Genomic DNA, 46,825 nt, shown 5'->3' with positions numbered 1-46,825 from the left:
ATCGAGGCGGCGGCGAGGACGAGTCCGTAGAGGACGGCGCCGACGCGGATCCGCGTCGGCGCCGTCCTCTACGGACTCGTCCTCGCCGCCGCCTCGATCGGCCTGCTCGTCGTCTCGGCCGACCCGGTGCTGCGCGCGCAGGTCGTCGAGCGCGGGATCACGCTCGAGCCCGGCGCCGCGCTCGCCCTGGCCGTCGCGGCGCTCGGCGCCATGGCGCTCCTCCTCGCGCTCGCCCGCCTGCTCGACCGCCGCGCCGCTCGCGACGACGGCTGACCCCGGCGCGGGACGCCGGGTGCTCGCAACCCCCTGCTCCGCATCCGCCGAGAGGCGCAGACTCGTCCCGGGCGATCGCCCGCCACCCCCTGGAGACGAGACCATGCCCTTCTGCGCCCTTGAGAGCCTCCGCTGATGGAGCTGGGCATCGCCGCGATCGTCGGCGTCTCGGTCCTCGTCGCGGTCGCCGTCTTCTCGCGGCGCCTCGGCGTCGCCGCCCCGATCGTCCTCGTGCTCGCCGGCGTCGGCCTCTCGTACATCCCCGGGGTGCCGGAGGTGGTCGTCCCGCACGAGTGGGTGCTCGACGGCGTGCTGCCGCCACTGCTGTACGCGGCGGCGCTCAGCGTCCCGTTCATCGACTTCCGCCGGAATCTCACCACCATCACCGGCCTGTCGGTCGTGCTGGTGCTGATCTCGGCGGCCGGTGTCGGCGCGCTCCTCTTCCTCCTCCTCCCCGAGCTCGGGCTGGGCCTGGCGATCGCCGTGGGCGCGATCATCAGCCCGCCCGACGCCGTCGCCGCGACCTCGGTCGGCCGGCGGCTCGGCCTCCCGCCGCGGCTGCTCACCCTGCTCGAGGGCGAGGGGCTGATCAACGACGCGACCGCGCTGGTCCTCCTCCGCTCGGCCCTCGCCGCCGCCGCGGGGACGCTCGCGACGCCGTGGGCCGCGATCGGCGACTTCCTCTACGCGGTCGTCGTGGCCGTCGTGGTCGGGTTCGTGGCCAGCGTCGTCACCGTCTTCGTCCGCTCGCGGCTCGAGGACCCGGTGCTCAACACCGTCCTCTCCTTCATCGTCCCCTTCGTCGCGTTCATCCCCGCCGAGGGCCTGGGCGCCTCGGGCGTGCTCGCCGTGGTCGTCGCCGGCCTGCACACCGGGCACGCCTCCCCCCGCGCTTTCACCGCCCAGTCGCGGGTGAACGACCGGATCAACTGGCGGACCGTGCAGTTCCTGCTCGAGAACGGCGTGTTCCTGCTGATCGGTCTCGAGATCCGCTCGCTGATCCACGACGCCGACAGCGCACGCCTCTCCGTGCCCGGAGCGGTCGGGATCGGCCTGATCGCGGTGGTCGGGCTGATCGTCGTGCGCTTCCTCTGGGTCGGCCCGGTCCTCCTCGGCGAGCGCTGGCAGACCCGCCGGGCCGAGCGCCGGGCCCGCGAGCAGAAGGAGCTGCTCGAGTCGCCCGAGGCGCAGGAGCTGCCGAAGGAGGAGCGCGGCCGGGCGAAGCGGCGCTACCTGCTGCGGCGCAGCGACTACCGGCACTTCAGCCGCAACGGCATCGGCTGGCGCGGCGGTCTGGTGCTCGGCTGGTCCGGGATGCGCGGAGTGGTGACCCTCGCGGCCGCGCAGTCGCTGCCCGAGGACATCCCCTACCGCCCGCAGCTCGTGCTGATCGCCTTCACCGTGGCCGTCGCGACCCTGCTGATCCAGGGCAGCACGCTGCCGCTGCTGATCCGGGCGCTGGGCATCCGCGGGATCGACGTGCCCGAGGACCAGCGCGCGCTCGCGGGCCTGCTCGACGAGATCACCGAGAAGGGCCTCTCGGTGCTGGAGCACCCGGGCGACGCCGTCGAGGGCGCCGACGGCGTCGCTCCGGACGTCCTGGAGCGGGTGCGGCAGACGTCGTTCCTCCGCTCCGAGGCCGCCTGGGAGCGCTCGCGCGGCACGGAGAGGTCGGTCGCGGACACTCCGCACCGCCTCTACCGAGCGCTGCGCCTCGCCGTGGTCGCGGCCGAGCGGGAGGCGCTGCTGGACGCGCGCTCGCGCCGCGCCTACCCGCAGCGCATCCTCCGCGATGCCCAGTCGCTGCTCGACCTCGAGGAGACGCGGCTCCGCGTGCGGCGGGGCTCCGAGTCCTGAGGGCTCGGGATCGTGACGATCGTTCCCGGGGATGCCCGCGCTGATCCGCGCCCTGTGGAGGAGCGCCGAGCTCCTCGAGTGCGCCATCCGGATCGACCCCTCGGACCACGGCCGTCCGGCCTCCCCGGCAATAGCCCGCCGATGCGTCACCCCCCGTTAAGCCCGCGCGCCCCGCTTCCTCTGGCACTGCCGTCGCCCCGCCCGTAACCTGCGGATCGCCTGAGAACCGGAAGCTCGATTCGCCCGCACTCGAAGAGGGGTGGCGGGCCGGGGCGGATCCCCTCGGGGGATATCACGAGGGCCGATCCGCGCGCCAGCCCTCGCAGAGAGGGCAGACGGGGCGCTGAGAGGAACGCTATCCCGTGCGGCGCCGGAGCGCACGCCTCACTTCGTTCGAGTGCTCTCAGGTCCAGTCGAGAGCGGAGCGCTCGGCCCAGTAGCGGGCCGGATCCACGGCGAGCGCCGGGAGGTCCGGGAGCTCCCGGGGCTGCGCGCGCAGGTTGGCCCGCAGCTGCTCCGGAGTCGCCGCGCCGCTCAGCACGACGTCGGCCCAGGGCTGCGCGAGGACGGCCCCCAGGGCGACGGCGTCCGGCGCGGCGCCGGCGTGCTCGATCGGGTGCGCCACGAGCCTCCCGTTGGCGAGGGCCTCCTTGACCACCACCAGCCAGCCGTCGTCGTGCGCGGCGGCGAGCGCCCGGCCCGCGGACTGCTCGAGCGGGTTCCAGGTGCTCTGGACCGCGCTGAACGGCGACTCCGGGATCGCGCGGGCGAGCTCGATCACGCGCGCCTGCTCGGGTCCGCTGGTGGAGAGGCCGACGCGCACTCCGGAGCCGGCGAGGCCGCGCAGTCGGTCCAGCAGCGGGCGGTCGGTGAGGGCCGGGCTCTCGGGAGTGATCGAGTGGACGAGGTAGGAGTCGGGCGCCGAGCCGAGCGCGTCGAGCGTGAGCGGCCACTGGCGGTCGAGCATCGCGACCGAGTGCTCCTTGCGCTCGTGCACCGGCGCATCCATCGCCCACCCGCCGACGTACTCGTAGCCCCACTTCGACTCGATCGTGAGCGCCGCCCGCCGCTCCGGATGCCGGGCGAGCCAGCCGCCGAGGAACTCCTCCGCGCGCCCGTAGGAGCGCGCGGCGTCGAGGAAGCGGACGCCGGCGTCCCACGCCGCGTCGAGCAGCAGGTGCGTGCGCTCGCGCAGCGCGTCGACGCTCCGCTCGGCCGCGGGGCCGAGGTCGTCGTCGCGCCCTGCCGTGATGTACGCCGGCCGGCCCACGGCCGCCAGCCCGATCCCGAAGCGCTGCATCCCGCCCACGGTACGCCGGTCCCGGAGCTCCGGCAGCCGCTAGCGTCGAGCGGTGACCTCCGCCCTCGACCGCAGCATCCTCCGGCTCGCCGTCCCGGCGCTGGGCTCGCTGGTCGCCGAGCCGCTGTTCCTGCTCACCGACTCCGCCCTGGTCGGCCATCTCGGCGCCGTCCCGCTCGCCGGGCTCGCGCTGGGCGGCACGGTGCTGCAGACGATCGTCGGCCTCATGGTCTTCCTCGCATACAGCACGACTCCGCGGGTCGGCCGGGCCCTCGGCGAGGGCGACGAGCGAAGGGCCGTGGCGGCCGGGATCGACGGCGGCTGGCTGGCCCTGCTCCTCGGCGCCGGCATCGCCGTGGTGGGCGCGCTGACCGCTCCGGCCGTCGTGGCGCTCTTCGGCGCGGAACCGGCGGTGGCCGAGGCGGGCGTGCGGTACCTGGCGGTGAGCATGGCCGGGATCCCCGCCATGCTCGGCGTCTTCGCGCTCACCGGGCTCCTCCGCGGCTTCCAGGACACCCGCACTCCGCTGGTGATCGCCGCCGGCGGATTCGCCCTCAACGCCGCTCTCAACGCCGTGCTGATCTACCCGGCCGGCCTGGGGATAACCGGCTCCGCATTGGGGACGGTGATCGCGCAGTGGGCCATGCTCGCGGCCTACGCGGGAGTCGCGCTGCGGCTCGCCCGGAGGGTCGGCGCGCCGCTGCGGCCGCACCTCGCGGGCCTGGCCTCCTCCGCGGGATCCGGCGGCTGGATGCTGCTGCGCACAGCGAGCCTCCGCGCGGCGATCCTGCTCGCGGTCGCGACCGCCACCTCGCTCGGGGCGGAGGAGCTGGGCGCCTTCCAGGTGGCGATGACGCTGTTCTCGACGGTCGCCTTCGCCCTCGACGCGGTGGCGATCGCCGCGCAGGCGCTGCTGGGCCGCCTCCTCGGCGCGGGCGACGCCGAGCAGGCCCGAGCCGTCACGAAACGCTGTGTGACCTGGGGAATCGGTGCAGGAGTAGTGCTCGGAGCGCTGATCACCGGTCTGAGCGGTGTCCTGCCGTACGTCTTCTCGAGCGACCCGGAGGTGCTGCGGCTGCTGCCCGCGGCGATCGCCGTCGTGGGCCTCACCGCTCCGCTCGGCGGCTACGTCTTCGTGCTCGACGGCGTGCTGATCGGCGCCGGCGACGGCCGCTACCTGGCGCTCAGCGGCCTCGCGAACCTCGCCGTCTTCGTCCCGCTCGCCCTGCTCGCCCCCGCCGCGCCCGCCGAATGGCGCCTCCTCGCGCTCTGGCTCGCCTTCGCCGTCGGCTTCCTCGGCGCCCGCGCGGTCACCCTCGGGCTCCGGGTCCGTAGCGACGTCTGGCTCCGCTGACCGCACTCCTCCCCTGTGGAGAAGCCTGTGGACAACTCCGGTCAGCGCGGCGGTGCGCTGGTGTTCCCGCGGTGGAAGACGGCGTGGAAGCAGACCGCCTCCGCCTCCTCGTCGGCCAGGAGCGCGACCGCGGCCCGTCCCGCCGCACGGCCCTTCTCGACCGCGGGCTGGGCCATAGTCGTGAGGTCGTACTCGGCCGCGAGACCGGGCACCTGCACGCCGTCGAAGCCGACCACCGAGAGGTCCTCGGGCACGCGCAGCCCGCGCTCCTCCGCCGCGAGGATCACGCCCGCGGCCAGCAGATCGCTCTGCGCGACGACCGCGGTCGGCGGCTCCGCCCCCTCGAGCAGCGTGCGGCCCGCGGCGACGCCCTCGTCGACGGAGCTCGCCGCGGCGGCGACGACCGACGCCTCCGGGAAGACGTCCTGCACGCCGAGGAGGCGGTCGACCGGAGTGATGCTGGGGCTCGAGCGCCAGCCGGCCGGGATCGCGCCGCGGCGGCGGTCCTTCGCGAACGGGAGCGCGACCACCGCGACCCGCTCGTGGCCGAGCTCGCGCAGGTGCTCCGCGAGGGTCCGGCTGGCCTCGCGGTTGTCGAGCGAGATCACGGCGCCGCCCAGCTCCGAGAGGCCCTCGACCACGACGACCGGCACCCCCCGGCGGCGCAGCACGGCGACGGAGTCGTCGACCGACGGGCTGCAGCCGACCAGGATCATCGCGTCGACCGGGGCCGTCGCCAGCAGGCCCGCGCCGTCGCCGGTCTCGGTGAGCAGCAGGATCCCGGCGTCGACCCCGCCGAGCACGTCGGCGATCCCGTCGAGCATGGCGATCTTGATCGGGTCGCGGAACGCGTGCAGCATCCGCTCGTCCACGACGACCCCCACGATCCCCGAGCGGCCGCGGCGGAGCGAGCGCGCCCGCGGGTCGGGGCCGGCGTAGTCGAGCTCGGACGCCGCGCGCAGCACCCGCTCCTTCGTGGCCTCCGAGACGGGGCCGGAGCCGCTGAAGACCAGCGAGGCGGTGGAGGGGGACACTCCGGCCCGGCTCGCGACGCGGGCGAGCGTCGGCCGGGGGCTCTTGCGGGGTTCCACGTTCCTCCTCGTGGGGGCGGCGCGCTCGTCGTCGGTTGACCGTCCCCGGGGTTCCGGATAGCTTAGACCGGCTCGCTTCGAATCGATTCGACCGCGCCTCTCGATCCGGTGTCCGGATCCCGCCCGCACCAGGAGAACCGCCATGACCTCGACGTCCGCGCTCACGCGCCCGCAGCTGGTCGCCTGGCGCAACGCCGTCTTCACGATCTTCGTCCTCAGCGGGATCTCCATCGCCACCTGGGTCTCGCGCACCCCCGCCATCCGCGACGAGCTCCAGCTCTCGACCGCCGGAGTGGGCCTGCTGATCCTCTCGATGTCGATCGGCGCGATCGTCGGACTCGCGTTCTCGACGCCGGTCATGGGCGCGATCGGCGCCCGGCGCGGCATGGCGCTCGGCCTCACCGTCTCGGCGGCGGGGCTCGCGGTGCTGGGCGTCTCGGCCGACGTCATCGGCGTCCTCCCCGCGGCCTTCGCCGGCATGGCGATGCTCGGCTTCGGCAACGGAGCGGTCGACGTGATGATGAACGTCGAGGGAGCGGCCAACGAGAAGGCCTTCGGCAAGACGCTCCTGCCGCTGTTCCACGCCTTCTTCAGCCTCGGCACCGTGGCCGGCGCGCTGATCGGCGCGGGCGCCTCCGCCCTGGCCGTGCCCGTCGCCGTCCACCTCGGCGCGATCGCCGTGGTGATCGCGGTGACCGCGGTGATCGCGATCCGCTTCGTCCCGGTCCGCGAGGAGCTCGACACCTCCGGCGCGGCGACCACCGTGAAGCCGCCGGTCCGCGAGCGCGTCGCCGCCTCCCTCGGCGTCTGGCGCGACGGCCGCCTCGTCCTCATCGGCCTGATCATGCTGGGCATGGCCTTCGCCGAGGGCTCCGCGAACGACTGGCTGACCCTGGCGATGGTCGACGGCCACGGCACCGACAAGACGACCGCCGCCGTCGTGTTCGGCGTGTTCGTCGCCGCCATGACCGTCGGACGCGTGATCGGCGGGCCCGTGCTCGACCGCTTCGGCCGCGTCCCGGTGCTGCGCGCCTCCGCCGGGCTCGCGATCGTCGGCATCCTGCTGTTCATCCTCGCCCCGGTCGACGCGCTCGTCGTCGTCGGCGCGGTCGCCTGGGGTCTGGGCTGCTCGCTCGGCTTCCCGGTGGGCATGTCGGCCGCGGCGGAGGGGCCGCACTCGGCCGCCCGTGTCAGCGCGGTGGCGATGCTCGGCTACGTCGCGTTCCTGGTCGGACCGCCGGCGATCGGCTTCCTCGGCGAGCACTACGGCCTGCTGAACGCCCTCTTCCTGGTGCTGGCCCTGGTGGTCGTCGCCGGGCTCGCCTCCCCCGCCGCCCGCAGCCGACGGAGCTGACCGCCCCGCTCCACGCGCCTCCGCAAGCCCCCGTGGGGCCCGGGCGCCCCGGCGCGCCTCCCCCTAGGCTTCCCAGGACGGCGGCGGAGGGGGAGCGGATGCGGTACCGAGCGCGCGACGGCGCCCTGCTCCACGTCGACGAGCACGGAGCCGGTCAGGGGCGGCCCCTGGTGGTCGTCCCCGGTGAGCCGGAGCGCCACCCCTCCTACCTCGGCTCGTTCGCCTCGATCGCCTGCACGCGCCGCGTCCTCGTGCTGCACCCGCGCGGAGTGGGCGACTCCGCGGAGCTGCCTCCCGCTCCCCCGGCCACGACGGCCGCCGACGTGGAGGACCTGCGCCGCCACCTCGGCGTCGACGAGCTCGATCTCGCCGCGCACGACTCCGGCTGCCGCGCCGTCCTGCTCGCCGCCGTGGACGCGCCCGAGCGCGTCGCCCACCTGCTCCTGATCGCCCCCGGCACCGCCTGGCTCGGGATCGACGACCGGGCTGCCGGTCACACGACTCCCGCCGGCTCCGACGACACCGCGGCGATCCGCGACGCTCTGCAGCGCCTCGACTGCCCCGCGGTCGTCCTCGGCGGCGAGGACGATCCGGTGACGGGCGTCGCCGCTCTGGAGGCGCTCACCGCGCTCCTGCCGCAGGCGAGCCTGGCCGTCATCGAGTCGAGCGGCCACCACCCGTGGGCGGAGGCGCCGGCCGAGTTCGCGGTCGCGCTGCGCGCCTCGCTCTCGGTGCCGCCGCCCGCTCCTCCGCTCGGCCGCCGGCCTCCCGTCGCCGCGCACTGAGCCGGGAGCCCGCCGGGGCCGTGCCGTCTATCCTCGACGGGTGCGTCTCGTCATCGCGCGCTGCTCCGTCGACTACACCGGCCGTCTCAGCGCCCACCTCCCGCTCGCCACCCGCCTCCTGCTCGTCAAGGCCGACGGGAGCGTCCTCATCCACTCCGACGGCGGCTCCTACAAGCCGCTGAACTGGATGAGCCCGCCCTGCACGCTGATCACGGGCGAGCCCGACGAGGAGGCGCGCGCCGCGGGAGTGACGCAGCAGTGGACCGTCGCGCACCGCAAGACCGGCGACGCTCTCGTCGTCTCCATCCACGAGGTGCTGCACGATTCGGCGCACGAGCTCGGCGTCGATCCGGGACTCGTGAAGGACGGAGTGGAGTCGCATCTCCAGCGCCTTCTCGCCGAGCAGATCGGCCTCCTCGGAGAGGGGCACACTCTCGTCCGGCGCGAGTACATGACCGCGATCGGCCCGGTCGACATCCTCGCCCGCGATTCCTCGGGAGCCGCCGTCGCCGTCGAGATCAAGCGCCGCGGCGAGATCGACGGAGTGGAGCAGCTCACCCGCTATCTCGAGCTGATGAATCGCGATCCGCACCTCTTCCCGGTGACGGGAGTCTTCGCCGCTCAGGAGATCAAGCCGCAGGCGCGGACTCTCGCCGAGGACCGCGGAATCCGCTGCGTGGTGCTCGACTACGAGGCCATGCGCGGCACCGACGACTCCCACACGCGCCTGTTCTGACAGGCACGGCGACGGGCACGGCGAAGGCCCCCGCGATCGGATCACGGGGGCCTTCCGCTCACCGGGCGCGAGGCCCGGGAATGCTGCGTCTCACCGGGCCGAGAGCCCGGCGGCCGCTACTTGTGGGCGGCCTGGTAGGCGGCCTGGACCTCGGAGGGGATGCGTCCGCGGTCGGAGACGGGGTGGCCGTTGGCGTTCGCCCACTCGCGGATGGCCTTGAGCTGCTTGGGGTCGCTCTTGGAGGCGGTCGCGACGCTCGTGGCGGCCGCGGGGCGCGAGCCGACGCGGCGGGCGCTCGAGACGAACTTCTCGAGCGCCGAGTGGAGCTCGGCGATGTTGTCGGGGCCGAGATCGATCTCGTAGTTGGCGCCCTCGATGCTGAAGCGGACGGTACCGCCGTCACCGGAATCGATAAGGGTTCCGTCGATATCGTCGACAAGCGTGATCTTCTGGGCCACTTTTCCTCCTGGAGTTCGCGGGACCGGACTGTCTCGACCCGGACCGGGAGAGACATTACCCCCTTTCACAATCGAGTGCGCCATGAATGGCGCCATTCGTCCCTTTCTCGCGCCATGTCGAGGGGAATGTTCAGGATAAGCGGAGGCAATCAGGGCGGAATCGAGCTGTTCGCCACCAGCCGTCGAATAGAGGACACGGTGTCCGCAGACGGCCGTAACGATTCCGGACACCGATCGCGCGCATTCCCGGGAACCGGTCCCGGCGATTCCGATCACGCCCCGGTCTTCGTTAGCGTGGAGTCATGGCACGACGAGGCGGACCCCCTGCACGCCCGGCGCGACCCGGTCCGTACCGCAATGCGGAGGCTCGGGAAGCACTGGAGGCGCTCGTCGCCGCTCCCACCGCCGAGGCCGTCGACCGGCTGCTCGAGGCCTGCCTCGACGGCTCCCTCGTGGTCGACGTCACGGGCTCCCAGCCCGGAGGCGTGCCGCACGTCCGCACCGTCGCGACGACCACCGGGGAGCAGGTCCTGCCGCTGTTCACCTCCACGGACGAGGTGCGCACCGCGGTCCCCCGGCAGCAGCATCCGCGGGTGCAGATGCTGGTCCTCCCCGGACGCGAGGCCTTCGCGCTGATCCGCACCGCCGACTTCGTCGCCGTGCAGCTCGACCCCGGCTCGATCGCCCAGGTCGTCACCCGTTCGTTCGTCGAACGGGCTCTGGACGCCGAACGGCCGTAGAGTGTGGCCCCCGGCGGGGCAGCGCCGGCGTCACCCCGTCCTCCGAGGTCAGGAGCCCGCCATGTCCGACACGACCCTCGCCGCCACCGGCCTCGACGCGCGAGCCGGCACCTGGTCCTGCATCCTGTTCGACCTCGACGGCACGATCACCGACTCCGCCCCCGGCATCACCGGCACCCTCGTCGAGACCTTCGTCGAGCTGGGCCGCCCCGTGCCCGCTCCGGCCGAGCTGCTGGCCTACGTCGGCCCTCCGCTGCTCGAGGCGTTCCGCGAGCTCGGCGGGATGACCGTCGAGGAGGCGCAGGCCGCGCTCGTGGTCTACCGCCGCCGCTACAACGCGGGCGGGCTGTTCGACTCCTCGGTCTACCCGGGGCTGCCCGAGGTGCTGGCGCGCATCGCCGAGGCCGGCGTGCCGCTCTCGCTCGCGACCTCCAAGCCGGAGTCGGCGGCCACGCGCATCCTCGAGCACTACGGACTGGCGCAGTACTTCACGGTGATCTGCGGCGCCTCCGAGGACGAGGTCCGCAGCGCCAAGGCCGACGTCGTGGAGGAGGCGCTGCGCCGGCTCCTCGAGCTCGGCGTCGACCTCTCGGCGCCGGTGATGGTGGGCGACCGCGAGCACGACGTGCAGGGCGCCGCCGCCCACGGCGTGCCGACGATCATGGTCGAGTGGGGCTACGGATCGCCGCTCGAGGCGGTCGGGACGATCGCGCTGGTGTCCGGCGCCGAGGAGCTCGCGGACCTCCTGCTCCCGTGACCTGCGTACGATGAGGGCATGACTGGTCTGGGCGTCGTCCTCTCGTTCGTGCTGTTCCTCGGCGGGATCCTCGTTCTCGGCAACTCGTTCCTGCTGCCCGACATCGCCGGATTCCTCTTCGTCAGCGGCATCCTGATGATCTCGGGATCGCTCGCCGTCGCGTTCCACGTCCTGCCGAAGTCGCAGTAGCCGGGTCGCTCTGAGCGGCCGCCTCCGCGGCTCGCCGCTCCGCTCAGCCCAGCGTGCTCGCGTCGAGGTTGATGACTGCATTGATGTAGACCGCCTCGCCGGCTCCGGCGATCGTCGGGTTCATCCGGAGCAGCTGCTGCACCGGGATCCCGAAGCGCTGCGCGATGTCGAAGAACGTGTCGCCCTGCACCACGGTGTAGCTCACGATGTCCCCCTCCCCATCGCGGGTCGGCTCGCCGTTCGCCCCGGGAACCGCGCCGTTGTCGACCGCGAAGGCGGTCTCGGGGATGTCCGGTGTCGCGTTCGGCGTGAAGGTGACCGTTGCCTCGGGGACCGGCGCGAAGACCGTGGCCGTCGCTTGCGGGAGCGCCGCCGTGACGGTCGGGTCCGGCACCGGAGTCGGCGTCGCCGTGGCGAACACGGTGACCGTGACCGTCGGAGCCGGAGCGGGCGCCGAGCACCCCGCGAGCGCGAGCACACCGGCCAGTGCCGTCGCTCCGATGACCGTCCTGCGCATGTCCCCCGCCCTCCGCACGCCCCGCGGCGCCCGCTCCACCCTAGGAGACGGGGCGGCCGGGGGCACGTGCGCTGTCGCAGGAGGCGGGTGTGCGGATCCACCGTCGTGGAGGGAGCTCCGCGGTCGTCCGGGCCGGGTCGGCCTCACCGGGACCGGGTCACGACGGGGGCTCGGGGAGCAGGCGCAGCCCGCCGCCACTGTTCGCCGCGTCCATCAGGAGCTCGACCCAGGTCGGGTTGATCGTCGGCTGCCGGCTCCCCGCGAAATGGAACTGCAGGGCGATGTTCGGGTTCATCCAGAAGGAGTGGCGGCCGCGCGCGCCCTCGGGCATCGAGTCGAGGGTGAGGCTGAAGCGCTCGTCGCGGCGGAACTTCGCGTAGATCACGATCTGGAGGTGGGCCAGGGTCCGGTCCTCGATCTCGATGACGGCGGGAGGAGTGCCGTAGAGGAATTGACCCATGCCGCCAGACTATAGGCCCCTCGGCTTATTACTAGTCCGTCTAGCTATTTCGCCTCGGAGGGTTCCGCCGGGTCGGCTTCGTCCGTATCGTGCCCGTCGCCGTGCTCCGCGTCGATCTCGTCGACGGCCGCGCTCATCCGGCGGAGGAAGTTGACGACGACCTCGGCCTCGGGGGCGTCCAGGTCCTCGGCGATCTCGAGCATCCGGCGGTGCATCTCCTGGAGCGTGGCGCGCACCTCGTCGTCGCTGTCGACGGTCGCCTCCACGACGATCCCGCGCCGGTCGGTCGGGTTGGGCTTGCGCACGAGGTGGCCGCTGCGGACCAGGCGGTCGATGAGGACCGTGGTCGACGCGGACGAGATGGAGAGGTGCGAGGCCAGGTCCTTGCCGGTCACCAGCTCGCCCTTGCGCTGCTGGCGGAGCAGGTACTGGATGGCGATCAGGTCCGTCTCGCCCATCGCCATCCGCTCACGCGTGCGGCGGCGCATCGAGACCTCGGAGACGCGGTACGTGCGCATCGCGCTCAGCACCTCGACAGCGCGGCGGGTGGACGACTCGTCCGGGTACCAGTACCCGGCGCCGCTCCGCAGGCTCGTGTCGCTCATCCGCACATCCTAGACCGGCTGATCACCAGGCCGTCTAGCGAGTCGCCCGCGCCTACGCTGGACCGGTGACCGCCACCCTCGTCGCCAAGGGCCTCTCCGGAGGCTATGCGCACCGCACCCTGTTCGACGGACTCGACCTGACGGTCGCCCCCGGGGACGTGGTGGGCGTCGTGGGGGCGAACGGAGCCGGCAAGTCGACGCTCCTGCGCATCCTCGCGGGCGAGACGGCTCCACTCGAGGGCTCCGTCGTTCTCTCGCCGGGCGACGCCTTCGTCGGCTGGCTGCCGCAGGAGCACGAGCGCCGCGAGGGCGAGACCGTCGCCGGCTACATCGCGCGCCGCACCGGCTGCGCCGAGGCCTCCGCCGAGCTCGACACCGCCGCCTCCGCCCTGGCCGATCCCGATCCCGACGGCTCGATCGCCGACCGCTACGCCCTCGCGCTCGACCGCTGGCTCGCGAGCGGCGCGGCCGACCTCGACGAGCGCACCCCGGTCGTCCTGGCCGACCTGGGCCTGTCGCTCGGAGCCGCGGCCGCCTCCTCGACGATGACCTCCCTCTCCGGCGGGCAGGCGGCGCGGGTGGGCCTCGCGGCGCTGCTGCTCTCGCGCTTCGACGTGGTGCTGCTCGACGAGCCGACCAACGACCTCGACCTCGACGGCCTGGAGCGCCTGGAGGCCTTCGTCCGCGGACTCCGCGGCGGCGCGGTCCTCGTGAGCCACGATCGCGAGTTCCTCGCCCGCAGCGTCACCCGCGTGCTCGAGCTCGATCTCGCGCAGGGCACCAACCGGGTCTACGGAGGCGGCTACGACGCGTTCCTGGAGGAGCGCGAGACCGCGCGCCGCCAGCGCCGCGAGAAGTACGAGGACTTCGCCGAGCAGAAGGCCGACCTGGTCTCCCGCGCCCGCACCCAGCGGGAGTGGTCGAGCCAGGGCGTGCGCAACGCGATGAAGAAGGCCCCCGACAACGACAAGATCCGCCGCAAGGCCTCGGCGGAGTCGAGCGAGAAGCAGGCGCAGAAGGTGCGCCAGATGGAGAGCCGGATCGCGCGGCTCGAGGAGGTCGAGGAGCCGCGCAAGGAGTGGCAGCTCGCCTTCACGATCGGCAGCGCCCCGCGCTCGAGCTCGGTCGTCTCGACGCTGAACGGCGCGGTGGCCCGCCGCGGCGCCTTCACGCTCGGGCCGGTGTCGCTCCAGGTCGACGCGGGCGACCGGATCGGCATCACCGGGCCCAACGGCGCCGGCAAGTCGACGCTGCTGTCGCTCCTCCTCGGCCGCGCCGAGCCGGAGGAGGGCGGCGCCTCCCTCGGAGCGAGCGTGGCGATCGGCGAGATCGATCAGGCGCGCGGGATGCTCGCCGCCGAGGTGCCGCTCGCGGACGCGTTCGAGGCGCTGGTGCCCGAGTGGCCGACCGCCGAGGTCCGCACCCTGCTGGCGAAGTTCGGGCTGAAGGCCGACCACGTCGGCCGCCGCGTCGGCGAGCTCTCGCCGGGCGAGCGGACGCGGGCCGCCCTGGCGCTCCTCCAGGCCCGCGGCACGAACCTCCTGGTGCTCGACGAGCCGACCAACCACCTCGACCTCGTCGCCATCGAGCAGCTGGAGGAGGCGCTCGAGGCGTACGAGGGCACCCTGCTGCTGGTCACCCACGACCGGCGGATGCTCGAGACGGTGCAGCTGACGCGGCACTGGCACGTCGAGGCGGGCGTCGTCACGGAGGCGTGACGCCCGCCGCCGCGTCAGTCCCCGGAGGCGCGCGCCGCCTCGTCCTCGCGCCAGCCGGCCTCCTTCTGCACGTACTCGTTGTCGGCGAACTCCGCGAAGTCGCTCTCGTCGGTGATCCGGCGCACCTCGAGGCGGTTGCCGGGCACCAGCGGGCAGCGCAGCGCCCACTCGCGGGCCTGCTCCTTCGAGTCGACCCCGATGATCCAGAAGCCGTTGAAGAGCGACTCGGTCGGGCCGTAGGCGCCGTCGACGACGGTCGGCGGCTCGGAGGAGAAGTCGACCACGAAGCCGGAGGAGGCGACGTCGTCGGCCAGGCCGTCGCCCGAGAGCAGCACGCCCGCCTCGATCATCGCCTCGTTGTACTGCCCCATCCGGGTGATGATCTCGTCGAACGGGATGGAGGCGTAGGCCTCCTTCGCCGCATCGGTCGCGCGCATGATCAGCATGTACTTCATCGGGTCTCCCTGGGGTCGGTGCGCGGGGGCGCAGGGCCTACTCTGGCCCATCCGGGGTGCCGGCGGAACGGTGGGTCCCGAGCGTCTGCGCCGCGGGGGCGAGCGCGGAGCGACGGACCTTGCCCGCGTCGCTCCGAACGGGCTCGTGCACGATCCGGAGGGCCCGGAGGCGCCGCTCAGCGCCCAGCTCGGCGTTCGCCCGAGCGAGCAGACCGGCCGGGTCCACGCCCGCGTCGCCCACGTCGACGACCGCCTCCACCGCCTGCCCCAGCTCCGTGTCCGGCACGCCGAAGGCGACCGCCCCGCGGACTCCGGGCAGGGCCTCCAGCACCCGCTCGACCTCGGCCGGCCAGACGCTCACTCCGCCCCGGAGGATCAGATCGTCGGCGCGGTCGACCACCCAGAGCCACCCGTCCCCGTCGACGCGGCCGACGTCGCCGAGGGTGTCCCAGCCCTCCTCCGTCCGCCGCGAGCCCGCGCCGAGGTAGCGGTAGGCGGGGGCCTCGCCGCGGTGCAGCCAGATGCGGCCGAGCTCGCCGGTCGGAGCCTCCGTGCCGTCCTCCCGCAGGATGCGCAGGGTCGTCCCGCTGATCGGCCGTCCGACACTGCCCGGGTGCTCCAGCCACTCCCGGCCCGTGATCATCGTCAGTCCGTTCGACTCGCTGCCCGCATAGACCTCGACCACCCGCTCCGGGCCGAGCCAGCCGATCAGCGCCCGCTTGTCGGCGGGCGCGCAGGGCGCTCCGAGGTGCAGCACCGTCGCGAGCGAGGACACGTCCGCCCCCGACCGCTCGGGCGCAGCCAGCAGGCGGCGGATCGTGGTCGGGACGAGCAGGGTCCAGGTGACGCGGTGCTCCTCGATCGCCGCGAGGACCCGGGCGGCGTCGAACCGCGGCAGCAGCACCAGGCGCTGCCCGGTCATCAGCCCGCGGAAGGCGTAGGTGAAGGTCGCCGAGTGCATCAGCGGGCCGCTCACCAGCTGCACGCCCTCGCGCGGCAGGAACGGCGCGACCGGCGCGTCCGGATCCAGCAGCGCCGGGCCCGCGGCCAGCACCACCTTCGGCCGCCCCGTGCTGCCGGAGGAGGTGGGCGCCTTCCAGGACGAGGCCCACCGGTCCTCGAGCGAGCCGGCCGGCACCTCCGGCCCGGGCCGCCAGTCGCCCGCGCGCCACGGGACAGCGGAGGAGGAGGGCGCGCCGATGACGAGCGCCGGCCGCGCGATCCGCTCCACCTCGGCGCGCTCCGCCGCCGACAGCCCGGTCGAGACCGGCTGCGGCACGGCGCCCGCCTTCCAGACCGCCGCGCAGACGACGAGCGCGTCCAGCGAGTTCGAGAGCGAGACGGTGACGAGGTCGTCGGTCCGGACGCCGAGATCGCGGTAGGCGCGGGCGAGGCGGGTGCTCTCGCGGTCGAGCTCCCCCGCCGTCAGCGCGCCCTCGTCGGCCACGGCGACGATCCGGTCGGGATCGGCGTCGGCGAGACCGGTGACGATGCGCGAGATCGACCGGCGGGTCACCGGCGGCGCCCGATCGTGTCCAGGCGGCAGGACGGAGTCATCCGGGCACGCCTGCTCGCGCGGATCCCGGCCCGTCCGGAGGAGTTCCTCCTGAGCTCTGAACCGAGCCGTCGAGCACTCGCTCGTAGAACCGCAGATGCGCGGCCGCGACGTCGTCCCAGGAGTGCGAGGCGGCCAGGGCCCGGCCGTCCGGCGAGGGCAGCGTCAGGGCCTCCTCCAGCGCGTCGGCGAAGGAGGCGGGGTCCCGCCCGTAGCGGACCGCGTCCCCGAACACCTCGTGGATCACCGGCAGCTCCCGCGCCACGACCGGCACCCCCGCGGCGAGCGCCTCCATCGCCGCCAGCCCGAACCCCTCCTTCACCGAGACGAAGCCCAGCGCGGAGGCGCCGGCGACGAGCGGAGCGAGCCTCTCCTCCGGAACGGTGCCGAGGATCACCGGAGCGATCCCGAGCTCGGCCGCCCTCCGGTCGAAGGCAGCCCGGTACTCGCGGTAGTCGAACAGGGTCTCGCCGCCGCCGAACACCAGCGCGACGTCGTGGCCGCGCTCGCGCAGCAGAGCCCACGCCTCGAGCAGCTCGATGCTGCCCTTCCGCGGCTCGATGCCGCCGAGGGCGAGGAGGTACGGGCCGAGCTCGGCCCGCCACCCCCCGGTCAGCGGATCGTCGACGGCGGCCGCGAACCGCGCCGCGTCGACACCGTTCGGGATCACGTCGGGCAGCAGCCCCCAGCCGGCGCGCACCTCCTCGGCGACCGCAGCGGACACGCACAGCCGGGTCAGGGGGAGCCGGACGGCGCGGTCGTGGCAGGCGCGCAGCTCCGGGGTGGTGAAGTCGTCCAGGTGGTGGATCGTGCGGATCGGCGCGAGTCCGGCGGCGAGCGCCGCGTTGGCCGAGATGCAGTCCTGCGCGTGGACGACCGGGGCGTCCTCGCCCCGCAGGGCCTCGGCCATCGCGGCGATGGACCGGACGATGCGGGCGCCGACCGGCTCGCCCTCGCGGTGCGGAAAGGGCACCACCCGCACGGTCACGCACGGATCGACGGGGCGGAAGAAGGAGTCGTCGCCGCCCCGGGCGAGCGTGCGCACCGTGACGTCGTGTCCGGCGCGCGCGAGCGCCTCGGCGAGGGCGAGGGTGTGCACCACCCCGCCGCGCGGCCGGGTGGAGTAGGTCAGCAGGCAGATCCGCATCTCAGCTCCGGTAGGCGTGCTCCGCGCGGTCGCGGAGGTGGTGCATCGTGCGGCGGGCGCGGGCGACGGAGCCGGCGACGTCAGCGGAGGCGAGCGCGAGCCCGCCCTTCGCCCAGGTCTTCGCGATGATCTCTCCCGCCGGATCCACGACCTTCGCCTGCCCGAGGAACCGCAGGCCGCCGAGCACGCCGGTCTGGTTCGAGGAGACGAGGTAGACCTGGTTCTCGGCGGCGCGGGCGCAGTCGTAGAGATCGAACAGGTGGGCCTGGCGGTCGTTGCGGATCCGATCGGAGCGGTCGGTCACGCTCGCGGGCCACGCGCTGAGGCAGGCCAGCACCTCCGCGCCGTCGAGGGCCAGCGAGCGCGAGGACTCCGGGAAGGTCTTGTCGAAGTCGATCAGCATCCCCATCCTCCCGATCGGCGAGTCGAAGGCGGCGAAGCCGCGACCCGGCAGGTACGCCTCGGACTCGCCCAGCGGCAGGTGGACCTTGCGGTGCGTGCCGATCACGCGCCCGCCGTGCACGCAGACCGCGGTGTCGTAGCGGACCTCGCGACCGCCCTCGAGCGCGCGCTCCGCGATCCCGAAGCACACGGTGAGATCGCCCGCCAGCTCGGCCACGCGGGCGACCTCCGGCCCATCGAGCTCGAGGCTCGGCGGCAGGTCCGGCCCGGGGTGCTGGAGGTCGAGCAGGTAGCCGCCGAGGGTCGCGTCCGGGAGCACGAGCAGGTCGACCGAGCGCTCGCGGGCGTGAGCGATGATGCCGGCGAGCTTGGCGAGGGTGCGGTCGATGTCGCGACCGAAGTGCGCTGCGACCGCACCCATCACCGTCTCCGTCATGCGAGGAGGCTATCCGGCGAGATCCGGCTCGCGCTCCCGAGCGAAGCGCCCCGCCTCGCGCACTCGCCGGACCTCCTCCGCCAGGTGCCCCGCATCGCGGGCGATCGCCTCGAAGCGGCCGGACCCCCAGGTGTGCAGCCACGGCAGCCCGAGGAACGACAGGCCCGGCACGCTCGTCACTCCGCGCTGGTGGGTGGGATGGCCGGCGCCGTCGAACACGCCGATCTCGACCCAGCGATAGTCGGAGCGGAACCCGACCGCCCAGACGACGCTGCCGATGCGCGCGAGGTCGAGCCCGGTCGCCTCGGACTCCGGCCGCCAGACCGGACGGCAGCGGTCCTCCTCGGGAGCGTCGATGCCGTGCGCCGCGATGTAGCGGTCGATGTCGTCCTTGATCGACTCCGCGACCGAGTCCGCGTAGTCGAGCGACGCCTCCGCCGTGGGGGCGAAGCGCAGCCGGGACCCCTCCACCCCGGCCAGTCGGCCGTAGAGGTGCATCCCGTCGCGGGCGAAGGCGCGCAGGTCGATGTCCCGCCCGCCCCCGCGCCCCGTCACGTAGTGGTTGGTCGACTCCCGCTTGGTGAGCCCGCCGACCTGCGCGTGGACGGGCACGTCGTACACGCCCATGTCCTGGAGCCAGGCGACGCAGTCGCGGCCCCGGTAGAAGCGCGCCACCCGCGGCGCGCTGCCGAGGGCGAGGTGGACCTCGCGCCCGGCGAGGAAGAGGTCCTCGGCGATCTGCGCGCCCGACTGCCCGGAGCCGACGACGAGCACGCCGCCGGGCGGGAGCGCCTCCGGCGAGCGGTAGTCGGCGGAGTGGAGCTGCAGCACGTCCGACGGCAGCCGCGCGGCGACGGCGGGGAGGACCGGGCGGTGGTAGCCGCCGGTCGCCACGACGACCTGGTCGGCCGTGATCGCGCCCGCGCTCGTGATCAGCTCGAAACCTCCCCCGGCGCGCTCGCGGAGCCGGCTCACCTCCACGCCCTCGACCACGGGGGCGTCGAAGCTCTGCGCGTAGCGGCGCACCCACGCGTGCACCTCGTCGCGCGTCATGAATCCGTCCGGGTCCGGCCCGTCGTAGGGGTACCCGGGGAGGCGGCACTGCCAGTTCGGCGTGACGAGGGTGAAGGCGTCCCAGCGGCGGTCGATCCAGTCGTGGCCGATGGTCGCGCGCTCGAGCACGACGTGCTCGATGCCGTCGTCGACCAGGTGCCGGCTGATCGAGAGCCCGGCCTGCCCGCCTCCGACCACCGCGACCTCGACGTGGCGCCCGGGCTCGATAGCGGCGCTCACGGCCGCACCCGCTGCCCGGCCGGAGCGGGCGGCTCCATCGCGAGCACCCTGACCGTGCCGCCCTCGAAGCGCTGCGCCGTGCGGAGGATGTCGGACTCCTGCTGCATCGCGGAGGTGCAGGCGAACCCGAACCGCTCCCGCACCCGGTCCGACGCGATGCGCAGCGCCTCACTCGAACGGGCGACGAAGTCCTCGAGCGAGTAGGCGGTCCCGGTCCCGAGGAACTCGTGCACGACCAGGCTCGGCGAGTAGCAGCGCTCCTCCGAGCCGTCCGGCCAGCGGACGTGGAAGGTCATCTCAGGCATGGACGAGTCCTCCGTTCCAGACCCGGTCGATGTCGTAGGCGTCGGGCCGCCGGTCGCGCAGGTGGAACATCCCGCCGCGCATCGCCTCGAAGGCGCCGCGCACGTCGATGTCGGCGACGGCCATGCCTGCTCCGAGCAGCGTCGTCGCGAGCACGTTGCCGCCGGGATCGACGACCTTCGCGTTCCCGACGTAGCGGAGCGAGCCGAAGGTCCCCGACTGGTTCGAGGCGAGCCAGAACACCTGATTGTCGAGGGCGCGGGCGATGTCGAACTGATTGAACCGGTACGTCCAGCGGTCCTCCTGCAGGTTCTCGGCCGTCGCCGTCCGAGCGGCCGGCCACGCCGAGAGCGAGGCGATGATCTCGGCGCCGTCCAGCGCCATCGACCGCGCCGCCTCGGGGAACGCCTTGTCGTAGCAGATCTGCAGGCCCACCCGGCCGACCGGCGTCTCGAAGGTGCCGTAGCCCGGGCCCGGCGAGTACGAGAGGTGCTCGCCCAGCGGCTGGTGCACCTTCCGGTAGCTGCCGTAGATCTGCCCGCCGTCCAGGAGCGCGGCCGCGTTGTAGCGGGTCTCGCCGTCGTCGTCGAGCTCGCAGAAGCCGATCGCCACCACCAGGTCGCCGACGATCTCCTGCACCCGCCGCAGCTCCGGCCCGTCCAGGCGCACCGCCGGCGGGAGGGAGCGGCAGGTGGTGGCGACCGTGTCGCCGTGGTTGCCGAGCGAGGAGAGGTAGCCGCCGATCGCGGCCTCGGGGAGCACCAGGAAGCGCACTCCCCTCTCGCGGGCCTCCTCGGCCAGGGAGGCGATGAGCGCGTAGTTCTGATCCAGGTCGCGGGTGAAGTTCGCCGCGACCGATCCGACGAGGGTCATCGCGATCGCCTACAGGTTGTAGGTGGAGTTGATGATCGCGCCCTTGCGGGCGTAGTGGATGAGCGCGTCCTGCACGTCGAGCGGGTGGCAGGGGATGCAGCCCTCGATCAGGTCCTCCTCGCGGAGGCCGTGGAGCGCCATGCCGAACCGGCAGACGAAGACGCGGTTCCCCTCCTGGATGAAGGTCTCGATGGCGTTGTTGAGGTTCTGCTCGCCGGGGAATCCGGAGTCGCCGACCGTCGGGAAGCCGCGGGTGGCCATCGCGTTGATGGTGCCGGGCCCGTAGAAGTAGAGCGCGGACTCGTAGCCCTTCCGCGCCGCGCGGGTGGCCTGGAGCACTGCGACGAAGCTGACCGAGGACTCGTGGGCGATGCCGTGCACGAGGGTCAGGTACGACTCCCCGGGCTCGGCCTGGTAGTCGGGGAAGACCTTGGTGGAGCCGTAGAGGTTGCTGCCCTTCGGGAGCGCCGGGTGGGCGATCTCGGAGCGCGACATCTCGATGTTGGCGCTGACCTGGTCTTCGATCTCCTGGGAGACGGACATGGTTCCTCCTGGTGTCGGTCCGCCGAAGCGGCGTGCGAGTGCATGGCTCCGGCGGGATGCGCTGAGACGACGCGGGACGACGTCCGCCGGGGTGGAGCAGTGGTGCGGAGTGGAACGCGTCCAGTCAACGGCCGGGATGTTTCGGAGTGGTTTCCACCGGAAGAAGCTCCCGTGACGGCGGATCCGTAACGAGACCGCGTTCCTCCCGTCACGAGGGCGAAACACGAGGCGCCTTGACTGGGGGGTGAGACGACCGCACCGACATCCCGGCCGCCGCTGTGCGCGGCCCGTCCGGCCCGCTCCGCGGTGCCACGAAGGAGTCCTCGTGACCGATCTCCGCAGTCCCTCCCCCGCGTCCTCGCCGCCGGCAACCGGTGCGGCGCACCCGGCCGCCGGCCCGCACCCGGTCGGCGGGGCGCACTCCCCGGGCGGGGCGCACTCGACCGGGATCCGCCGCACCGGCCCCTCCGCCCTCCGCACTCGCGTCGACATCGCCCTGCAGGGCATCCGCGTCGAGGCACCGGTGCACCGCGAGGCCGGCGCCGGCCCGAGCGACGACGGGCACGTGATGCTCGGCGGCCTGGGCGCCGCGATCCCGGTGAACCCCGACAGCCCCTACGTGGTGAGCGGGAACCGCCTCCTGCTCGAGGGCGCCGACATCGGCCTGGACGTGACTCCCGTCCGCCGCCCGCGCTTCTACGATCTCGACACCGCCGACGGCGTCTCCTACGAGAAGATCGCCCGGCTGCACGGCCGTGACATCCTCGCGACCACCGTCGTCCAGACCTGCATGCGCTACGACGAGGCGGAGCGCTGCCGCTTCTGCGCGATCGAGGCCTCGCTCGAAGCCGGTGCGACCATCGCGGTCAAGACCCCGGCCCAGCTCGCCGAGGTCGCGGAGGCGGCGGTCCGCCTCGACGGCGTGCGCCAGATGGTGATGACCACCGGCACCTCCAAGGGCCGCGACCGCGGAGCGGCCCACCTCGCGCGCTGCGTCCGCGCGGTGCTCGCGGCGGTCCCCGGGCTGCCGATCCAGGTGCAGTGCGAGCCGCCCTCCGACGTCTCGGCGCTGCAGGCGCTGAAGGACGCGGGCGCCGTCTCGATCGGCATCCACGTGGAGTCGATGGACGACGCGGTGCGGCAGCGCTGGACCCCGGGCAAGGCGCGGGTCAGCCTGGACGAGTACCGCTGGGCATGGCGCGAGGCAGTGCGGATCTTCGGCCGCAACCAGGTCTCGACCTACCTCCTGGTGGGCCTCGGCGAGGACCCGGACGAGCTGGTCACGAGCGCCCGCGAGCTGATCGGGATGGGGGTCTACCCCTTCGTGGTGCCCTTCCGTCCGCTGCGCGGGACCCTGGCGACCGAGGTCGACCACGTGCTCCCGCCGGCCGGGTCACTGCTGGAGCGGGTCAGCGCCGAGGTCGCCGCGCTCCTGATCGAGGCCGGGATGCTGAGCAGCGGGCAGAGTGCGGGCTGCGCGGCGTGCGGGGCCTGCGGCGTCCTGAAGACGGCCGGCGCCTGATGGTGGAGCTCTCGATCCTCGAGGGTGTTCGGGTCGCGCCTGCGTTCACGGTGGTGCGGGCGGAGGAGCGCGAGCTCGCCGCGCACCGGGCCCTGCGGCGCGAGGCCTTCGTCGCCGAGCAGGGGCTGTTCGCGGGCGACGACCACGACGACGCCGACGACGATCCGCGCTCGGTGGTGCTCGTCGCGGTGGCTCCGGACGGCGCGGTGCTCGGCGGGGTCCGGATCGCGCCTGTCGGCGGCGGACGCGATCTGGGCTGGTGGACCGGCAGCCGCCTGGTGGTGGCGCGCGAGGCGCGGGGCGGCTCCGGGATCGGTGCCGCCCTCGTGCGCGCGGCCTGCGCGGAGGCGGAGGCGCGCGGGGTGCTCCGCTTCGAGGCCTCGGTGCAGCTGCGCAACGAGGTGCTGTTCCGGCGGCTCGGCTGGCGGAGGATCGGCACGAGCACCGTCGCCCGAGTCGAGCACGCCCGGATGCGCTGGCCGGTCGACCGGCTCGACCGGGCGGCCACCGCGGCCAAGGCGGCCCTCGGCGCCCTTCTGGCTCCGCTGGCGGCCGAGGGGGGCCTCGGTGGGGCCGGCTTCGTCGGCGACGACGGAGCACCGGTCCCGGGCAGCGACCTGATCGCCGTCTGCGACGCGATCGTCCCGTCCATGGTGGAGCGCCACCCGGAGTGGGCGGGGTGGTGCTCGGTGCTGGTCAACGTCAACGACCTCACCGCGATGGGCGCGACCGGCATCGGGCTGATGGACGCGATCGGCGCTCGCGACGCGGCCGCCGCCGCGCGCATCGTGAGCGGTCTGCGGGCCGCCTCCGCCGCCTGGGGCGTCCCCGTGCTCGGCGGGCACACCCAGCTCGGAGTGCCGGCGGCCCTGAGCGTCACCGGTCTCGGCCGTACCGCGGCGCCGGTGCCGGGCGCGGCCGCTCCGGGCGACGAGCTCTCGCTGACGGCCGACCTCGGCGGCGGCTGGCGGCCCGGCTTCGCGGGCGCCCAGTGGGACTCGACGTCGTCCCGGCGCGCGGAGGAGCTCCGGGCGATGGCCGCCTCCGTCGGACTCGCGCGGCCGAGGGCGGCGAAGGACGTGAGCATGGCCGGGCTGGTGGGGACGGTCGGCATGCTCGCCGAGGCCAGCGGAGGAGGAGCGGTGATCGACCTCGCGGCGGTCCCCGTCCCCGAGGCGGCCGGCACCGCCGACTGGCTCGGCTGCTTCCCCGGCTTCGCGATGATCACCGCCGACCGGCGGGGGGAGTCGAGGATGGGCACACCCTGGACCGCGACGGCCGCGGTGGGGAGCGTCGTCACGGAGCCGGGCGTGCGGCTGCGCTGGCCGGACGGCGAGGAGACGACGGCGATCGCCGGTGCGGTGACGGGGCTCGGCGCAGCGGGCTGACGGGCCGGGCCGGAGGCGCATCGTCCTCGGCGCGGCCGTGAGACGCAACCCCGCGCAGATCCTCGCCGAGCGGCGGAGACTGGCGGCGGCCCGTTGCTCGACGGGCGCTCATCGACGGAAGGAACGACCCCATGGTGGATCTCGGAGGACTCGCGGACAAGGCGAAGAACGCCGTGAACAGCGACAAGGGCGAGGAGCTGACCGACAAGGGACTCGACAAGGCGGGCGACGCCGCCGACTCCGCGACCGGCGGGAAGTTCGCCGGCCAGGTCGACAAGGCCCAGGAGGCCGGCGACCAGCACGTCGGCAACGACTGACCGCCGGGCGGCCCTTCCGCGCTGTCGCGGAGGGCCGCCCGTCCATCAGTCCCGGTCGCCGAGCCCGCGCAGCAGCGCCCGCACCACGGCGACGGAGCGATCGGCCGCGTCGTCGACGTGCGCCTCGAACTCGCCGGGGGCGCAGAGGTCCGAGATCCCGCGGACCGAGACGAACGGCAGCCCGTGCACGTGCGCCGTCTGCGCGAGGGAGACGGATTCCATGTCGGTGGCGAGCGCGCCGGGGAAGTCGTTCCGCACGCGGTCCACGTGGGCGCTCGAGACGAAGACGTCGCTCGAGACGATCAGGCCGCGGCGCACCGGCGGCCCCTCCAGCAGCTCGAGCTCCGCGGCGAGCGCCGCGTCGTCCCCGGAGTAACGGGCGGGCATCCCCGGGACCTGCCCGAGCGCGTAGCCGAACGCCCGCGCATCGGCGTCGGTCTGCACGTATTCGGCGCCGATCACGACCTCGCCCACGCGGACGTCGGCGCCCAGGCCGCCGGCGGTCCCCGCGCTCACCACGAGCGGCCGGGAGCCGCCCTCCTGCAGGATCGCTGCGGTGAGACCGCCGGCCGCGTTAACGAGGCCGATGCCGGTGCGGACGAGCAGCACCGCGCGGGAGTCGAGCTCGAGCTCCCACTGCAGCGCGTTGCCGACGGCGCGCGGCTCGGAGGCGCTGGACGCGGCGGCGAGGAACGGCGCGGCCTCCTCGTCCATCGCGACCAGGACGATCGCCGTGCTCACGCGGTGACCGTCTCCCACTCCGAGCGGTGCGCGAGGAACGTGCGCGCCGCCTCCTGCGCCCCCTCGAGGGAGTGGTTGGCGCCCCAGCCGCACTGGGTCTCGTTGGCGGCCGGGACCTCGTCGGCCTCGGTGATGTCCTGGAGCGTCGCCTCGACCAGGCCGAGCACCTCGGAGAGCTCGGGCTCGCCCGAGAGGAGCAGGTAGAAGCCGGTCTGGCAGCCCATCGGCGAGAAGTCGATCACGCGGTCGGAGTGGTTGCGGGACTTCTCGGCGAACAGGTGCTCGAGCGAGTGCACGGTGGGCATTTCGAGGTGCCCGCGGTTGGGCTGGGTGAAGCGCACGTCGTACTTGACGAGGTGGTCGCCTCCGGGCAGCGTCTTCGCGTCGGCGAGGCGCACGTACGGCGCTGCGACGGTGCGGTGGTCGAGGTTGAACGACTCGACGTTCATGCGCGGCTGATCCACGGTGGTCTCCTTCGCTGGGGGTCCCTCCATTGTCCTCCGCTCCGCGGAGCGGAGGCGGACCCCGGCGGATCCGGCTGCTTCTTCTCCGGGGCTGCGCCCGGATGCGAAGAGCTCCTCGCCGGCCACGACGAGGTACGCCGTGTCGAGCGCGATGATCACCAGGACCGCCCTGAACAGGCGCGCGGAGACCGTGCGGTCGTCCAGCGGGACCCCGCCGCCAGACCCGCACGGAGGCGTGGAGCACCCCGGACAGCACCAGCGCGACGAGCGCCGTCACGCCGAGCACACTGTCCGGAACGACCACCGCCACCACCTCCTCCGTCGACGGGTCGAGCATGCCGTCGCGCCCGACGCGGCGGGGACCCGGGCCCCTGAGCACTGGAGAACGGGCCGCTCCGATCCCTGGGGAGGAGCCTCGGCCGCTCCTCAGAACAGGTCCGCGAAACCCATCGCGACGAGGTTGTCGTGCGAGATCCGCAGGCAGTCGAGCGCGCTCCGCCCGTAGCGCTCGTCCTGCTCGACGAGGAGGTGGTCGACGCCGAGCGCGAGGCTCGTCCCGATGATCCCCGGGAAGTCGAGGTTTCCCTCCCCCACCTCGGCGAACTGCACGTTCGAGGTGAAGGCGTGCACGGACCACCCGCCGGACATGTCGGCGGGCGGCCCGACCCGGTAGTCCTTCAGGTGCACCAGGGCGACGCGCTCCCCGTACCGGCGCAGCGTCGTCACGGGATCGAGCCCGCCCCGCTGCACCCAGTGCACGTCGAGCTCGAGCCCCAGCAGCGGAGCCCGGTCGGCGACGACGTCGAGCAGGAGGCGGCCGCCGTGCCGCGCGAACTCGTGGTGGTGGTTGTGGAGCAGCAGCCGCAGCCCGTCGTCGCGGAGCCTCGCCGCGGCGGCCTGGCAGCGGTCGGCGAAGTCGAGCAGAGCGGCCGGCGAGGCCGCCGCGGAGGCGGGCAGCATGCCGATCCGGACCGTGCGCGTGCCGAGCGCGCGGGCGTCGGCGACGATCCCGGCGAGCCCGCCCTCGAGCGCGGCGCCCGGGGAGTCCCCCGGTGCCAGGCCCGCCGAGATCGCCGCGATCTCGACGCCGAGCTCGTCCCGCGCCCGCTGCAGCTCGGCCACGGTGGCCGCCGTCAGCGGGATCTGCGAGATCTCCACCGACCGGTAGCCGATCGCTCGGACCTCCCGGAGCGTCGCGAAGGCGCCCGCCGAGGCGAACGCGTCCTTCAGCATCATCGCCTGCACGCCGATCCTGGTCACGGCAGTCCTCCCGGTCGCGGTGGGGGCCGGCGTCTCCGCGGCCCGGAACGCCCCCGACGGTAGAGGCGCGCCTTCGATCTTGTCAATCGGTTGCCAATACGCGTATGGTCGTGGCACGGCGGCGCTCCTGCCCGCCGGTTCCCGATGACGAGAACGAGGCACGCACCGTGACCACCGCACCCGCGACGACCGCACCCGCGAACCCCGCACCCTGGACCCTCTCCGGCTTCGGCGACGAGATCGACCCCGACCCGGTCGTCCAGGTCGCCGTCCTCCGAGCGCTCGGCGCGCACAGCATCGAGGTGCGCAGCGCCTGGGGCCGGAACGTCGTCGACCTCGACGACGAGCGCCTCGCCCGCCTGGCCGCCGTGCTCGAGCGCGGCGGCCAGTCCGTCTCGGCAGTCGCCTCGCCCATCGGCAAGGTCGACGTCGCCCTCGACCCCGAGCTCGAGGTCGCGCGCCTCGACCGCGTCATCCGCGCCGCGCACGCCCTCGGCACACCGAGCATCCGCGTCTTCTCGTTCTACCGGGGCGAGGGAGTGCCGGTCGAGAGCATCCGCGACGACGTCCTGCTGCGCATGCGCATGCTCGCCGACCGCGCCGAGCGCGAGGGCGTGGTGCTGCTGCACGAGAACGAGAAGGACATCTACGGCGACGTCCCCGAGCGGATCCTCGACCTGGTCGAGTCCGTCGGCTCGCCCGCCCTGCGCCTCGCCTGGGACAACGCGAACTTCGTGCAGTGCGGGGTGCGGCCCTTCGACGACGGCTGGACGGCGCTGCGGCCCTACGTCGACTACCTGCAGGTGAAGGACGCGGTGGCCGCGACCGGCACCGTGGTGCCCGCCGGCGAGGGCGACGGCCAGCTGCGCGAGACGCTCACCGCCCTGCGCGACGACGGCTGGACGGGCGTCGCCTCGCTGGAGCCGCACCTCGCGATCACGGACGCCCTCGGCGGATTCTCCGGCCCCGAGTCGTTCGGAGTGGCCGCTCGGGCCTTCCGGGGGCTCGCCTCCTCGCTCGGGATCGACCTGCGATGACCGTCCGCGCGGCGGTGATCGGCTGCGGCGACATCTCCTCCGTCCACCTCGCGGCGATCGGCACAGCGCCCGGCGCGGAGCTGGTGGCGGTCTGCGACACCGACCCGGGCCGGCTCGCCGCGGCCGCCGAGAGGCACGCGGTGCCGGGCTTCCCCGAGGCGGTCCGGATGCTCGACTCCGTCCGCCCCGACGTCGTGCACGTCTGCACTCCGCACAGCACGCACGCCGCGCTGGCGGTCGCGGCCCTGGACCGCGGCGTCGCGGTGCTCCTCGAGAAGCCGCTCGCCTCCTCCGTCGCCGAGGGCGAGCAGGTGATCGCCGCGGCCGAGCGGGGCGGGGCGCGCATCGGCGTCTGCTTCCAGAACCGCTACAACCCGCCCGTGCAGCGCCTCCGCGAGCTGCTGGCGTCCGGCTCCCTGGGTGCCGTGACGGGTGCGGCCGCGACCGTGCTCTGGCACCGCGCTCCCGGCTACTACCTCGACCGCCCCTGGCGCGGGATGCGGGCCAAGGGCGGCGGCGGGATGCTGATGAACCAGGCGATCCACACCGTCGACCTCCTGCAGTGGCTCCTCGGCGAGGTGGTCGCGGTGAGCGGCTCCGCCTCCACGCGCCTGCTGCCGATCGAGGTCGAGGACACCGCCGACCTGGTGCTCACCCACGCCTCCGGCGCGCGCAGCGTCCTCTACGCGACCGTGGCGAACGCGTGGGACGAGCCGGTCGAGCTCCGCCTGCGCACCGAGCGCGCCACCGTCTCGCTGCGCGGTGCCCTCACCGTGCGGCGCGACGACGGATCCGTCGAGGTCGTCCCGGACACGGAGCGCCGATCCGGCGGGCGCTCGTACTGGGGCGCCTCGCACGAGTTGCTCGTCCACGACTTCTACGCCCGCCTCGGCGAGGACGAGCCCTTCTGGATCTCGCCCCGCGAGGCGGCGAGGTCGCTCGCGATCGTCCAGGCCGCCTACGCCCCGAGCGCGCCCGCGCGGATCCCCCACTCCACCCCGAACGAAGGACTCCTCCCATGACCACCGTCCGCCTCGGCATCATCGGATTCGGCGCCCAGGGCTCCTCCTACGCCCGCTTCCTCGCCGACGGCAGAGTGCGCGACCTCGTCGTCACCGCCGTCACCGACGTCGACCCCGCCCGGGAGGCGGCGGCCGCCGCGCTCGCACCCGGAGCGTCCTTCCACGCCGACCACCGCTCCCTCCTCGCGAGCGGAGAGGTCGACGCCGTCGTCGTCTGCACTCCGCACTACCTCCACCCCGGGATCGGCATCGACGCTCTCGAGCACGGGCTGCACGTGCTGGTCGACAAGCCGGCGGGCGTCTACGCCGCGCAGGTCGCGGAGCTGAACGAGGCCGCCGCCGCCCGTCCCGGTCAGCGCTTCGCGATCATGTTCAACCAGCGGGCGAACCCGCTCTACCGCCGGCTCAAGGAGGTCGTCGACGAGGGCGGGATCGGCCGGATCCTGCGCTCGAACTGGATCATCACGACCTGGTGGCGGCCGCAGGCCTACTTCGACCAGAGCGCGTGGCGCGCGACCTGGGGAGGCGAGGGCGGAGGCGTCCTGGTCAACCAGGCGCCCCACCAGCTCGACCTGTGGCAGTGGCTGTGCGGAGTGCCGGAGTCGGTGGTCGCGAAGGCCGGCTACGGGCGGTGCCGCGACATCGCGGTGGAGGACGAGGTGACGGTGCTCGCCGACTTCGGCGGGGGCACGACCGGCGTGCTGGTCACCACGACGCACGACCCGATCGGCACAGACCGCCTCGAGATCGTCGGCGACCGCGGCCGGATCGTCGTCGACGACTCCCGGGTCGCGACGATCACCCGGCTGAACGCCCCCGAGCGCGAGGTCAGCGCCGCCCTCAGCGCCGAGGACGTGGGCCTCCTGCTCAGCGGTCGCTACGACACCGCGGGCCTCTCCACGACGGAGCGGATCGAGTCGGCGTCGGTCTGGGGCGAGCAGCACACGGCCGTCCTGCAGGACTTCACGGACAGCATCCTGCACGGCACGCCGCTGCTCGCACCCGGGGCGGAGGGGATCCTCGGGGTCCGGCTCGCCAACGCCATCCACTACTCGAGCTGGACGGGACGCGAGGTACCGCTCGACCTCGACGAGGGCGTGTTCCTGGCGGCGCTCAACGAGCGGATCCGCGAGGAGGGGGCGTTCCCGGAGCGGAGCTGACGGGGCGGAGCCGCGCGGACCCGCGCTGGAGGGGCCGGAGCGGTGGGCGGCCGACCGGCGACGGCGGCCTCCCGGAGCGCGGGCTCCCCGATCCGGCCCGACCCGGACGCGAGCGACGGGCCGGGCGGGCTTCTCGGCCCTGTGGCAGCATGGGCGGCGGACGGCGCCCCGTCCGCCGCCGTGCCCCTCGAGAGAAGACCGCGATCGTGCCCAGCGAAGACGCGCCCACCGGCCCCTCCGCCGCGAGACGCCGCGGCCGCTCCGCGACGACGATCTACGACGTCGCCCGACTCGCCGGCGTCGCCCCCTCCACCGTCTCCCGCGGGCTGAGCACGCCCGGACGGCTGAACGCCGCGACCGAGCAGCGGATCCGCGCCGCCGCGAAGGAGCTGGGCTACCGGCTCAACCCGATGGCGCGCGCGCTGCCGACGGGCCGCACCTCGACCCTCGGGCTGCTGGTGGCCGACATCACCAACCCGGCCTTCTTCCCCGCCGTGCGCGGAGCGGAGCGGGCGGCGTCGCTCCGCGGCTTCACGATGATCCTCGCCGAGTCGCAGGAGTCCGGGGAGCGCGAGGCCGAGGCGGCCGACCGCATCGCCGCCTCCACCGACGGGCTCGTCCTCGTCAGCACCCGCCTCAGCGACGAGGAGATCATCGCGCTGGCCGGGCGCATCCCGGTCGTCGTCCTCAACCGCGTGGTCCCCGGCGTCGCGGGGATCGTGCCCGATCTCGCCCCCGGGATCGACGCCGCGCTCGACCACCTCGCGGCCCTCGGCCACCGCTCCCTCGCCTTCATCGCCGGTCCGCCCGACTCGTGGATGAGTGCCGCGCGATGGGAGCTCCTCCTCGACCGCGCTCCGCAGCGGGGCATGACGGTCGTCGAGATCGGGCCGGGCGTCTCGACCCTCGAGGGCGGGAGGAGCGCGCTCGCGAGGGTGACCGCCTCCGGCGTCGGCGCGGTGATCGCCTACAACGACCTGGTCGCCATCGGGCTGATGCGCGCGGCTCAGGAGTCGGGCGTCGCGATCCCGGAGCAGCTCAGCATCATCGGCTTCGACGACATCTTCGGGAGCGACTTCACCTCGCCGCCGCTGTCGACCATCAGCGCACCGCTGGGCCGGATGGGCGAGCGGGCGGTCCGCCGGGTGCTCGGCGACGAGGAGCCTCCGGAGCGGGCCGACGATCTGCCGACGGAGTTCGTCCCGCGCGCCTCGACGGGGCCCCGCCGCGACTCCTGACCCCGGTCCGCGCCCGGCGCGCCATCCGGTGCGACACCTCTGGCAATCGGTTGACACTCCTCGGCACCCATACTTGGATGGCCCCGTGCCGACGAAGCTGCTGAACGATCCCGACCGACTCCTGCCGATCGACCCGACGACCCGGGCGATCGCCCGCGATCTCCACGCGAGCGTCGCCGACCTGCCGATCCTCTCCCCGCACGGGCACGTGGATCCGCGCCTCCTGCTCGAGGACCGCCCCTTCGCCGACGCGTCCGAGCTCTTCCTCCGGCACGACCACTACGTCACCCGTCTGCTCCACTCCGCCGGGATCGACCTCGGCGATCTCGGCATCCCCGGAGGCGTGCGCCTCGCCGGCCCGGAGGAGGTGTGGCGCACGTTCTGCGCGCACTGGCGGATCTTCGCGGGAACCGCCTCGGGCTACTGGCTCCAGTCGATCCTCGCCGAGCAGTTCGGCATCACCGAGCAGCCCGACGCCTCCACCGCCGACGCCCTCTTCGCGGCGATCGGGGTCCGGCTGGCGTCCGACGCCTTCCGCCCGCGGGCGCTCTTCGAGCGGTTCGGGATCGAGGTGCTGGCGACGACCGACGATCCGCTGGACGACCTGGCCGTCCATCGGGCTCTGGCGGAGGATCCGGCGTTCCCGGGCCGCGTGCTGCCGACCTTCCGGCCCGACGCCTACCTCGATCCCTCCGCCCCCGGCTGGCCCGAGCGCGTCGCCGCCCTGGCCGCCGCCACCGGAACGAAGGAGTCCAGCTTCCCCGGATTCCTCGAGGCCCTCCGCGCCCGTCGCCGGCACTTCCTCGACCACGGCGCCGTCTCCGCCGACCACGGAGTGCTGGAGCCGCTGACCGTCGACCTCGATCCCGCCGAGGCGCAGTCCCTCTTCGCCCGCGCCCGCGCCGGCACGATCGACGCCGAGGGCAGCCGCGTCCTCGCCGGCCACCTGCTGCTGCAGTCCGCCCGCATGAGCGTCGACGACGGCCTGGTGATGACCGTCCACGCCGGCGTGCTGCGCAACCACGATCGGCCGACCTTCGAGCGCTTCGGCCCCGACACCGGCCACGACATCCCCGTCGCGACCCGGTTCGCCGAGCCCCTCCGTCCGCTGCTGCAGGAGCTCGGCAACGCGCCGGGCTTCCACCTCGTCCTCTTCGGGATCGACGAGAGCACCCACTCGCGCGAGCTCGCTCCCCTCGCCGGCTACTACCCGTCGGTGTTCCTCGGAGCGCCGTGGTGGTTCCTCGACGCGCCCGACGCGGTGCTGCGCTTCCGCGCCGCCGTGACGGAGACCGCCGGCTTCTCGCGGAGCTCCGGCTTCATCGACGACACCCGCGCGTTCCTCTCCATCCCGGCCCGTCACGACATGGCGCGGAGGCTGGACGCCGCGTTCCTCGCGCGCCTGGTCGCCGAGGGGCGCATCGACTCCGAGACGGCGAGCGCCGTCATCCTGGACCTCGTCGACGCCCAGCCGCGGAAGGTCTTCAAGCTGTGAGCGGGCACGGCGGAGGAGGCGGTTTCGATCGCGCGTCCGCGGGCCTGCCGGCGGCTCCCGTCCGCATCGTCCACCTCGGCCTCGGCGCCTTCCACCGAGCGCATCAGGCCTGGTACACGCACGCCGTCGACGACGACCACGAGTGGGGCATCGCCGCATTCACCGGCCGGAGCCCCCGCGCGGCCGAGGAGCTCGCCGCGCAGGACGGCCTGTTCACGCTGATCGAGCGCGGACCGGAGGGCGACTCGGCGACGGTCGTGGGCAGCATCGTCGAGGCGGTCGACGGCGCGGACGTCGCGCGTCTCGTCGAGCTCGTCGCGGCTCCAGGGACGGCGATCGTCACGCTGACGATCACGGAGGCCGGGTACCGTCTCGCCGCGGACGGCGGCCCCGACCTGGACGACCCCGCCGTCCGGAGCGACCTCGCCGCCCTCCGATCGGGAGGAGCGCCGACGACCGCGCTCGGCCGCCTCCTCCTCGGCCTCACCGCCCGGCGCGACGCCGGCTCCGGCCCGCTCGCCGTCGTCCCCTGCGACAACCTCTCCGGCAACGGCCCTCTCGTGCGCCGTGGACTGCTCCTGCTCGCCGAGCGGCTCGACCCGTCGCTCGCCGACTGGATCGACCGCACCGTCTCGTTCGTGTCGACCTCCGTCGACCGGATCACCCCGGCCACCACGGCGGCGGACCGGGAGGCGGCGGCCGAGCTCACCGGCATCAGCGACGCCGCGTCCGTCGTGACCGAGCCGTTCCGCGACTGGGTCCTCTGCGGCGGGTTCCCCGCCGGCCGACCCGCCTGGGAGCGCGTCGGAGCCCGCTTCGTGGACGACATCGAGCCCTTCGAGCGGCGCAAGCTGCGACTCCTCAACGGCGCGCACACGCTCCTCGCCGCCACCGGCCGCCGGCGGGGCCTCGCCACCGTCGCGGAGGCGATCGCCGACCCCGCCTGCCGGAGCGCCGTCGAGGCGTTCTGGGCGGAGGCGGCGGCCGGCCTCCCCGCCGGTCTCGACGCGGACGCCTACTGCGCCGCCCTCCTCGAGCGCTTCGGCAACCCCCGGATCGAGCACCGGCTCGAGCAGATCGGCGCCGACGCGACCGCCAAGCTCCGCATCCGGATCGTGCCCGTGCTCCTCGCCGAGCGCGCGGGCGGACACGGCGGAGCCGCCTCCCTCCGTGCCGTCGCCGACTGGATCGCACTGCTGCTCCAGGGCGACCGCCTGCCCGACGCGCAGCGCCCCGCCCTCGACCGCGCCCTCGGCTCCGCCCGGCCCCTCGAGGCGCTGCTGCGGCTCGTCGACCCGCGCCTCGTCGACGACCCGGCCCTCGTCGCCGCGGTCGCCGCTCAGGCGGCCTAGACCTCCACCCCGCCTCTCCGCGCGGTGCCTTCCGGCACCGTCGGCAACCGATTGCCACCTTCGCACCGTCTCGATGCGGCGCGGATCCCCGTCGGGTCCGCGCCCGGGTAAAGGAGCCCGCATGACCCCCCGCACCACCGCGCCCGGAGCGCCCGCCGCTGAGAAGCTCTCCAAGCTGAGCATCGTGGGCTACGGCGCCGGCGACACGGCGAACAACCTCGCCTTCACCACCGCCACGATGTTCCTGCTCGTCTACTACACCGACGTCGCCGGGATCTCCGCGGCCGCGGCGGGCACGCTGCTGCTCGTCGTGCGGATCTTCGACGCGTTCGCCGACGTCTTCGCCGGCCGGGTCGTGGACCGCACCTACAGCAGGCGCTTCGGCAAGTTCCGGCCCTTCCTGATGTTCGGGTCGGTCCCGCTCCTGCTGCTCTCGGCCGCGACCTTCTCCGTCCCGCAGATCGGCGAGAGCGGAACCCTGCTCTACGCCTACCTGAGCTATGCCGCGCTCGGCCTCGCCTACAGCCTCGTCAACATCCCCTACGGCTCGCTCGCCGGAGCGATGACGCAGGTCGGCACCGAGCGCGCGAAGCTCGCCAGCGCCCGCGCCATCGGCGGCGCGATCGTGGGGGCCGGGCTCGGCACCTTCATGGCCCCGCTGGTCGTCCCCGGCGCCGATCTGCAGTCGCTCTTCTCGATCGTCACGCTGAGCTTCGTCGTCGTCGGCTCCGCGCTCTACCTCTTCACGATCCTGACCGCGAAGGAGCGGGTCCAGCGCGACGTCGCGCACGTCACGTTCCGTCAGAGCATGACGACCCTCCGCTCCAACCGGCCGCTGCTCTTCCTCTGCCTCAGCTCGTTCCTGTTCCTCACCGGGACGCTCGCGCTCCAGACCGTGCAGCTCTACTACCTGCGCGACGTGCTCGGATCGGTCCAGCTCTACGCCGCGATGTCGCTGATCCAGCTCGCCCTGACCTTCGGCCTGGCCGCCCTCGTCCCGACGATCGTGCGGCGGTTCGGCAAGCGCAACGCCTACATGGCCGGAGTCGGGGTCCTGATCAGCGGCGGAACGGTCGTCTTCCTCGCCCCGGGCGACGCGGTGGCGGTCGGCTTCGGCGGACTGGTCCTCGCCTACGTCGGCATCCAGCTCGTCAACATGCTCGTCTGGGCGATCGAGGCGGACACCGTCGAGTACGGGGAGTGGAAGACCGGCATCCGCTCCGAGGGCACGATCTACGCCCTGTTCTCCTTCACCCGCAAGACCGGCCAGGCGGTCGGAGGCGCCCTCGCCGCGTACTCGCTGGCCTGGGGCGGCTACGTGGCCGGGGCCGCGGAGCAGAGCGAGCACGCCGGGTGGGGCATCCGCGCCGCCGCCGGCCTCATCCCGGCCGTCGCCGCCCTGCTCGCGGTGCTGATCATGGCGTTCTACCCGCTGACCGACCGCCGGCACGCGCAGATCGTCGCCGAGATCGCCGAGCGCCGCGAGAGCACGGGGCAGGCCGCGCCCGTGGCGCCCGGCCTCTCGACCGCCGCGTTCTCGATGGACCGCGCTCCCGGCCGGAACCCCTGACCCGATCCCCCACCACGAAAGGCACCCCATGAAGATCGACAAGGCCGAGGTCGTCGTCACCAGTCCCGACCGCAACTTCGTCACCCTCAAGCTCACGACCGACGACGAGCTGACCGGCCTCGGCGACGCGACCCTCAACGGCCGCGAGCTCGCCGTGGTCTCCTATCTCGCCGACCACGTCGTGCCGCTGCTCCTCGGCCGTGACGCCTCGCGCATCGAGGACACCTGGCAGTTCCTCTACCGGTCGTCCTACTGGCGCCGCGGGCCGGTCACGATGGCGGCGATCGCGGCGGTCGACACCGCCCTCTGGGACATCAAGGGCAAGGCCGCGGGCATGCCGCTCTACCAGCTGCTCGGAGGCGCGTCCCGCACCGGCCTGCTCGCCTACGGCCACGCGTCCGGGCGGACGGACGCGGAGCTGTTCGACAGCATCCGCGAGCACCAGGAGCAGGGGTACCGCGCGATCCGCGTGCAGACCGCGGTGCCGGGACTGACCTCGATCTACGGCATCGCCTCCAACGCCGTCCTCGAGGGCAACGCCGGTGTGCGCTACGACCACGAGCCGGCGCAGCGCGGCGGCCTGCCGACCGAGGAGGACTGGGACACCCGCGCCTACCTGCGCCACGTCCCCCGCGTCTTCGAGGCCGTCCGCAACGAGTTCGGGCCGGGGCTCCCCCTCCTCCACGACGGCCACCACCGGATGACGCCGATCCAGGCCGCGGCCCTCGGCAAGTCCCTCGAGCCGTACGACCTCTTCTGGCTCGAGGACTGCACGCCCGCCGAGAACCAGGAGGCCCTCCGCCTCGTCCGGCAGCACACCACGACGCCCCTGGCGATCGGCGAGGTCTTCAACACCGTCTGGGACTACCAGCTCCTCATCCGCGAGCAGCTGATCGACTACATCCGGAGCGCGGTCACGCACACCGGAGGCGTCTCCCACCTCCGGAGGATCCTCGACCACGCCGCGCAGTACCAGATCAAGTCCGGGATGCACGGACCCACCGACGTCTCCCCGGTGGGCATGGCGGCCGCGATGCACCTGGGCCTGGCGATCCACAACTTCGGGATCCAGGAGTACATGAAGCACGGCGAGCGGACCGACAGCGTCTTCCAGCAGTCGTTCACCTGGAGCGAGGGACGGCTGCACCCGGGCGACGCCCCCGGTCTGGGCGTGGAGCTCGACGTCGACGCCGCCGGGAAGTACCCCTACGTGCGCGCGTACCTGCCCTTCAACCGCCTCGCCGACGGCACCGTCCACGACTGGTGACCTGCCCCCCTCCGCCGAGGCGATCCCGGACCGTCGCGGGAGCCACGACCAGCGGGCTCCCTCGACGGTCCGGGGTTCCCCCCGCCGAGCACAGGCCGGTCAGGGCACGAAGCGGTAGCCCATGCCCGCCTCGGTCAGCAGGTGCCGCGGATGCGCGGGGTCGGGCTCGAGCTTCTTGCGCAGCTGCGCGAGGTAGAGGCGCAGGTAGCCGGTGTCGGTGACGTGCGCGGGGCCCCAGATCTCGGCCAGCAGCGAGCGGCGGGTGACCAGCTTGCCCGCGTTGCGGATGAGGATCTCGAGCACCTGCCACTCGGTCGGGGTGAGCCGCACGGAGACGCCGTCCCGCGTCGCGCTCTTGGCCACCAGGTCCACGGTCACCTCGCCGATCACGACCAGCGGCTCGCCGTCGGCCGGCTGCACCCGCCGCGAGAGGGCCCGGATGCGCGCGAGCACCTCGTCCATCGAGAACGGCTTGGTGACGTAGTCGTCCGCGCCGGCGTCGAGCGCGCCCACCTTGTCGGCCGCGCCCGTCCGTCCCGACACCACCAGGATCGGCGCGCTCGTCCAGCCGCGCAGTCCGTGGATGACCTCGACCCCGTCGAGCCGTGGCATGCCGAGGTCGATCATGTAGAGGTCCGGATGCTCGTCCACCGCGCGGTTGATCGCCTCGGTGCCGTCGCCGGCCGTCACCACGTCGTATCCGCGGGCGGTGAGCGTGATGCGCAGGGCGCGCAGGATCTGCGGGTCGTCGTCGGCGATCAGGATCTTCATGCGGCTCCTCCGGAGTCCTCGTGCGGAGCGGTGCCCGACCCGCCGTCGTGCGGGACGGGAGGAGCGACGTGAGCCGCAGGAGCAGCGGCAGCAGTCTCCTTCGCCAGCGGCAGCGTCACCACCATCGTCAGCCCGCCCCCCGGAGTGTCCTCCGTCTCGAGCGTGCCGCCCATCCCCTCCGTGAACCCCTTCGAGAGCGCGAGACCGAGGCCCAGGCCCGTGAGGTTGTCGTCGTCGCCGAGTCGCTGGAACGGCACGAAGATCTCGGCGCGGCGCTCCTCGGGCACCCCGGGGCCGTGGTCGACGATCCGCAGCTGCGCGCTCCCGCCGAAGGCGCTGGCGGCCACGCGCACCCGGGTGCCGGACGGCGCGTAGCGGACGGCGTTCGCGAGCAGGTTGACCACGACGCGCTGCAGCAGAACCGCGTCGGCGAGCAGCGCCGGGCCCTCCGGATCGAGGTCGAGGTCGACCTCGCCGGGACCGAGCCCGAGCTCGTCGAGCGCGGGGAGCACCACGTCGGCGGCGTCGAGCGGGGCGAGCGCCACGGCGAGCGCCCCCGCCTCCAGCCGCGTCACGTCGAGCAGGTCGGTGACCAGCGCGGCGAGCACGGTGAGGCTCTCGTCGGCGGTGGCGAGCAGCTCCTCCCGGTCGCGCTCGCTCCAGACCACCTCGGGCGAGCGCAGACCGCTGACCGCCGCGGTGGCCGCGGCGAGGGGCCGGCGCAGGTCGTGGCTGACGGCCGAGAGCAGGGCGCTGCGCACCCGGTCGGTCTCGGCCAGCGGAGCGAGGGAGCTGGCCGTCTCGCTGAGGGCCGCGTTCTCGAGCACCGAGTCCAGCTGGGCGGCGACGACCTGGAGCAGTCGCCGCTCGCTCCCCTCCAGCTCGCGGCCGTGCAGCTCGAGCACCGCGCCCTCGCCCACCGCGATGCGCGCGGGATCGCCCTCCGGCTGCGGCTCACCGTCCGCCGCGACGAGCTCGCCGCCGCGCAGCAGCCGCACGCCGGTCAGCCCGAACGCCTCGCGCGAGCGCTCGAGGATCGCCTGCAGCGCCCCCTGCCCGCGGATCACGCCACCGGCGATCGTCGCCAGCAGCTCCGACTCCGCCCCCGACCGCTTGGCGGCCCGCGCCCGCCGGGCCGCGCGGTCGACCACGGCGCTGACGAGCGCCGCGTTCAGCACGTAGAGCACCAGCGCCAGCGCGTGCAGAGGCTCGTCGACGGTGATCGTGTAGAGCGGATCGACGAAGAAGAAGTCGAGGGTCAGCCCCGAGAGCACGGCCGCGAAGAGGGCCGGCCAGAGCCCGCCGACCAGCGCGACCACCACCACCAGCAGCTGGTACGAGAGCACGTCGCTCGTGATCGACTCGTCGCTGCGGAGGCTCGAGAGCAGCCAGGTCACCAGCGGGCCGCCCACGAGGGCGAGGGCCAGTCCCAGGAGGCGGCGCCGCAGCGTCAGGGCCCCGTCGAGCCTCGGCAGCACCGCGGTGCGCCCGGCGGCGGAGTGGCTGACGATGTGCACGTCGATGTTGCCGGACTCGCGGATCACCGTCGACGCCGTGCCGGGCGTCAGCGCCGAGGCGAGACGGCCCCGCCTGCTCACGCCGATCACCAGCTGCGTCGCGTTCACCGAGCGGGCGAACTCGACCAGCGTGCGCGGCACGTCCTCGCCGACCACCTGGTGGTAGCTGCCGCCGAGCTTCTCGACCAGCACCCGCTGCGCCTCGAGCACGTGCGGCCGGGGAGCGCGGAGGCCGTCGGGGGTCACCACGTGCACGGCGAGCAGGTCGCCCCCGGAGGCGCGGGCCGCGATCCGCGCGCCGCGCCGCAGCAGGGTCTCCCCCTCCGGCCCGCCGGTGAGGGTCACGACCACGCGCTCGCGCGCCTCCCAGGTGCTGTCGATGCCGTGCTCGACGCGGTAGTCGCGGAGCGCGCTGTCGACCTCGTCGGCGAGCCAGAGCAGCGCGAGCTCGCGCAGGGCGGTCAGGTTGCCGAGCCGGAAGTAGTTGGACAGCGCCGCGTCGATGCGCTCGGGCGGGTAGACGCGGCCGTCGGCGAGGCGGTCGCGCAGCGCCTGGGGCGCCAGGTCGACGACCTCGATCTGGTCGGCGGCGCGGAGGACCGCGTCCGGGATCGTCTCGCGCTGCGGCGCTCCGGTGATCGCGTGCACCACGTCGTTGAGCGAGTCGATGTGCTGGATGTTCACGGTCGAGAAGACGGTGATGCCGGCGTCGAGGAGCGTCCTGACGTCCTCCCAGCGCTTCTCGTGCCGGGAGCCGGGGGCGTTGGTGTGCGCGAGCTCGTCGACCAGCGCGACGTCGGGCCGGCGGGCGAGCACCGCGTCGAGGTCCATCTCGTCGAGCAGCACGCCGCGGTGCTCGACGGCCCTCCTCGGCACGACCTCCAGCCCCTCGACCATCGCGGCGGTGGCGGAGCGGCCGTGCGTCTCGACCACGGCCACCACGACGTCGCGACCCTCGGCGGCGAGCCGGCGGCCCTCCTCGAGCATCGTGTAGGTCTTGCCCACTCCGGGCGCGGCTCCGAGGAGCACGCGCAGGCGGCCCTTCGTCATGCTCCCGGCCTCCCCTCGTGCTCGCGGCTCCGGGGCGTCCCGGGCTCGCGGGACCGGCGTCGATCCGCTCGATCGGACGGTCCCGACGAGCCGATCGCGATTCTACGAGCCGGAGGCGCCACCGGAGCGGTCACAGCCGCGCGAGAGCGGCGTTGAGCTCGAGCACGTCCACCGTCGGCTCGCCGAGGTACCCGAGCTCGCGGCCCGCGGTGTGCTCCTCGACCAGCGCGCGCACGGCGCTCACGTCGAGCCCGCGGGCGGCGGCGACGCGGGGCGCCTGCAGCTGCGCGTAGGCGGGGCTGATCGCGGGGTCGAGCCCCGAGGCGGAGGCGGTCAGCGCATCGGCCGGAACCGCGGCCGGGTCGACGCCCTCGAAGGCCGCGATCGCGGCCCGGCGCTCCTCGACGGACGCGACCAGGTCGGCGTTCTCGGGGCCGAGGTTGCTGCCGGTCGAGGCCGCGGCGTCGTAGCCCGCGGCGGAGGGACGCGACTGGAACCACTCCGGCAGGGGCGCTCCGTCGGCGTCCGTGAACGACTGGCCGATCAGCGACGAGCCGATCACCGCGCCGTCCTGGCGCAGCAGCGAGCCGTTCGCCTGGGCGGGCAGGGCGAGCTGCCCGATCCCGAGCACCGCGAGCGGGTACGCCGCTCCCAGCAGCACGGTGAGCACGATCATCGCGCGCAGCGCGACACCGTAGGGACGGAACATGGTCTCTTCTCTCTGTCTTCAGTGGTCGGGACGGGTGGGTCAGAAGCCGGGGATCGCGGCGACGATCAGGTCGACGAGCTTGATCCCGAGGAACGGAGCGATCACTCCGCCCAGCCCGTAGACCAGGAGGTTGCGGCTGAGGATGCGCGAGGCGGCGACCGGGCGGTACGCCACTCCCCGCAGCGCGAGCGGGATCAGCACGACGATCACCAGCGCGTTGAACACGATCGCCGAGAGGATCGCCGAGGCCGGCGAGTGCAGCTGCATCACGTTCAGCACCGCGAGCCCGGGGAAGACCCCCGCGAACATCGCCGGGATGATCGCGAAGTACTTCGCCACGTCGTTCGCGATCGAGAACGTGGTGAGCGCGCCGCGGGTGATCAGCAGCTGCTTGCCGATCCGCACGATGTCGATGAGCTTGGTGGGGTCGGAGTCGAGGTCGACCATGTTGCCCGCCTCCTTCGCCGCCGAGGTGCCGGTGTTCATCGCCACGCCCACGTCTGCCTGCGCGAGTGCCGGGGCGTCGTTGGTGCCGTCGCCGGTCATCGCGACCAGCGCGCCGCCCTCCTGCTCGCGCCGGATCAGGGCGAGCTTGTCCTCGGGGGTCGCCTCGGCGAGGTAGTCGTCGACTCCCGCCTCCGCCGCGATCGCCTTCGCGGTCAGCGGGTTGTCGCCCGTGATCATCACGGTGCGGATGCCCATCGCGCGCAGCTCCGAGAAGCGCTCGGCGAGCCCGTCCTTCACCACGTCCTTCAGGTGCACGACGCCGAGCAGGCGGGCGCCGTGGGCGTCCTTCACCGCGACGACGAGGGGCGTGCCGCCGCTCTCCGAGACGCCGTCGACGAGCACCGTGAGGCGCGCCGCGACCGCGGACGGCAGCGGCCCCTCCTCCTCCACCCAGGCGCGCACGGCCGAGCCGGCGCCCTTGCGGATGGAGGAGCCGTCGGGGAGGTCGAGCCCGCTCATCCGGGTCTGCGCGGTGAACGGCACCACGGCGGCCTGAGCGGGCTCGACGGCGGGACGGCCCGAGTCGCCCGCGAGGTCGACGATCGACTTCCCCTCGGGTGTCGGGTCGCTGAGCGAGGAGGAGGCGGCCGCGTCGACGAGGGCGGCCTGCGCCACTCCGTCGAGCGGGAGGAACGCCACCGCGCGGCGGTTGCCGTAGGTGATGGTCCCCGTCTTGTCGAGCAGGAGCGTCGTGACGTCGCCCGCCGCCTCCACCGCCCGGCCGGACATCGCGAGCACGTTGCGCTGCACGAGCCGGTCCATGCCGGCGATGCCGATGGCCGAGAGGAGGGCGCCGATGGTGGTCGGGATGAGGCAGACGAGCAGGGCGACCAGCACCGGGACGCTCACGGAGGCTCCTGCGAACGAGGCGATCGGGTTCAGGGTCAGCACGACCACGACGAACACGATCGAGAGGCTCGCCAGGAGGATGTCGAGCGCGATCTCGTTCGGCGTCTTCTGCCGCGACGCGCCCTCGACCAGGCCGATCATCCGGTCGACGAAGGTCTCGCCCGGCCGCGAGGTGATGCGCACCACGATCCGGTCCGAGAGCACTCGCGTGCCGCCCGTCACCGCGCTGCGGTCGCCCCCGCTCTCGCGGACGACCGGCGCCGACTCGCCCGTGATCGCCGACTCGTCGATGGAGGCGATGCCCCAGACGATGTCGCCGTCGCCGGGGACGAGGTCGCCCGCCTCCGCCACGACCACGTCGCCCAGCTGCAGCTCGGCCGAGGAGACCTCGACCAGGCGGGCCGACAGGGCGGAGGGGTCCGCGGGGTCGTAGTCCGTCACGCGCCGGGCCGGAGTGCTGGTGCGGGTGGCGCGCAGGCTCTCGGCCTGCGCCTTGCCGCGGCCCTCGGCCACCGACTCCGCGAGGTTCGCGAACACCACGGTGAGCCAGAGCCAGATCGCGATGCCGCCCGTGAAGGTGACGGGCACCGTCGATCCACCCGACTCCTCCGGCCCCCCGAGGAACGGCTCGGCGATCGCCAGCACCGTGGTCAGCACGGCGCCGACCTCGACGATGAACATCACGGGGTTGCGCCACATCAGGCGCGGATCGAGCTTGCGCAGCGCTCCGGGGAGGGCGGCGGCGAGCTGGCGCGGCCCGAGGGCGGCGCGGGTGGGGCGCGCGGGTTCCGCGGGGGCCTCGGTGAGTGCAGTGGTCATCGGAGTCGCAGTCCTTCCGCCAGGGGGCCCAGCGCGAGTACGGGGAAGTAGGTGAGCGCGGTCACGACGACCGTGACGCCCACGAGGAGGCCGACGAACTGCGGCCGGTGGGTGGGCAGCGTGCCGGCGCTGGAGGGCACCGGCGACTGCGCCGCGAGCGAGCCGGCCAGGGCGAGCACCAGCAGGATCGGGAGGAAGCGGCCGAGGAGCATCGCGACGCCGAGCGCCGTGTTGAGCCAGGGCGTGTTCGCCGTCAGCCCCGCGAACGCCGAGCCGTTGTTGTTGGACGCGGAGGTGAAGGCGTAGAGCACCTCCGAGAGCCCGTGCAGCCCGGGGTTCAGGATCGACGTGCTCTCCACGTCCTCCCGCACCGCCGGGATCGCGAAGCTCAGGGCCGTGCCGGCCAGCACGAGCGTCGGCGTCACGAGGATGTAGAGGCTCGCGAGCTTGATCTCGCGCGGGCCGAGCTTCTTGCCCAGGTACTCGGGCGTCCGGCCGACCAGCAGCCCGCCGACGAACACGGCCAGCACCGCGAGCACGAGCATCCCGTAGAGGCCCGAGCCGACGCCGCCGGGGGCGACCTCCCCGAGCATCATGTTGAGCATCGGCAGCATGCCGCCGAGCGCGGTGAAGGAGTCGTGCATCGCGTTGACGGCGCCGGTCGAGGTGAGCGTCGAGGCGGTCGCGTAGAGGGCGGAGCCGGCGATGCCGAAGCGCGTCTCCTTGCCCTCCATCGCGGCTCCGGCGGCCTGCGCCGCGGATCCGCCGCCCGCCGCCTCCAGCGCGGTGAGGGCCGCGAGCGACACGACGAAGATCGTCGCCATCGCCGCGAGGATCGCGCGCCCCTGCCGCACGTCGCCGACCATCCGGCCGAAGGTGCGCGGCAGCGAGAACGGGATCGCGAGGATCAGCACGATCTGCAGCAGCGACACCCACGCCGAGGGGTTCTCGAACGGGTGCGCGGAGTTGGCGTTGAAGTAGCCGCCGCCGTTGGTGCCGAGCAGCTTGATCGCCTCCTGCGAGGCCACCGCGCCGCCCGGGATGCTCTGCTCGCCGCCGGTGAGCGTGGTCACCGTCAGCGGGCCGTTCAGGTTCTGGATCACGCCGCCCGCGATCATCACGACCGCCGCCACCACCGCGAGGGGCAGCAGGAGGCGCAGCGTGCCGCGCACGAGGTCGACCCAGAAGTTGCCGAGCGTTCCGGAGGAGCGGCGCGCGAATCCGCGGATCAGCGCCACCGCCACGGCCAGGCCCACGGCCGCCGAGACGAAGTTCTGCACGGCGAGGCCGCCGAGCTGCACCGCGAAGCCGAGGGTCGCCTCCGGGGAGTAGGACTGCCAGTTGGTGTTGGTGACGAACGAGACGGCGGTGTTGAACGCCAGCCCCTCCGGCACCGCGGGCAGGCCGAGGGAGCCGGGCAGGACCGCCTGGAGGCGCTGCATCCCGTAGAGCAGGAGCACGCCGACGAGAGAGAAGGCCAGCACGGCCCGGAGGTAGGCGCGCCAGCTCTGCTCGCCCGCGGAGTCGACGCCGATGAGGCGGTAGACGCCGCGCTCGAGGGCGAGGTCGCGCGTCGAGGTGTAGACGCGGAACATGTGGTCGCCGAGGGGGCGGTGGAGGAGGGCGACGGCCAGGCCGACGGTCGCGACCTGGAGGACGGCGAGGAGCGGATCCATCAGAAGCGCTCCGGTCGGATCAGGGCCGCGACGAGGTAGACGACGGCGGCGAGCGCCAGCACGGCCGCGAGGGCGTCGAAGACGATCACCGGCCCGCCTCCTTCTCGCGGGTCCCGCGGGTCGCCGAGGGGGGCGGTCCGCCCAGCCGCTCGACCCCCTTCGCGGCGAGAGCGATGAGCGAGAAGAGGGCGAGCATGCCGAGGAGGTAGGCGAGGTCGAGCACGGAGGACTCCATCCGGGGAGCGGACGACGCCCGGGACCGGACGCCTGCCGGGAAGCGGCACAGGAAGCGATGCAACACCTCGCGGGGGCCCGTCGGAGCGGTCCTCACGGTTCCCCTACGGCCCGGCCCGGAGTCCTCGCGTTTCCCTCACGCGGACGGCGGCGGGCGCCCGGCGGAGGGGCGCGAGCCGGGCGGGAGCCGAGCGGTGAGAGCGTTCTCCCCCAGCAACGGCGGGGGTCGACGTCCCGAAGATCACATTTCGGCATCGCCTGGACAAATTCGCCGCCCGCGCTTTACTCCCCCCGATCGAAGGAATATGTTCTCTCCGTGGACAAAGCCCCTCGGGGCTCTCCCGCCCTCCCGGGCGACGACACGACGACGTGCGCCACACGTGCACGCCTCTTGTCGTCCTCTCCCTCGGACACTGCTTTCAGAGAGGAATGCACTCCATGAAGTTCTCCCGCGGCATCACCACGCTGGCCGCCGCCGGCATCATCTCCCTCGGCCTCGCGGCCTGTTCCGCGAGCCCCGCCAACTCCGGAGGCGCCGCTGCCGGCGCCGGCGCGGAAGGCGACTGCACCGTCGGCATCTCGATGCCCACGCGCAGCCTCGAGCGCTGGATCAACGACGGCGAAGGCCTCCAGTCGCAGCTCGAGGGCGACGGCTGCACCGTCGACCTCCAGTACGCGGACAACAAGACCGATCAGCAGATCTCGCAGATCCAGAACCAGATCGCCGGCGGCTCCAAGATCCTGGTCATCGCCGCGATCGACGGCGAGGCGCTCGCGCCCGTCCTCGCCGAGGCGAAGAAGCAGAACGCCACCGTCATCGCCTACGACCGTCTCATCAACGGCACCGCGGACGTCGACTACTACGCGACCTTCGACAACTACAAGGTCGGCCAGCTCCAGGGCCAGTACATCGAGTCGACCCTCGACCTGAAGAACGCCGCGGGTCCCTTCACCCTCGAGCCCTTCGCCGGCAGCCCCGACGACAACAACGCGAAGTTCTTCTTCTCCGGCGCGTGGGACGTCCTGCAGCCCTACATCGAGAGCGGCAAGCTCACCGTCCCCTCGGGCAAGTCGCCCGCGTCGGACGACGACTGGGCCTCGATCGGCATCCAGGGCTGGGCCTCCGACAAGGCGCAGTCCGAGATGGACAACCGCCTCTCGTCCTTCTACACCGGCGGCCAGAAGGTCGACGTCGTGCTCTCCCCCAACGACAGCCTGGCCATCGGCATCGAGGCCTCGCTGAAGTCGGCCGGCTACACCCCCGGCGCCGACTACCCGGTCATCACCGGCCAGGACGCCGACAAGGCCAACGTCAAGGCGATCCTCGCCGACGAGCAGTCCATGACGGTCTGGAAGGACACCCGCACCCTCGGCGACCGCGTCTTCCAGATGGTGCAGTCGATCGTCGCGGGCGAGGAGCCCGAGGTCAACGACACCGAGACCTACGACAACGGCGAGAAGGTCGTCCCGTCCTACCTGCTGGAGCCGCAGGTCGTCACGAAGGACGACGTGCAGTCGGTCCTCGTCGACTCCGGCTTCCTCAAGGCCGGCGACGTCGGACTCTGATCCGTCGGGCGGGGGCGGGGAGGTCTACGGGTGCCTGGCCGAAGTCCTGCTGCACGCGGCGGACTCGGCGCTTCTGGGGGTCCCGGCGGCCGG

General features: G+C 73.5%; 46 protein-coding genes. 22 read left to right on the top strand and 24 right to left on the bottom strand.

Annotated features, from left to right (window positions below; all coding sequences use genetic code 11):
• The first annotated feature begins 126 nt into the window (after positions 1-126).
• Together C5C56_RS17990 and C5C56_RS14180 are read left to right on the top strand one after the other, a co-directional pair.
• Positions 127-273, top strand: coding sequence for a hypothetical protein (locus C5C56_RS17990; RefSeq protein ID WP_181125774.1), 147 nt, complete (start codon positions 127-129; stop codon positions 271-273).
• A 135-nt stretch (positions 274-408) separates the two neighbouring features.
• On the top strand, positions 409-2,130 hold the full coding sequence (locus C5C56_RS14180; protein ID WP_104319806.1) for a sodium:proton antiporter: 1,722 nt from the start codon (positions 409-411) through the stop codon (positions 2,128-2,130).
• 403 nt (positions 2,131-2,533) lie between these two features.
• On the opposite strand, the gene C5C56_RS14175 is transcribed toward C5C56_RS14180, so the two are convergent.
• Positions 2,534-3,430 (bottom strand): aldo/keto reductase, encoded by an 897-nt coding sequence (locus tag C5C56_RS14175; RefSeq protein WP_104225753.1) that lies wholly within the window; start codon positions 3,428-3,430, stop codon positions 2,534-2,536.
• Positions 3,431-3,482: 52 nt separating this feature from the next.
• Between C5C56_RS14175 and C5C56_RS14170 the strand changes: the two genes are divergently transcribed.
• Positions 3,483-4,784 carry an MATE family efflux transporter gene (locus C5C56_RS14170; protein ID WP_104319805.1) on the top strand — a complete coding sequence of 434 codons (1,302 nt, stop codon included), beginning with the start codon at positions 3,483-3,485 and terminating at the stop codon, positions 4,782-4,784.
• 41 nt (positions 4,785-4,825) lie between these two features.
• On the opposite strand, the gene C5C56_RS14165 is transcribed toward C5C56_RS14170, so the two are convergent.
• A complete protein-coding gene (locus tag C5C56_RS14165; protein ID WP_104335426.1) occupies positions 4,826-5,875 on the bottom strand; it encodes a LacI family DNA-binding transcriptional regulator in 1,050 nt (349 codons plus the stop codon).
• A 142-nt stretch (positions 5,876-6,017) separates the two neighbouring features.
• Here C5C56_RS14165 and C5C56_RS14160 point away from each other — a divergent pair, with 142 nt between their 5' ends.
• The 3 genes from C5C56_RS14160 (at position 6,018) to nucS (ending at position 8,750) form a co-directional block, all read left to right on the top strand.
• A complete protein-coding gene (locus C5C56_RS14160; RefSeq protein WP_104225755.1) occupies positions 6,018-7,229 on the top strand; it encodes an MFS transporter in 1,212 nt (403 codons plus the stop codon).
• Between the two features lie 98 nt (positions 7,230-7,327).
• A complete protein-coding gene (locus C5C56_RS14155; protein WP_104268838.1) occupies positions 7,328-8,014 on the top strand; it encodes an alpha/beta fold hydrolase in 687 nt (228 codons plus the stop codon).
• 40 nt (positions 8,015-8,054) lie between these two features.
• Positions 8,055-8,750: an endonuclease NucS gene (nucS, locus tag C5C56_RS14150; RefSeq protein WP_104222623.1), complete on the top strand. Its 696-nt coding sequence runs from the start codon at positions 8,055-8,057 to the stop codon at positions 8,748-8,750.
• A gap of 116 nt (positions 8,751-8,866) precedes the next feature.
• On the opposite strand, the gene C5C56_RS14145 is transcribed toward nucS, so the two are convergent.
• A complete protein-coding gene (locus C5C56_RS14145; protein WP_104222624.1) occupies positions 8,867-9,208 on the bottom strand; it encodes an Lsr2 family protein in 342 nt (113 codons plus the stop codon).
• Positions 9,209-9,510: 302 nt separating this feature from the next.
• Here C5C56_RS14145 and C5C56_RS14140 point away from each other — a divergent pair, with 302 nt between their 5' ends.
• The 3 genes from C5C56_RS14140 (at position 9,511) to C5C56_RS17985 (ending at position 10,894) form a co-directional block, all read left to right on the top strand.
• Entirely contained in the window at positions 9,511-9,948 is a 438-nt protein-coding gene (locus C5C56_RS14140) for an SseB family protein (RefSeq protein ID WP_104222625.1), read from the top strand.
• A 61-nt stretch (positions 9,949-10,009) separates the two neighbouring features.
• Positions 10,010-10,705, top strand: a complete 696-nt coding sequence (locus tag C5C56_RS14135; RefSeq protein WP_104247563.1) for an HAD hydrolase-like protein — start codon at positions 10,010-10,012, stop codon at positions 10,703-10,705.
• 18 nt (positions 10,706-10,723) lie between these two features.
• Positions 10,724-10,894 (top strand): hypothetical protein, encoded by a 171-nt coding sequence (locus tag C5C56_RS17985; protein WP_181137610.1) that lies wholly within the window; start codon positions 10,724-10,726, stop codon positions 10,892-10,894.
• A 43-nt stretch (positions 10,895-10,937) separates the two neighbouring features.
• On the opposite strand, the gene C5C56_RS14130 is transcribed toward C5C56_RS17985, so the two are convergent.
• The 3 genes from C5C56_RS14130 to C5C56_RS14120 all read right to left on the bottom strand — a co-directional run bounded on the left by C5C56_RS14130 (position 10,938) and on the right by C5C56_RS14120 (position 12,476).
• Positions 10,938-11,411 carry a LysM domain-containing protein gene (locus tag C5C56_RS14130; protein ID WP_104222627.1) on the bottom strand — a complete coding sequence of 158 codons (474 nt, stop codon included), beginning with the start codon at positions 11,409-11,411 and terminating at the stop codon, positions 10,938-10,940.
• A 157-nt stretch (positions 11,412-11,568) separates the two neighbouring features.
• Complete coding sequence (locus C5C56_RS14125) at positions 11,569-11,871, bottom strand: ATP-dependent DNA ligase (RefSeq protein WP_104225758.1); 303 nt, start codon at positions 11,869-11,871, stop codon at positions 11,569-11,571.
• A gap of 44 nt (positions 11,872-11,915) precedes the next feature.
• Positions 11,916-12,476 (bottom strand): MarR family winged helix-turn-helix transcriptional regulator, encoded by a 561-nt coding sequence (locus C5C56_RS14120; protein WP_104247561.1) that lies wholly within the window; start codon positions 12,474-12,476, stop codon positions 11,916-11,918.
• Positions 12,477-12,541: 65 nt separating this feature from the next.
• On the opposite strand from C5C56_RS14120, the gene C5C56_RS14115 reads away from it, so the two are divergent.
• Entirely contained in the window at positions 12,542-14,194 is a 1,653-nt protein-coding gene (locus tag C5C56_RS14115) for an ABC-F family ATP-binding cassette domain-containing protein (RefSeq protein ID WP_104247560.1), read from the top strand.
• A gap of 14 nt (positions 14,195-14,208) precedes the next feature.
• Here C5C56_RS14115 and C5C56_RS14110 read toward each other — a convergent pair whose 3' ends face one another.
• Genes C5C56_RS14110 through C5C56_RS14075 form a run of 8 tightly spaced genes read right to left on the bottom strand, consistent with a single transcriptional unit; the run spans position 14,209 to position 21,201 of the window.
• Positions 14,209-14,649, bottom strand: a complete 441-nt coding sequence (locus C5C56_RS14110) for a YciI family protein (RefSeq protein ID WP_104222630.1) — start codon at positions 14,647-14,649, stop codon at positions 14,209-14,211.
• A gap of 37 nt (positions 14,650-14,686) precedes the next feature.
• The gene (locus tag C5C56_RS14105) at positions 14,687-16,165 is read right to left on the bottom strand and encodes an AMP-binding protein (protein ID WP_104319804.1); all 1,479 of its coding nucleotides are present in this window, start codon (positions 16,163-16,165) and stop codon (positions 14,687-14,689) included.
• Positions 16,166-16,202: 37 nt separating this feature from the next.
• The gene (locus C5C56_RS14100; RefSeq protein WP_104222632.1) at positions 16,203-17,351 is read right to left on the bottom strand and encodes an MSMEG_0565 family glycosyltransferase; all 1,149 of its coding nucleotides are present in this window, start codon (positions 17,349-17,351) and stop codon (positions 16,203-16,205) included.
• Between the two features lies 1 nt (position 17,352).
• On the bottom strand, positions 17,353-18,189 hold the full coding sequence (locus C5C56_RS14095; RefSeq protein WP_104222633.1) for a carbon-nitrogen hydrolase family protein: 837 nt from the start codon (positions 18,187-18,189) through the stop codon (positions 17,353-17,355).
• A gap of 9 nt (positions 18,190-18,198) precedes the next feature.
• Positions 18,199-19,482, bottom strand: a complete 1,284-nt coding sequence (locus C5C56_RS14090) for an MSMEG_0569 family flavin-dependent oxidoreductase (RefSeq protein WP_219812201.1) — start codon at positions 19,480-19,482, stop codon at positions 18,199-18,201.
• Entirely contained in the window at positions 19,479-19,787 is a 309-nt protein-coding gene (locus tag C5C56_RS14085) for an MSMEG_0570 family nitrogen starvation response protein (protein ID WP_104222634.1), read from the bottom strand. Before C5C56_RS14085 ends, C5C56_RS14090 begins: the two co-directional genes overlap by 4 nt.
• A complete protein-coding gene (locus C5C56_RS14080; protein WP_104319803.1) occupies positions 19,780-20,658 on the bottom strand; it encodes a carbon-nitrogen hydrolase family protein in 879 nt (292 codons plus the stop codon). The genes C5C56_RS14085 and C5C56_RS14080 overlap by 8 nt, the downstream gene beginning before the upstream one ends.
• Positions 20,659-20,667: 9 nt before the next feature.
• Entirely contained in the window at positions 20,668-21,201 is a 534-nt protein-coding gene (locus C5C56_RS14075) for an MSMEG_0572/Sll0783 family nitrogen starvation response protein (protein ID WP_104222636.1), read from the bottom strand.
• A 325-nt stretch (positions 21,202-21,526) separates the two neighbouring features.
• Here C5C56_RS14075 and C5C56_RS14070 point away from each other — a divergent pair, with 325 nt between their 5' ends.
• The 3 genes from C5C56_RS14070 to C5C56_RS14060 all read left to right on the top strand — a co-directional run bounded on the left by C5C56_RS14070 (position 21,527) and on the right by C5C56_RS14060 (position 24,428).
• Positions 21,527-22,723 carry an MSMEG_0568 family radical SAM protein gene (locus tag C5C56_RS14070; protein WP_258059779.1) on the top strand — a complete coding sequence of 399 codons (1,197 nt, stop codon included), beginning with the start codon at positions 21,527-21,529 and terminating at the stop codon, positions 22,721-22,723.
• A complete protein-coding gene (locus C5C56_RS14065; protein ID WP_104319802.1) occupies positions 22,723-24,111 on the top strand; it encodes an MSMEG_0567/sll0787 family protein in 1,389 nt (462 codons plus the stop codon). The genes C5C56_RS14070 and C5C56_RS14065 overlap by 1 nt, the downstream gene beginning before the upstream one ends.
• A 131-nt stretch (positions 24,112-24,242) precedes the next feature.
• On the top strand, positions 24,243-24,428 hold the full coding sequence (locus C5C56_RS14060; protein ID WP_104222638.1) for an antitoxin: 186 nt from the start codon (positions 24,243-24,245) through the stop codon (positions 24,426-24,428).
• Between the two features lie 45 nt (positions 24,429-24,473).
• On the opposite strand, the gene mtnN is transcribed toward C5C56_RS14060, so the two are convergent.
• From mtnN to C5C56_RS14045, 3 genes are all read right to left on the bottom strand, one after another.
• Positions 24,474-25,169: a 5'-methylthioadenosine/S-adenosylhomocysteine nucleosidase gene (gene mtnN / locus C5C56_RS14055; protein WP_258065683.1), complete on the bottom strand. Its 696-nt coding sequence runs from the start codon at positions 25,167-25,169 to the stop codon at positions 24,474-24,476.
• Positions 25,166-25,663 carry an S-ribosylhomocysteine lyase gene (locus C5C56_RS14050; RefSeq protein ID WP_308470742.1) on the bottom strand — a complete coding sequence of 166 codons (498 nt, stop codon included), beginning with the start codon at positions 25,661-25,663 and terminating at the stop codon, positions 25,166-25,168. The genes mtnN and C5C56_RS14050 overlap by 4 nt, the downstream gene beginning before the upstream one ends.
• A 396-nt stretch (positions 25,664-26,059) precedes the next feature.
• The gene (locus C5C56_RS14045) at positions 26,060-26,893 is read right to left on the bottom strand and encodes a sugar phosphate isomerase/epimerase (protein WP_258065682.1); all 834 of its coding nucleotides are present in this window, start codon (positions 26,891-26,893) and stop codon (positions 26,060-26,062) included.
• Between the two features lie 167 nt (positions 26,894-27,060).
• On the opposite strand from C5C56_RS14045, the gene C5C56_RS14040 reads away from it, so the two are divergent.
• The 8 genes from C5C56_RS14040 (at position 27,061) to manD (ending at position 37,034) form a co-directional block, all read left to right on the top strand.
• Complete coding sequence (locus tag C5C56_RS14040) at positions 27,061-27,930, top strand: sugar phosphate isomerase/epimerase (protein WP_258065681.1); 870 nt, start codon at positions 27,061-27,063, stop codon at positions 27,928-27,930.
• The gene (locus tag C5C56_RS14035; protein WP_104319800.1) at positions 27,927-28,952 is read left to right on the top strand and encodes a Gfo/Idh/MocA family protein; all 1,026 of its coding nucleotides are present in this window, start codon (positions 27,927-27,929) and stop codon (positions 28,950-28,952) included. The genes C5C56_RS14040 and C5C56_RS14035 overlap by 4 nt, the downstream gene beginning before the upstream one ends.
• On the top strand, positions 28,949-30,112 hold the full coding sequence (locus tag C5C56_RS14030) for a Gfo/Idh/MocA family protein (protein WP_104319799.1): 1,164 nt from the start codon (positions 28,949-28,951) through the stop codon (positions 30,110-30,112). The genes C5C56_RS14035 and C5C56_RS14030 overlap by 4 nt, the downstream gene beginning before the upstream one ends.
• 206 nt (positions 30,113-30,318) lie before the next feature.
• The gene (locus tag C5C56_RS14025) at positions 30,319-31,350 is read left to right on the top strand and encodes a LacI family DNA-binding transcriptional regulator (RefSeq protein ID WP_159940282.1); all 1,032 of its coding nucleotides are present in this window, start codon (positions 30,319-30,321) and stop codon (positions 31,348-31,350) included.
• 85 nt (positions 31,351-31,435) lie between these two features.
• Entirely contained in the window at positions 31,436-32,845 is a 1,410-nt protein-coding gene (gene uxaC, locus C5C56_RS14020) for a glucuronate isomerase (RefSeq protein WP_104288517.1), read from the top strand.
• A complete protein-coding gene (locus tag C5C56_RS14015; RefSeq protein ID WP_258065680.1) occupies positions 32,842-34,197 on the top strand; it encodes a mannitol dehydrogenase family protein in 1,356 nt (451 codons plus the stop codon). The genes uxaC and C5C56_RS14015 overlap by 4 nt, the downstream gene beginning before the upstream one ends.
• A gap of 121 nt (positions 34,198-34,318) precedes the next feature.
• A complete protein-coding gene (gene uidB, locus C5C56_RS14010) occupies positions 34,319-35,767 on the top strand; it encodes a glucuronide transporter (RefSeq protein ID WP_104319798.1) in 1,449 nt (482 codons plus the stop codon).
• 28 nt (positions 35,768-35,795) lie between these two features.
• Entirely contained in the window at positions 35,796-37,034 is a 1,239-nt protein-coding gene (gene manD, locus C5C56_RS14005) for a D-mannonate dehydratase ManD (RefSeq protein ID WP_104319797.1), read from the top strand.
• Between the two features lie 99 nt (positions 37,035-37,133).
• On the opposite strand, the gene C5C56_RS14000 is transcribed toward manD, so the two are convergent.
• The 7 genes from C5C56_RS14000 to C5C56_RS17980 form a co-directional block, all read right to left on the bottom strand.
• Positions 37,134-37,805: a response regulator gene (locus C5C56_RS14000; RefSeq protein WP_104222647.1), complete on the bottom strand. Its 672-nt coding sequence runs from the start codon at positions 37,803-37,805 to the stop codon at positions 37,134-37,136.
• On the bottom strand, positions 37,802-40,372 hold the full coding sequence (locus tag C5C56_RS13995; protein WP_104319796.1) for an ATP-binding protein: 2,571 nt from the start codon (positions 40,370-40,372) through the stop codon (positions 37,802-37,804). Before C5C56_RS13995 ends, C5C56_RS14000 begins: the two co-directional genes overlap by 4 nt.
• Before the next feature lie 130 nt (positions 40,373-40,502).
• Positions 40,503-41,081 carry a K(+)-transporting ATPase subunit C gene (gene kdpC / locus C5C56_RS13990; protein ID WP_104225770.1) on the bottom strand — a complete coding sequence of 193 codons (579 nt, stop codon included), beginning with the start codon at positions 41,079-41,081 and terminating at the stop codon, positions 40,503-40,505.
• 39 nt (positions 41,082-41,120) lie between these two features.
• Complete coding sequence (gene kdpB / locus C5C56_RS13985) at positions 41,121-43,256, bottom strand: potassium-transporting ATPase subunit KdpB (RefSeq protein WP_104273223.1); 2,136 nt, start codon at positions 43,254-43,256, stop codon at positions 41,121-41,123.
• Positions 43,253-44,932 carry a potassium-transporting ATPase subunit KdpA gene (kdpA, locus tag C5C56_RS13980; RefSeq protein WP_104222651.1) on the bottom strand — a complete coding sequence of 560 codons (1,680 nt, stop codon included), beginning with the start codon at positions 44,930-44,932 and terminating at the stop codon, positions 43,253-43,255. Before kdpA ends, kdpB begins: the two co-directional genes overlap by 4 nt.
• Positions 44,932-45,021, bottom strand: coding sequence for a K(+)-transporting ATPase subunit F (gene kdpF / locus C5C56_RS13975; RefSeq protein WP_068209492.1), 90 nt, complete (start codon positions 45,019-45,021; stop codon positions 44,932-44,934). Before kdpF ends, kdpA begins: the two co-directional genes overlap by 1 nt.
• On the bottom strand, positions 45,018-45,167 hold the full coding sequence (locus C5C56_RS17980) for a hypothetical protein (protein ID WP_181137609.1): 150 nt from the start codon (positions 45,165-45,167) through the stop codon (positions 45,018-45,020). Before C5C56_RS17980 ends, kdpF begins: the two co-directional genes overlap by 4 nt.
• A gap of 437 nt (positions 45,168-45,604) precedes the next feature.
• Here C5C56_RS17980 and chvE point away from each other — a divergent pair, with 437 nt between their 5' ends.
• The gene (chvE, locus tag C5C56_RS13970; RefSeq protein WP_374952918.1) at positions 45,605-46,732 is read left to right on the top strand and encodes a multiple monosaccharide ABC transporter substrate-binding protein; all 1,128 of its coding nucleotides are present in this window, start codon (positions 45,605-45,607) and stop codon (positions 46,730-46,732) included.
• Positions 46,733-46,825: the final 93 nt, after the last annotated feature.

The organism is Rathayibacter sp. AY1D1, assembly GCF_002932635.1.
In the GTDB taxonomy this organism is placed as follows: domain Bacteria; phylum Actinomycetota; class Actinomycetes; order Actinomycetales; family Microbacteriaceae; genus Rathayibacter.
Note: the sequence above shows the minus strand (reverse complement) of the source record. Positions and strands in the feature narration are given on the sequence as shown.

What these genes read in the sequence shown, in the direction of transcription:
- C5C56_RS14180 (WP_104319806.1), top strand. Translation starts at nt 409, where the DNA reads ATGGAGCTGGGCATCGCCGCGATCGTCGGCGTCTCGGTCCTCGTCGCG.
- C5C56_RS14175 (WP_104225753.1), bottom strand. Translation starts at nt 3,430, where the DNA reads ATGCAGCGCTTCGGGATCGGGCTGGCGGCCGTGGGCCGGCCGGCGTAC.
- C5C56_RS14160 (WP_104225755.1), top strand. Translation starts at nt 6,018, where the DNA reads ATGACCTCGACGTCCGCGCTCACGCGCCCGCAGCTGGTCGCCTGGCGC.
- C5C56_RS14155 (WP_104268838.1), top strand. Translation starts at nt 7,328, where the DNA reads ATGCGGTACCGAGCGCGCGACGGCGCCCTGCTCCACGTCGACGAGCAC.
- C5C56_RS14140 (WP_104222625.1), top strand. Translation starts at nt 9,511, where the DNA reads ATGGCACGACGAGGCGGACCCCCTGCACGCCCGGCGCGACCCGGTCCG.
- C5C56_RS14135 (WP_104247563.1), top strand. Translation starts at nt 10,010, where the DNA reads ATGTCCGACACGACCCTCGCCGCCACCGGCCTCGACGCGCGAGCCGGC.
- C5C56_RS17985 (WP_181137610.1), top strand. Translation starts at nt 10,724, where the DNA reads ATGACTGGTCTGGGCGTCGTCCTCTCGTTCGTGCTGTTCCTCGGCGGG.
- C5C56_RS14130 (WP_104222627.1), bottom strand. Translation starts at nt 11,411, where the DNA reads ATGCGCAGGACGGTCATCGGAGCGACGGCACTGGCCGGTGTGCTCGCG.
- C5C56_RS14125 (WP_104225758.1), bottom strand. Translation starts at nt 11,871, where the DNA reads ATGGGTCAATTCCTCTACGGCACTCCTCCCGCCGTCATCGAGATCGAG.
- C5C56_RS14120 (WP_104247561.1), bottom strand. Translation starts at nt 12,476, where the DNA reads ATGAGCGACACGAGCCTGCGGAGCGGCGCCGGGTACTGGTACCCGGAC.
- C5C56_RS14110 (WP_104222630.1), bottom strand. Translation starts at nt 14,649, where the DNA reads ATGAAGTACATGCTGATCATGCGCGCGACCGATGCGGCGAAGGAGGCC.
- C5C56_RS14100 (WP_104222632.1), bottom strand. Translation starts at nt 17,351, where the DNA reads ATGCGGATCTGCCTGCTGACCTACTCCACCCGGCCGCGCGGCGGGGTG.
- C5C56_RS14095 (WP_104222633.1), bottom strand. Translation starts at nt 18,189, where the DNA reads ATGACGGAGACGGTGATGGGTGCGGTCGCAGCGCACTTCGGTCGCGAC.
- C5C56_RS14085 (WP_104222634.1), bottom strand. Translation starts at nt 19,787, where the DNA reads ATGCCTGAGATGACCTTCCACGTCCGCTGGCCGGACGGCTCGGAGGAG.
- C5C56_RS14080 (WP_104319803.1), bottom strand. Translation starts at nt 20,658, where the DNA reads ATGACCCTCGTCGGATCGGTCGCGGCGAACTTCACCCGCGACCTGGAT.
- C5C56_RS14075 (WP_104222636.1), bottom strand. Translation starts at nt 21,201, where the DNA reads ATGTCCGTCTCCCAGGAGATCGAAGACCAGGTCAGCGCCAACATCGAG.
- C5C56_RS14065 (WP_104319802.1), top strand. Translation starts at nt 22,723, where the DNA reads ATGGTGGAGCTCTCGATCCTCGAGGGTGTTCGGGTCGCGCCTGCGTTC.
- C5C56_RS14060 (WP_104222638.1), top strand. Translation starts at nt 24,243, where the DNA reads ATGGTGGATCTCGGAGGACTCGCGGACAAGGCGAAGAACGCCGTGAAC.
- C5C56_RS14050 (WP_308470742.1), bottom strand. Translation starts at nt 25,663, where the DNA reads ATGGAGGGACCCCCAGCGAAGGAGACCACCGTGGATCAGCCGCGCATG.
- C5C56_RS14035 (WP_104319800.1), top strand. Translation starts at nt 27,927, where the DNA reads ATGACCGTCCGCGCGGCGGTGATCGGCTGCGGCGACATCTCCTCCGTC.
- C5C56_RS14030 (WP_104319799.1), top strand. Translation starts at nt 28,949, where the DNA reads ATGACCACCGTCCGCCTCGGCATCATCGGATTCGGCGCCCAGGGCTCC.
- uidB (WP_104319798.1), top strand. Translation starts at nt 34,319, where the DNA reads ATGACCCCCCGCACCACCGCGCCCGGAGCGCCCGCCGCTGAGAAGCTC.
- manD (WP_104319797.1), top strand. Translation starts at nt 35,796, where the DNA reads ATGAAGATCGACAAGGCCGAGGTCGTCGTCACCAGTCCCGACCGCAAC.
- C5C56_RS14000 (WP_104222647.1), bottom strand. Translation starts at nt 37,805, where the DNA reads ATGAAGATCCTGATCGCCGACGACGACCCGCAGATCCTGCGCGCCCTG.
- C5C56_RS13995 (WP_104319796.1), bottom strand. Translation starts at nt 40,372, where the DNA reads ATGACGAAGGGCCGCCTGCGCGTGCTCCTCGGAGCCGCGCCCGGAGTG.
- kdpC (WP_104225770.1), bottom strand. Translation starts at nt 41,081, where the DNA reads ATGTTCCGTCCCTACGGTGTCGCGCTGCGCGCGATGATCGTGCTCACC.
- kdpB (WP_104273223.1), bottom strand. Translation starts at nt 43,256, where the DNA reads ATGACCACTGCACTCACCGAGGCCCCCGCGGAACCCGCGCGCCCCACC.
- kdpA (WP_104222651.1), bottom strand. Translation starts at nt 44,932, where the DNA reads ATGGATCCGCTCCTCGCCGTCCTCCAGGTCGCGACCGTCGGCCTGGCC.
- C5C56_RS17980 (WP_181137609.1), bottom strand. Translation starts at nt 45,167, where the DNA reads ATGGAGTCCTCCGTGCTCGACCTCGCCTACCTCCTCGGCATGCTCGCC.
- chvE (WP_374952918.1), top strand. Translation starts at nt 45,605, where the DNA reads ATGAAGTTCTCCCGCGGCATCACCACGCTGGCCGCCGCCGGCATCATC.